The 52,178-nt window shown below is 66.2% G+C and carries 47 protein-coding genes and 1 rRNA gene; 19 read left to right on the top strand and 29 right to left on the bottom strand.

Translation table 11 applies throughout. The features are described from left to right. Window positions 1-375: 375 nt before the first annotated feature. The 4 genes from ACFX4F_RS16415 to ACFX4F_RS16400 are packed head-to-tail and all read right to left on the bottom strand — an operon-like array spanning window position 376 to window position 7,174. Window positions 376-1,089 (bottom strand): M15 family metallopeptidase, encoded by a 714-nt coding sequence (locus ACFX4F_RS16415; RefSeq protein ID WP_380657162.1) that lies wholly within the window; start codon window positions 1,087-1,089, stop codon window positions 376-378. Beyond that, a complete protein-coding gene (locus ACFX4F_RS16410; protein WP_380657160.1) occupies window positions 1,022-2,572 on the bottom strand; it encodes a serine hydrolase domain-containing protein in 1,551 nt (516 codons plus the stop codon). Before ACFX4F_RS16410 ends, ACFX4F_RS16415 begins: the two co-directional genes overlap by 68 nt. Window positions 2,573-2,627: 55 nt before the next feature. Next, entirely contained in the window at window positions 2,628-5,651 is a 3,024-nt protein-coding gene (locus ACFX4F_RS16405) for a TonB-dependent receptor (protein WP_099821360.1), read from the bottom strand. Window positions 5,652-5,701: 50 nt separating this feature from the next. Further along, window positions 5,702-7,174 (bottom strand): transglutaminase-like domain-containing protein, encoded by a 1,473-nt coding sequence (locus ACFX4F_RS16400; protein WP_380657157.1) that lies wholly within the window; start codon window positions 7,172-7,174, stop codon window positions 5,702-5,704. A 132-nt stretch (window positions 7,175-7,306) separates the two neighbouring features. Between ACFX4F_RS16400 and ACFX4F_RS16395 the strand changes: the two genes are divergently transcribed. The 6 genes from ACFX4F_RS16395 (at window position 7,307) to ACFX4F_RS16370 (ending at window position 13,688) form a co-directional block, all read left to right on the top strand. Next, a complete protein-coding gene (locus ACFX4F_RS16395; RefSeq protein ID WP_380657155.1) occupies window positions 7,307-8,752 on the top strand; it encodes an SH3 domain-containing protein in 1,446 nt (481 codons plus the stop codon). Continuing rightward, complete coding sequence (locus ACFX4F_RS16390) at window positions 8,753-9,847, top strand: dipeptide epimerase (RefSeq protein WP_099821358.1); 1,095 nt, start codon at window positions 8,753-8,755, stop codon at window positions 9,845-9,847. Between the two features lie 502 nt (window positions 9,848-10,349). Beyond that, window positions 10,350-11,198, top strand: a complete 849-nt coding sequence (locus ACFX4F_RS16385; protein WP_100461502.1) for a MurR/RpiR family transcriptional regulator — start codon at window positions 10,350-10,352, stop codon at window positions 11,196-11,198. 12 nt (window positions 11,199-11,210) lie between these two features. Beyond that, the gene (locus ACFX4F_RS16380; RefSeq protein WP_099821356.1) at window positions 11,211-11,975 is read left to right on the top strand and encodes a L,D-transpeptidase; all 765 of its coding nucleotides are present in this window, start codon (window positions 11,211-11,213) and stop codon (window positions 11,973-11,975) included. Beyond that, complete coding sequence (locus ACFX4F_RS16375) at window positions 11,972-13,273, top strand: APC family permease (protein ID WP_380657152.1); 1,302 nt, start codon at window positions 11,972-11,974, stop codon at window positions 13,271-13,273. The genes ACFX4F_RS16380 and ACFX4F_RS16375 overlap by 4 nt, the downstream gene beginning before the upstream one ends. An 82-nt stretch (window positions 13,274-13,355) precedes the next feature. Further along, a complete protein-coding gene (locus tag ACFX4F_RS16370) occupies window positions 13,356-13,688 on the top strand; it encodes a hypothetical protein (RefSeq protein WP_099821354.1) in 333 nt (110 codons plus the stop codon). A gap of 113 nt (window positions 13,689-13,801) precedes the next feature. Here ACFX4F_RS16370 and yiaA read toward each other — a convergent pair whose 3' ends face one another. Then, window positions 13,802-14,254: an inner membrane protein YiaA gene (yiaA, locus tag ACFX4F_RS16365; protein ID WP_099821353.1), complete on the bottom strand. Its 453-nt coding sequence runs from the start codon at window positions 14,252-14,254 to the stop codon at window positions 13,802-13,804. 171 nt (window positions 14,255-14,425) lie between these two features. On the opposite strand from yiaA, the gene ACFX4F_RS16360 reads away from it, so the two are divergent. Continuing rightward, entirely contained in the window at window positions 14,426-15,589 is a 1,164-nt protein-coding gene (locus tag ACFX4F_RS16360; protein WP_380657149.1) for a PQQ-dependent sugar dehydrogenase, read from the top strand. A gap of 70 nt (window positions 15,590-15,659) precedes the next feature. On the opposite strand, the gene ACFX4F_RS16355 is transcribed toward ACFX4F_RS16360, so the two are convergent. The 4 genes from ACFX4F_RS16355 to folB all read right to left on the bottom strand — a co-directional run bounded on the left by ACFX4F_RS16355 (window position 15,660) and on the right by folB (window position 20,410). Beyond that, window positions 15,660-16,250, bottom strand: a complete 591-nt coding sequence (locus ACFX4F_RS16355) for a hypothetical protein (RefSeq protein WP_380657147.1) — start codon at window positions 16,248-16,250, stop codon at window positions 15,660-15,662. Between the two features lie 139 nt (window positions 16,251-16,389). Then, window positions 16,390-18,564 carry a glycoside hydrolase family 3 N-terminal domain-containing protein gene (locus ACFX4F_RS16350; protein WP_380657144.1) on the bottom strand — a complete coding sequence of 725 codons (2,175 nt, stop codon included), beginning with the start codon at window positions 18,562-18,564 and terminating at the stop codon, window positions 16,390-16,392. 128 nt (window positions 18,565-18,692) lie between these two features. Further along, complete coding sequence (locus tag ACFX4F_RS16345) at window positions 18,693-19,964, bottom strand: mechanosensitive ion channel family protein (protein ID WP_380657141.1); 1,272 nt, start codon at window positions 19,962-19,964, stop codon at window positions 18,693-18,695. A 92-nt stretch (window positions 19,965-20,056) separates the two neighbouring features. Further along, a complete protein-coding gene (gene folB, locus ACFX4F_RS16340) occupies window positions 20,057-20,410 on the bottom strand; it encodes a dihydroneopterin aldolase (RefSeq protein ID WP_164280819.1) in 354 nt (117 codons plus the stop codon). A 329-nt stretch (window positions 20,411-20,739) separates the two neighbouring features. On the opposite strand from folB, the gene ACFX4F_RS16335 reads away from it, so the two are divergent. Next, window positions 20,740-21,423 (top strand): hypothetical protein, encoded by a 684-nt coding sequence (locus ACFX4F_RS16335; RefSeq protein ID WP_380657137.1) that lies wholly within the window; start codon window positions 20,740-20,742, stop codon window positions 21,421-21,423. A gap of 41 nt (window positions 21,424-21,464) precedes the next feature. Here the strand turns inward: ACFX4F_RS16335 and tsaD are convergent, their stop codons facing one another. Continuing rightward, the gene (gene tsaD / locus ACFX4F_RS16330) at window positions 21,465-22,490 is read right to left on the bottom strand and encodes a tRNA (adenosine(37)-N6)-threonylcarbamoyltransferase complex transferase subunit TsaD (protein WP_099821347.1); all 1,026 of its coding nucleotides are present in this window, start codon (window positions 22,488-22,490) and stop codon (window positions 21,465-21,467) included. A gap of 167 nt (window positions 22,491-22,657) precedes the next feature. Between tsaD and rpsU the strand changes: the two genes are divergently transcribed. The 6 genes from rpsU (at window position 22,658) to ACFX4F_RS16300 (ending at window position 27,837) form a co-directional block, all read left to right on the top strand. Beyond that, window positions 22,658-22,873, top strand: coding sequence for a 30S ribosomal protein S21 (gene rpsU, locus ACFX4F_RS16325; protein ID WP_002808376.1), 216 nt, complete (start codon window positions 22,658-22,660; stop codon window positions 22,871-22,873). 133 nt (window positions 22,874-23,006) lie between these two features. After that, window positions 23,007-23,450, top strand: coding sequence for a GatB/YqeY domain-containing protein (locus ACFX4F_RS16320; protein ID WP_099821346.1), 444 nt, complete (start codon window positions 23,007-23,009; stop codon window positions 23,448-23,450). A 104-nt stretch (window positions 23,451-23,554) separates the two neighbouring features. Beyond that, complete coding sequence (locus ACFX4F_RS16315; RefSeq protein WP_380657133.1) at window positions 23,555-24,499, top strand: YihY/virulence factor BrkB family protein; 945 nt, start codon at window positions 23,555-23,557, stop codon at window positions 24,497-24,499. Between the two features lie 59 nt (window positions 24,500-24,558). Then, window positions 24,559-26,298 carry a DNA primase gene (gene dnaG / locus ACFX4F_RS16310; protein ID WP_180167644.1) on the top strand — a complete coding sequence of 580 codons (1,740 nt, stop codon included), beginning with the start codon at window positions 24,559-24,561 and terminating at the stop codon, window positions 26,296-26,298. Between the two features lie 26 nt (window positions 26,299-26,324). Beyond that, complete coding sequence (locus ACFX4F_RS16305) at window positions 26,325-26,825, top strand: beta-lactamase hydrolase domain-containing protein (RefSeq protein ID WP_380657129.1); 501 nt, start codon at window positions 26,325-26,327, stop codon at window positions 26,823-26,825. A gap of 40 nt (window positions 26,826-26,865) precedes the next feature. After that, window positions 26,866-27,837 carry a bile acid:sodium symporter family protein gene (locus tag ACFX4F_RS16300; protein ID WP_099782541.1) on the top strand — a complete coding sequence of 324 codons (972 nt, stop codon included), beginning with the start codon at window positions 26,866-26,868 and terminating at the stop codon, window positions 27,835-27,837. 133 nt (window positions 27,838-27,970) lie between these two features. On the opposite strand, the gene ACFX4F_RS16295 is transcribed toward ACFX4F_RS16300, so the two are convergent. From ACFX4F_RS16295 to ACFX4F_RS16275, 5 genes are all read right to left on the bottom strand, one after another. Then, window positions 27,971-28,777 carry a calcium-binding protein gene (locus ACFX4F_RS16295; protein WP_380657126.1) on the bottom strand — a complete coding sequence of 269 codons (807 nt, stop codon included), beginning with the start codon at window positions 28,775-28,777 and terminating at the stop codon, window positions 27,971-27,973. 201 nt (window positions 28,778-28,978) lie between these two features. Then, window positions 28,979-29,872, bottom strand: a complete 894-nt coding sequence (gene cyoE / locus ACFX4F_RS16290; RefSeq protein WP_380657123.1) for a heme o synthase — start codon at window positions 29,870-29,872, stop codon at window positions 28,979-28,981. Window positions 29,873-29,876: 4 nt separating this feature from the next. After that, entirely contained in the window at window positions 29,877-31,040 is a 1,164-nt protein-coding gene (locus ACFX4F_RS16285) for a heme A synthase (RefSeq protein ID WP_205406169.1), read from the bottom strand. A 10-nt stretch (window positions 31,041-31,050) separates the two neighbouring features. After that, the gene (locus ACFX4F_RS16280; protein WP_089238227.1) at window positions 31,051-31,620 is read right to left on the bottom strand and encodes a hypothetical protein; all 570 of its coding nucleotides are present in this window, start codon (window positions 31,618-31,620) and stop codon (window positions 31,051-31,053) included. Between the two features lie 50 nt (window positions 31,621-31,670). Further along, window positions 31,671-32,387, bottom strand: a complete 717-nt coding sequence (locus ACFX4F_RS16275) for an SURF1 family protein (RefSeq protein WP_380657119.1) — start codon at window positions 32,385-32,387, stop codon at window positions 31,671-31,673. A gap of 57 nt (window positions 32,388-32,444) precedes the next feature. On the opposite strand from ACFX4F_RS16275, the gene ACFX4F_RS16270 reads away from it, so the two are divergent. Then, window positions 32,445-32,663 carry a twin transmembrane helix small protein gene (locus ACFX4F_RS16270; protein ID WP_099821339.1) on the top strand — a complete coding sequence of 73 codons (219 nt, stop codon included), beginning with the start codon at window positions 32,445-32,447 and terminating at the stop codon, window positions 32,661-32,663. Between the two features lie 53 nt (window positions 32,664-32,716). Here the strand turns inward: ACFX4F_RS16270 and ACFX4F_RS16265 are convergent, their stop codons facing one another. The 6 genes from ACFX4F_RS16265 to ACFX4F_RS16240 form a co-directional block, all read right to left on the bottom strand. Continuing rightward, complete coding sequence (locus tag ACFX4F_RS16265) at window positions 32,717-33,592, bottom strand: cytochrome c oxidase subunit 3 (RefSeq protein WP_099821338.1); 876 nt, start codon at window positions 33,590-33,592, stop codon at window positions 32,717-32,719. A gap of 14 nt (window positions 33,593-33,606) precedes the next feature. Then, window positions 33,607-34,197: a cytochrome c oxidase assembly protein gene (locus ACFX4F_RS16260; RefSeq protein WP_380657115.1), complete on the bottom strand. Its 591-nt coding sequence runs from the start codon at window positions 34,195-34,197 to the stop codon at window positions 33,607-33,609. After that, window positions 34,194-34,448, bottom strand: a complete 255-nt coding sequence (locus tag ACFX4F_RS16255; RefSeq protein WP_380657112.1) for a hypothetical protein — start codon at window positions 34,446-34,448, stop codon at window positions 34,194-34,196. The genes ACFX4F_RS16260 and ACFX4F_RS16255 overlap by 4 nt, the downstream gene beginning before the upstream one ends. 8 nt (window positions 34,449-34,456) lie before the next feature. After that, entirely contained in the window at window positions 34,457-36,064 is a 1,608-nt protein-coding gene (gene ctaD, locus ACFX4F_RS16250) for a cytochrome c oxidase subunit I (protein WP_380657109.1), read from the bottom strand. A 61-nt stretch (window positions 36,065-36,125) separates the two neighbouring features. Next, on the bottom strand, window positions 36,126-37,082 hold the full coding sequence (coxB, locus tag ACFX4F_RS16245; RefSeq protein ID WP_380657106.1) for a cytochrome c oxidase subunit II: 957 nt from the start codon (window positions 37,080-37,082) through the stop codon (window positions 36,126-36,128). An 11-nt stretch (window positions 37,083-37,093) separates the two neighbouring features. Beyond that, a complete protein-coding gene (locus ACFX4F_RS16240) occupies window positions 37,094-37,570 on the bottom strand; it encodes a DUF2244 domain-containing protein (protein ID WP_089238213.1) in 477 nt (158 codons plus the stop codon). Between the two features lie 273 nt (window positions 37,571-37,843). On the opposite strand from ACFX4F_RS16240, the gene putA reads away from it, so the two are divergent. After that, on the top strand, window positions 37,844-41,062 hold the full coding sequence (gene putA / locus ACFX4F_RS16235; protein WP_380657103.1) for a bifunctional proline dehydrogenase/L-glutamate gamma-semialdehyde dehydrogenase PutA: 3,219 nt from the start codon (window positions 37,844-37,846) through the stop codon (window positions 41,060-41,062). Between the two features lie 88 nt (window positions 41,063-41,150). Here putA and ACFX4F_RS16230 read toward each other — a convergent pair whose 3' ends face one another. The 4 genes from ACFX4F_RS16230 to ACFX4F_RS16215 all read right to left on the bottom strand — a co-directional run bounded on the left by ACFX4F_RS16230 (window position 41,151) and on the right by ACFX4F_RS16215 (window position 44,860). Continuing rightward, window positions 41,151-42,218: an AAA family ATPase gene (locus ACFX4F_RS16230; RefSeq protein ID WP_380657100.1), complete on the bottom strand. Its 1,068-nt coding sequence runs from the start codon at window positions 42,216-42,218 to the stop codon at window positions 41,151-41,153. Next, window positions 42,205-42,804, bottom strand: coding sequence for a nicotinamide riboside transporter PnuC (pnuC, locus tag ACFX4F_RS16225; RefSeq protein ID WP_380657097.1), 600 nt, complete (start codon window positions 42,802-42,804; stop codon window positions 42,205-42,207). Before pnuC ends, ACFX4F_RS16230 begins: the two co-directional genes overlap by 14 nt. A gap of 72 nt (window positions 42,805-42,876) precedes the next feature. Continuing rightward, on the bottom strand, window positions 42,877-43,353 hold the full coding sequence (locus ACFX4F_RS16220; RefSeq protein ID WP_380657094.1) for a hypothetical protein: 477 nt from the start codon (window positions 43,351-43,353) through the stop codon (window positions 42,877-42,879). A 79-nt stretch (window positions 43,354-43,432) separates the two neighbouring features. Next, the gene (locus ACFX4F_RS16215; RefSeq protein ID WP_099821330.1) at window positions 43,433-44,860 is read right to left on the bottom strand and encodes an outer membrane protein transport protein; all 1,428 of its coding nucleotides are present in this window, start codon (window positions 44,858-44,860) and stop codon (window positions 43,433-43,435) included. Between the two features lie 226 nt (window positions 44,861-45,086). On the opposite strand from ACFX4F_RS16215, the gene ACFX4F_RS16210 reads away from it, so the two are divergent. Beyond that, window positions 45,087-45,779: a rhomboid family intramembrane serine protease gene (locus ACFX4F_RS16210; RefSeq protein ID WP_025878304.1), complete on the top strand. Its 693-nt coding sequence runs from the start codon at window positions 45,087-45,089 to the stop codon at window positions 45,777-45,779. 118 nt (window positions 45,780-45,897) lie between these two features. Here the strand turns inward: ACFX4F_RS16210 and ACFX4F_RS16205 are convergent, their stop codons facing one another. The 3 genes from ACFX4F_RS16205 to ACFX4F_RS16195 form a co-directional block, all read right to left on the bottom strand. After that, a complete protein-coding gene (locus ACFX4F_RS16205) occupies window positions 45,898-46,308 on the bottom strand; it encodes a hypothetical protein (protein WP_099821329.1) in 411 nt (136 codons plus the stop codon). 83 nt (window positions 46,309-46,391) lie between these two features. Continuing rightward, window positions 46,392-47,873 carry a S41 family peptidase gene (locus ACFX4F_RS16200; protein WP_099821328.1) on the bottom strand — a complete coding sequence of 494 codons (1,482 nt, stop codon included), beginning with the start codon at window positions 47,871-47,873 and terminating at the stop codon, window positions 46,392-46,394. A 107-nt stretch (window positions 47,874-47,980) separates the two neighbouring features. After that, window positions 47,981-49,213: a murein hydrolase activator EnvC family protein gene (locus tag ACFX4F_RS16195; protein WP_380657164.1), complete on the bottom strand. Its 1,233-nt coding sequence runs from the start codon at window positions 49,211-49,213 to the stop codon at window positions 47,981-47,983. A 169-nt stretch (window positions 49,214-49,382) separates the two neighbouring features. Between ACFX4F_RS16195 and ACFX4F_RS16190 the strand changes: the two genes are divergently transcribed. Together ACFX4F_RS16190 and ACFX4F_RS16185 are read left to right on the top strand one after the other, a co-directional pair. Continuing rightward, the gene (locus ACFX4F_RS16190; protein ID WP_380657088.1) at window positions 49,383-50,045 is read left to right on the top strand and encodes a hypothetical protein; all 663 of its coding nucleotides are present in this window, start codon (window positions 49,383-49,385) and stop codon (window positions 50,043-50,045) included. 77 nt (window positions 50,046-50,122) lie between these two features. After that, entirely contained in the window at window positions 50,123-51,838 is a 1,716-nt protein-coding gene (locus ACFX4F_RS16185; RefSeq protein WP_380657085.1) for a M28 family metallopeptidase, read from the top strand. Between the two features lie 230 nt (window positions 51,839-52,068). Here ACFX4F_RS16185 and rrf read toward each other — a convergent pair. Further along, a 5S ribosomal RNA gene (gene rrf, locus ACFX4F_RS16180) occupies window positions 52,069-52,178 on the bottom strand; the annotation flags it as partial.

The following is a 52,178-nucleotide window of genomic DNA, read 5'->3' as shown; positions in this document are numbered from 1 at the left end:
TCCCACACCGCCCCACCTCTGACAGATCTCCGCGATCTGGTAGATCCACGCCATGCGTGGATGAATCTCCATCGAAATCGAATATCTCGACAATTGATCGAAGAGCATCCACGCATGGCGTGGATCTACGTGTCGACCAAGGTCGACACCCACCAACTGCTGCAGAAATCTGTCGAAGGCGGGGTGGGTCCGGTTGCGGGGGTGTCCGCGGCATGGATGCCGCGGCCAAGCCTACAGGGACGTATTCACGGCGTCCCCCGCAACCGGAACCACCCCGCCATCCCACGGAATGCCAGCTTCTGCTGTTGCTGTTGCTTCTGCTGTTGCTCGCGCAGTGGCCTCGGCGGGTGCAGGGCGCAGCCCTGCCGACACCCCCTACCGCACTGGCACGTCGTAGGCAGTACCGGCATCCGGCTCGGGCTGCAGCGTGTAATGCCACCACTCCTGCGCATAGTTGGCGAAACCACGTCGTGCCATCGCCTGCACCAGCTGTTGGCGGTTGGCGTTCTGTGCATCACTCAAGCCCGGCGTCTGCGTATGCGCGCGTGGGCCGAAGAAATCGAAGTCGGTGCCCATGTCCATCGGCGTGCAGCGCCCGCTGCGACAATCCAGCAGGCCAAGATCCACGGTGGCACCGCGGCTGTGGCCGGAACGCTCGGCGATGTAGCCGTCGCTCAGCAGCTGCGGCTTGTCCAGATCCGGATACTGCAGGGCCTTGCGCGACTGTTCCCGTGGATCGTTCACCCAAGCCATGAACGCCTGCACCGCGCGCACCGGGCGATAGCAATCGTAGAGACGCAGCGCGAAACCCTGCGCGCGCAGGTCGGCCTCCACAGCGGACAAGGCCTTTGCCACCGGCGCCAGCAGATAGCATGCTGGCGCCTCATAACCCGGCACGGGCGCAGCGGTGAAGTTGTTGGCACCGGCATAGCGGATGTCCATCTCGATGCGCGGCGACAGCGTGCGGATATCCACCAGCCCCGCCGCAGTGGCGTCGGTGACGGGCGAGATGCGCGGCGGCTCAGCGGCGTGGGCCGCCGGTGCCAGGGCAATCGCCAGTACGAGTGAAATGCAGGTCCTGGAAGTCATAGCTGAAGTCGATCTCCGGATCGATGGCGCGCAGCTCCAGCGTCGGCGTGTCTGCACCGGGATTCAGCCATGCCTGCGCCGAGGGCTCCAGCGTATCCCACCGCAGCAGCCAGCGCCCCTCCAGTTGCTGCACAGTTGCCTGCAGCGTGGGCGATTTGTCCACGCTGAAGCGCAGGCCATTGGCGGTGGGACACAGCGATGCCGGGCCCAGCCAGGGATCGCGGTAGCGTCCCTGCCATTGCGCCAGATCGGTGACGGCGGCCGGTTGCGCAGCCCTGGTGGAGGGCGCACGACTCCCCGTGGCGGCGCGTACAGCCCGATCGGCCGCCAGTTCGGCCAGGTAGTACCCCACATGTTGCGCGTCTTCCGGCGCGGTGAACTGTTTCAGCGCCGACTGCATCAACGCGGTACGCGCCTCTTCGGCCTCGCCGTTGATCAGCATCACCACACCGACCTTGCGATCCGGCAGCAGCGCCAGCGAGGAATACATGCCCGACAACGTACCGGTGTGCGCGACTTTCCAGTGCCCGTCCATGTCCGACACCCGCCAGCCCAGCCCATAACCGTAGAAACGGGCGTTGTCCCAGTCGCGTTGGCGTTCGCCCAACGGCATCGGCATGTGCAGTGTCCACAGCATGCGGCGTTGCTCGGCGCCCAACCACGCCGGTGCCAGCGACGGGTCCAGCAGCACCTGCATCCAGCGCGTCATGTCGCGCAGCGAACAACGGATGCCACCAGCCGCCATCGACGTCAGGTCGGGGCTGAGCGTTCCATCCGCACCGACCACCACATTGCGGCCATCGCGCCGCACATGCGGTTGGGCGACATTGCCGACCTGCTTCACCGACCACGCGCCCACCTGGCAACGGGTCATGCCCAGCGGTTCGAATACCCGCTCGCGCATCAGCTGGTCATACGGCTTGCCACCGGCGGCCGCGGCCACCTCGCCGGCAACGACGTACATCAGGTTGTCGTAGGCGTAGCCGCTGCGGAAGCTGGTGACCGGCTTCAGGTGTGCCAGCCCGGCGATGACGTCACTGCGGGTGAAGGCATTGGGTTCCGGCCACAGCATCAGGTCGCCGGCACCCAGGCCGAGGCCGCTGTTGTGGATCAGCAGATCGCGTACCTGCAGGTGTTCGCTCACCCACGGGTCATGCATGCGGAACGCCGGCAGATGGCGCTGCACCGGATCGTCCCAGCGCAGCTTGCCCTGCTCCACCAGCGTGGCCAGCAGCGCGGCGGTCATCGCCTTGCTGTTGGAGGCGATCTTGAACAGCGTGTCCTCGTCGATGCGGCCGCCGTCACCGCGCACTCCTTCGGTGTGGCGATAGACCACCTGGCCATCCTCGACCACTGCCATCGCCATCCCCGGCAGGTGCTCGTGCTGGACCACGAAGGCGATGTCGGCATCCAGGCGTGCCGTATCCACGGCCCCTGCAGGGGCGGCGGCAAGCAGCACGGCTAAGGTCAGCAGGCGATACACGGTCGGTCTCCATCGGCAGCGCCGGGCAACGCCCGGCACTGCGCATCCTCATCGATCAGAAGTTCCAGGTCACCACCAGCTGGGTGTAGCGCGGGGCCTGCCAGCGGGTACCGGTGGCGAAGGTGTTCTCGCGGTACTGGCCAGGCTGCGCTTCGTAACGCTGATGCACGTTGATGGTCTTCTGGTTGTTGAAGATGTTGTACACCGACAGTCGGGCACTCAGGTCGATGCCCTCCACCGGCAGGCGCCAGGTCACGTTCGCCCCCATGGTCCAGGTCCACGGCAGGCGACCGAAGGCACCACGCGGGCTGTATTCGAACTGGCGCTTGTCATACGGGCCGGAACAGTTGGCCACGCACAGCCAGCCGGTGCCACCACCACTGCCTTCACTGGACGTGCTGCCACCGGCGATCGAATCGTTCGGCCACATCACGCCATAGGCGGTGATCGGGCCGCCGGACTGCACCTGCAACGTGGTGCCGAACGACCACTGCTTGTTCAGTGCATACGCAGCACGCAGCTTGAACTGGTGACGGAAGTCGTTGAACAGCACGCCATAACGTTCGTTGGTGGCCGGGTGATCCCAGAACTGGACCATGCCGGTATCACCGTAGTTGGTATCGGAGTTCACCGGCCCTTCGAAATTGCCCTCGCTCTTGGACCACAGGTAGGACGCGTTGAGCATCCACTTCTCGTCCCACGCGCGGTCGATCTGGAACTCAAGCGCCTTGTAGGTACGCTTCGGCTTGGAATAACCGATCACCTCGCCGCTGCCCCCCTTGCGATAGCCACTGTTGGCGGTATCGATGGTGATCCATCCTTCGTTGGCGCAGCCGATGCTCTTGTCGCCCCAGATGGTCAGGCTCTCGCCCGGGTTTGCGATCGGCCACAACGTGCTCGGCGTCGGTCCGCAGGGGGTGTAATTGATGCGGATGTCATCCAGTGCGCGGGTCATGCGCCGGTAGGTGGCATTGACGCCCCACGACCAGGCCTGGTTGATCATGTTCTGGAAGCCGAGGATGTACTCGTCCTGGTAGACCGCCTTCAGATCCTTGTCCACGCTCTGCCGCAGGTCGGCACCACCGGTGTTCATGCGGGTGTCGGTCGGCCCGATCTGCTGGCCGATGACCGGTGCCATGTACGCCGAACCGGTGGGCGAGGTTTTCCGTTCCCAGCCCTCAAGCACGTAGTAGCTGTACTCGTCGGTCAGGCCGCCGGCGAAGTTGACGTTGATGTTGTTGGTCACCGGCAGGTAGTAACGGCCCGCGTTGCCGAACAGCTTGGTGCTGCCATCGCCCTTCATGTCCCACGAGAAGCCCACGCGCGGCGCGATCAGATCGTCCATCTTGATGAACGCCTTGCCGGCGGCGGTGCGGTTTTCGAAGCGGTCCCAGCGCACGCCCAGGTTCAGCATCAGGTTGGGAGTGATGTTCCAGATGTCTTCCAGATAGAAGGCATTGGCTTCGGTCTCGAACTTGCCGCCGGATTGCCGGTTGCGCGCGCGCAGCATCTCGGTGACACCGGCCGGTACGTAGGCATTGGCACCGTCCCACACTTCATCCCCGGGACGCGCCACGTACGCGGTGTAGCTCAAGGCGGTCGGCCCGGGATAACGGGTGGTCTGGTCGGTGGTCATCAGCTCGCGGTCAACGCCGAAGCGCAGCAGGTGGTCCCCCAGCTGCCATTCGAAGTCCAGGCGCGCCACGTCGCGCGTGTCATCACGTTCGGCCACGGCCGTGCCGGTCGGATGGCAACCGGCGCGCAGGCCCTGCAGCTTGGACAGACGGGTGCCATAGGTGCTGTCGGTGAACACCGGGCTGCAGGCCTGGTCCAGCGACGAGTTGGTGAACGCGCGCTGGTTGTTCTGGCCGACCATCGCGCGGGCGGTGAAGTTCTGTCCGAAGTGGCCAGTGTAGGTGGCTGACCAGTTCTTGCCGCCAGTCTCGGTGATCGAGTCACCGCCCCAGTCGCCAAGGCGGTTGTCATCCCAGTCGTATGCATAGGACGCGTTGGTGACATCGCCCTCATCGGAGAACGCCAGCAGCGCCAGGCTGTGGTTGTCATTGATGTTCCAGTCCAGCTTGGTGCCCCAGAACCCATTGCCGGACTTGTTCTTGAACCAGGTGCTGCCATCGGACGAGGTGTTGTGGCCGCGGTCGTTGCGGTCCTCGTACATGGCGAACAGGAACAGCTTGTCCTTGATGATCGGCCCAGAGCCCCAGACGTTGGTTTTCAGGAACGAGTTGTTGTCGCGGCTGCCGTAGGAATGCGGCGTACCGTCGCGATGGAAGTGGTCGCCGCCGCTGGAGCGCCCAGCACTGGGCTCGGCAGTGACTTCCACGCCGCCCTTGAACTCGTTGCTGCCTGAGCGGGTGACCGCATTGATCACGCCGCCGGTGGAACGTCCAAACTCGACCGAGTAGCCGCCGGTCTTGACCTGGAATTCATTGAAGAACGCGAACGGTGCCGTGCTGAAGCCGCGTCGCGTGTACATGTCGGTGACGTTGAGGCCGTTGATGAAGACCGCGTTCTCGGCCACCGAGGAACCAGCGAAGGACAGGCCGCCGAACGACGAGTTACCGCCGACCACGCCCGGTGCCATCAACGCGACAGCGGACAGGTCCTGTGCCACCGGCAGCCGGGAAATCTCCTGGCGGTTGATGTTGAACGAGGTCTCGGTGGAATAGACGTCCACCCGGTTGATCACGCGGGTACCGACCACCTGCAGCGCATCGAGGTTGGTGACGCCGCCACCACTGGCCAGGTTGACTGTGGTGGTACCACCGACAGCGACGCTGACCGCCACCTGTTCGCCCAGTGTCTGCCCATCGCGGCTGAGCTGCAGCCGGTAGTCACCCACCGGCAGCTGGCCGAGGCGGTAGCTGCCATCGGCACCGACGGTGACCGTCCGGGTCAGACCGGTGCCGGCATTGACGACGGTGATCTGATCGCCTGCGGTCGCGCGGCCGGCGACGGCGCCCGACACGTTCTGGGCCATGGCCGTGGTAGGCAGCATGATGCCCAGGCACGTCCCGAGGGCGACGCACAAGGCCGCCCGCTTGATGTTGTAAGCCTTCATCCCCTGCTCTCTCCTGCAAGAATTGAATGGTGGTGGGGTGGTGTGTCGCGCTAGCGTTGCCCGGCTGGCAGTACCCGCCACTGGAAGTCATAGCTCCATTGGTCGAAGTACAGGTTGCCGCCTGACCACTCGGCCTCGCCGCGCTGCGAGTCGACCGTTTCCGAGCGGTAGTGCTGTTTGGCCGGCACGAAGGCCTGGCCGAAATCGTCGTTGAAGGCGATGCGGTAGCCATCGAGGCCACCCAGGTAGAAATCACGCAGCGCGGGCGTGTCGATGGCCAGCGCACCGGTGGTCACATCCATCGGCAGCCAGCCATAGGGCGCCAGGTAGACCTGGCCCCAGTCGTGCAGGTTGTTGTAGCCGCTGCCATCGTCGGAAAACACCATGCCCGACTGCCAGCGCGCGGGAATGCCGTTCATGCGCAGCAGGGCGATCAGCAGCAGGGTCTGCTGCCCGCAATCGGCGTGGCCGGCACGCAGCGCGTAGTCGCTGATGTTGCTGATCGTGGAGTACTCACGCGCCCCTGCCCACGGAATGCGGTCGACCGCCGCGAACAGCCTGCGTACCACTTCATACGGGCGTGTCTCGCCCTGCAGCACCTGGTCGGAGAACAGCTTCAACGCTGGGGTGAAGCGTACGTGCGGCAGCTGCTCGGCCAGATAGGGCTTCAATGCGGGATCATTCGGCGTCGCCTGCACCTTCGTCGCATCGATTGCCGTGTGACGCGCGAAGATCGTCACCGCGTAGCGGATTTCAAAGCGCGTCGGCTGGCCAGCCACGGCCTTGGCTTCCAAATAGGCGGTGCGCTGCTGCGTGCTGGCCGGGGCGATACGCGCCTTGCCCGGCGAACTGGCAACCCACTGCACGCGCTCCTGCTGGCCGGGAATCTCGCGCGGGTACGGAATCCATGCACGAATGGTTTCGCCGGCCGGCACTGCGTCCGCTTTCACCGTGAGCGACTGCGTGAATTCGATGCGCTGCGGCAGCACAGATGTCGTGCCGCTCTGTTCGGAGACAGCGACTGCGCGCGCGTGATGCGCATTGAGCACTTCATTCGGGCCGGGCGGTGGCATAGGCGCATCTGCCCGACGACGCGCACGCGCCTCGTCGCTGAGCAGGAACAGGTTCGACGGTGCGCGCTTGAAGTACCAGCGTGTGCCGTCGATATCGTAGTGCTCGATCAGCCCCTGCTGGTCCCAGCGCGCGAACTCCTCGTCGGTCAGGTCGGGAATCCAGCGGCGAACGGCGGCCTTGGCTGCGGCTTCGTCGAGGCTGAAATCCATCTTGATGCGGCGCATGCGCTCGTACTGGAAGTCGGCGGGTGCGGGCACGCCGTCTGCGGCGAACGTCGCATCGACATCCCTGAAGCGACCGCTGTCGACCAGATCGATCAGCTGCGTTTCCCGCTCACGATCGACGGCACTGCGCTGATCCGCGGCCGGTGCCGCCCACGCCCACAGCAGCAGCGCGGCACCAAGGCCGGCAGCGGCAGGCAGAGACGGTTTGCGAACGGCAGGATCCACAGCGACACTTCCCAAGCGCGGGTGGTAACGGCTGTGTAACACGGGCCGGAGGACCGGTCAATAATTTATTCTTGCTTTCGCGGCCGAAAGGAATAAATATTCCAACAGGCTTTCGAGGAGGGTGTGCAGCGCATGATCCTGGCTTCCCGCGAACCGCGTCGGCACTGGCCGCGCAGGTTGACCCTGGCGCTGGCGCTGGGCCTGCTGGCTGTACCGGCCTTTACCCAGGCGGCCACGCCTGCACCCGACCCCGGCGCACCGCTGCCCTACGTGATCGGCCTGCATGAGGCCTACCTCACCCCGGATTACTGGGCCGCACGCCTGGACAACGCCGACGCACCGATCCTGGACCGCGCGCAGATCAATGCGCAGAACGCGCGGATGCGCGCCGAGGACAACCACATCCAGGACATCGCCACGCTGCCCGCACAGCTCAGCGCCACGCAGGTGCGCGACAGCATCGGCGCGCTTTCGAGCTGGCCCAAGCGGGCGCTGTATGACGAGAAGGGCCAGGCCATCGCCCCCGGCCTGCGCACCGCAATCGAAGCCAACCTCGGCCTCGACGCCGTTCCTGCGCAGGTTGCACCGTCGTACGGGTTGGTGGTGAAGCGTGCCGCGCTGCGTACCTTCCCGACCCGCCAGCGTGTTTTCAGCACCGTCGGCGATACCGATATCGACCGCTTCCAGGAGTCGGCACTGTTCCCCGGTGACAAGGTTGCCGTGGTCCACCGCAGTGCCGATGGCCGCTGGCTGTTCGTGCACAGCGAGCGCTACAGCGCCTGGATCGAAGCCGATGCCGTGGCCAGTGGTGACAAGGCCACGGTGCTCGGCTACGGCGCGAAGGGCCCGTACCGCATCGTCACCGGTGCCACCGCGCACACCGCCTACACCCCCGAAGAACCGCGCGTATCGCGCCTGCAGCTGGACATGGGCGTGCGCCTGCCGGTGCTGGCCGACTGGCCAGCCGCCGAACCGGTGAACGGGCAACAGGCGCACGCCTCGTGGGTGGTGCAGCTGCCGGTGCGCGAGGCCGATGGCCGCCTGCGCCTGGTGCCGGCATTGCTGCCGCGCTCGCAGGACACCGCCGCCGACTACCTGCCGCTGACCCCGCGCCTGCTGCTGCAGCAGTCGTTCAAGTTCCTCGGCGAGCGCTACGGCTGGGGCCACGACTACGACACCCGCGACTGCAGTGGATTCGTGTCGGAGATCTACCGCAGCTTCGGCGTACTGCTGCCGCGCAATACCAGCGCACAGGCGATCAGCCCGGCGCTGGACCGCCTGCCATTCACCCCCAAGGACAGCAAGGCCTTGCGCGACCGCGCCGTCACCGATCTGCAGGTGGGCGATCTGGTCTACATCCCCGGCCACGTGATGATGGCCATCGGCCACGTCGACGGCCGCACCTGGGTGATCCACGATACCGCGGGCGGCAGCTGGTTCGGCGCCGACGGCAAGCGTGTGCAGGCCCATCTCAATGGCGTATCGGTCACGCCGCTGGAGCCGATGATGGCCAGCGACAGCGTCCGCTACATCGACCGCATCACCAACATCCAACGCCTGCGTGCCAAGAATCCCTGAATGAAGATCACTGCCATCGAACTGGGCATGCTGCGCGTGCCGCTGAAAACACCGTTCAAGACCGCGCTGCGCACCGTGGAGACCGTGGAAGACGTGGTGGTGCTGATCCGCACCGATACCGGCCACACCGGCTACGGCGAGGCGCCGGCCACCGCAGTCATCACCGGTGACACGCACGGCTCGATCATCGAAGCGATCCGCCACTTCATCGCCCCGCGCCTGATCGGCCAGGAGGTGGTCAACCTCAACCGCCTGTGCACGCTGGTGCAGACCGCGATGGAGCGCAACACCAGCGCCAAGGCAGCGGTGGAAATCGCGCTCTACGATCTGTGGGCGCAGCTGCATGGCGCACCGCTGTACCAGATGCTGGGTGGCGGCGACCCGGTGATCACCACCGACATCACCATCAGCGTGGACTACATCGACAAGATGGTGGCCGATTCGCTGTCGGCGATCGAACGCGGCTTCGAGTCGCTGAAGATCAAGGTCGGCAAGGACATCGGCGTGGACATCGAGCGGGTCAAGGCGATCCATGCCGCCGTGGAGGGCCGAGCCCTGCTGCGCCTGGACGCCAACCAGGGCTGGACCGCCAAGCAGGCCGTGCATGCGATGCGCACCCTGGAAGACGCCGGCGTGGTGCTGGAACTGCTGGAACAACCGGTGAAAGCGGCCGACATCATTGGCCTGAAGTACGTCACCGACCGCGTCAACACGCCGGTGATGGCCGACGAAAGCGTGTTCAGTCCCAGCCAGGTGATGGACCTGATCCAGCAACGCGCCGCCGACATCATCAACATCAAGCTGATGAAGACCGGCGGCCTGTCCAACGCGATCCGCATCGCCGACATCGCCGGCATCTACGGCGTGCCGTGCATGATCGGCTGCATGATCGAGTCGAGCATCAGCGTCGCCGCGGCAGTGCATCTGGCGGTAGCCAAGAGCGATGTGATCACCAAGGTCGATCTGGATGGCCCGTCGCTGGGGCAGTTCGATCCGGTCAGCGGCGGGGTGCGCTTCAACGAGTCCGAGATCAGCATCAGCGATGTGCCGGGGCTGGGCATCACCGAAGTGCGGGGGCTGGAGATGCTCGGTTGATTTCTGCCTTGCGGCTGGCTTGGCGTACAACTGACTTTGGGTCGGGCGTTACTTTTCTTTTCGCGAAAAGAAAAGTAACCAAAAGAAACGCTCCGCCGGCCGCGAGCCGGTGCTGTGCACCGGTTCCCTGCGCTCCTCGGCCCGTCGAGGGACGGCGCGGGAACTCGCTGCGCTCAGACACCCGCGCCTCTTCGCCCTCGCCGGACCTGCGGTGCTCGGCTCGCTTGAAGGCGGACTCAACAGCAGCTCCGGGTAGATCCACGCCACGAGTGGATGCTCCTGCTTCTGCTCTACCCCGCACCCCCTTCGCGGCTGGCACGCGCGCGATCTGTCCGGGGGCGGGCGGGTGGGGTTTGCTGGGGTGTCCGCCGCATGAATGCGGCGGCCAAGCCTGCACGGACGTACTTGCGGCGTCCCCTGCAAATCCCACCCACCTGACCCACTCCATGAGACGCTCTACGCAGCCAACCGCAACGCGCCTACACATGCCCGGACACCCCGCATGCCGCCCCTGCTGAAAATCCGCACCGAGCGCGGGCAGATGTCGGCCATCGAACGCCGCATCGCCGACTTCATCCTCGACAACGCCCACCTGCTGCGCGATTACTCCTCGCAGCAGCTGGCCAGTGCGCTGGGCATCAGCCAGTCCAGCGTGGTCAAGTTCAGCCAGAAGCTCGGCTTCAAGGGCTACCCGGACCTGAAGTATTCCATCGGCGAGGATGTTGCCCGTGCCGGTGCCGACCCGCAGCAGGCGCCGGCCGCACCGGACATCAGCGATGACTACCTGCGCCTGGGCGATGCCCTGCGCCGCAGCAAGGCGCAGGCCGAGGAAGAAACCCGCCAAGCCAACCCCCGCGAGGAGATCGAACGCATCGTGCAGCTGCTCGACGGCGCGCCGAAGCTGTTTGTCCACGGCCTCGGTGACGACGGCCTGTACGCACGTGAATTCGCCATGCGGCTGTCGCTGCTCGGCCTGCTGGTAGTGCCCCATACCGATCCGATCCTGATGCTGGCCAACCTGTCCGCGGCGCGCCCGGGTGATGTGCTGTTGATGTTCTCCGAGTTCGGCAACCTGCCACAGCTGTCGCAGCTGTCGCGCCAGTTCCAGGACATGGGCGGCAAGGTGGTGTCGATCACCCGCCACACCGCCAACCCGCTGCGCGCGCACGCCGATGCGGCGCTGGTGGTGTGCGCGCACGACCGCGCGCCGCAGGTGGCACAGCTGCTGTACCGTAGCGCCATGCATGCCCTGCTCGATTTCCTGTTCGTGCTGCTCTGCCACGCCAATCCGGATCGCCAGCAGCAGCTGGCGGTGAACCTGGAACGGATCGATCACCTGCTGGATTCCTGACCGGAGCGCCCGATGAACCTGTTGCTGGCCCGCCTTGCATCCGCCGCGCTGCTGCTCGCGGCGGCCGTCACTGTCCATGCCGCACCATTGGATGAGGCACGCCAATTGATCGTCGTCACCAGCGAGAACTGGGACAGCACGCAGGGGCAGCTGCAGGCCTTCGTGCGCGACGGCAAGCAATGGCGCAAGCACGGCCAGGCCTTCCCGGTGGCGCTGGGCCGCACCGGTAGTGCCTGGGGCCTGGGCCTGCATCCTGCGCAGGCCGACGGCCCGCAGAAACAGGAAGGCGACGGCCGCAGTCCGGCCGGTGTGTTCGCGCTGGGCAGCGCGTTCGGTTATGCCGTCACCCGGCCCGGAACGGCGATGACCTACCAGCCGATGAGCAGCACCAGCTACTGCATGGACGTACCGGCATCGCCGTTCTACAACCGCATCGTCGATGCAAAGAAGGTTGGCAGTGCCGCCATCACCGGCTCCACCGAACCGATGCGGCTGGACCTGCACAACAAGGGCGACGTGCGTTATCAGGAAGGCTTCGTGATCGCGCACAACCCGGACAACCAGCCCGGCAAGGGCAGCTGCATCTTCGCTCATCTGTGGCGCCAGCCCGGCGAGGCCACCGCTGGCTGTACCGCGATGCCACAGGCGCGCATGCAGGCATTGCTGGACTGGCTGCGCCCGCAGGACACGCCGCGTTTCGTGCTGCTGCCACGCGCCGAATACCAGCGCCTGCAGGCACAGTGGAAACTGCCCGCGCTTGAAGGAGCCGCACGTTGAGCGCCGCCGACGAACCCCAACTGCAACGCGCCGTCAGCCGCTGGCAGATTGTTGGCCTGTCGATCAACGACGTGGTCGGCAGTGGCATCTACCTGCTGCCGGCGGCTACGGTCGCCCTGCTCGGCCCCTTCAGCCTGTGGGGCGTGGTCGCCGCCGGTATCGTCGTCGCCCTGCTGGTGCTGTGCTACGCGCAGGCAGCCAGCTATTTCGATGAACCCGGTGGCAGCTACCTGTACGCGCGCGAAGCCTTCGGCCGCTTTGCCGGCTTCGAGATCGGCTGGATGATCTGGCTGACCCGCATCAGCTCCGCTGCAGCGCTCAGCAATGCGCTGGCCGACGCCGTAGCGCGGTTCTGGCCGTGGGCAGGCGCAGGCATGGGCCGCATCGCGATCATCGTGGTCTCGCTCGGTTTCCTGACCGGGGTGAACATCATCGGCGTGCGGTCGGCCGCGCGTACCGGCATCGTGCTGGTGATCGGCAAGATGCTGCCGCTGTTGTTGTTCGTGGCCATCGGTGCGTTCTACATCGACCCGCAGCTTGCCTTCTCCGGCCAGCGCCCGGATCCGCACGACCTGCAGCGCATGGGTGAGGCGGCGCTGTTGCTGCTGTATGCCTATGCCGGGTTCGAGAACATCCCGGCCGCGGCCGGCGAATACCGCAACCCACGCCGCGACATCCCGTTCGCGCTGATCACCATGATCGTCACCGTCACCGTGATCTACGCGGCGGTGCAGATCGTGGCCCAAGGCACCCTGCCCGGGCTGGCCAGCTCGGCCACGCCGCTGGCCGATGCCGCCTCCAGCTTCGGCGGTGAGGCACTGGCGCTGATCCTCACCGTGGGCGCGACCATCTCCATCCTCGGCACCAACAGCAACACGATGATGATGGGCCCGCGCTTCCTGTTCGCCCTGGCACGCGATGGCTACGGCCCGAAGGTGCTGGCGCAGGTGCACCCGCGCTTCCGCACCCCGGCCGCAGCGATCTTCTGTCAGGGCCTGATCGCCCTCGGCCTGGCCCTGTCCGGCTCGTTCGTGCAGCTGGCGCTGCTGTCGATGACCACGCGCCTGTTCGCCTACATCGGTACTGCAGCAGCGGTGCTGGTACTGGCCAAGCGCTATGCGGACCGCCCCGGTGCGTTGAAGCTGCCCGGTGGCCCGTTGATTCCGGTGCTGGCCCTGCTGCTGTGCGTGGCCCTGTTCGCCAGTGCCAGCTGGCAGAACATCGCCGCGGCGCTGGTCGCCTTCGCGGTTGGCGCGGTCATCTACACGCTGCCGCGCAAGGACGCCAGCGCCGATTGACCTGCCGATCACGCTGCCGGCCCGATGCGTTAACCGGGCGACAGGCAGGATCAGGCTTCGTCCACCACGGAGCCTCCTGCCCATGAGCACTGATTACCAGATCCCCGGCCGCGTGCCGGAAGACGGAACCCCACGCCAGGCGGTTTCGGACTACTGGCGTGATCGCTATACCAGCGAGCCGTATTACGACAACCAGCTGTTCTTCGACGATTACGAGCCGGCGTACCAGATCGGCCACACCGCGCGCGCGCAGGACATGATCCGCGCATACGAAGAGATCGAAGGCGAGCTGGAATCGCGATGGGCGAAGGAGCGCGGCAAGAGCCGGCTGGAATGGGCGCAGGCCCGCAGCGCCGTGCGTCGCGGCTGGGAAGAAGCGGTCAACCTGGACCCACGCCGGGACCGCAACGCATAACAGCACGTTGTAGAGCCGAGCCCATGCTCGGCTGAAGCCTCAGCTGTAGAGTCGAGCCCGCTCGGCTGCCGATACACAGCAGCCGAGCGTGGGCTCGGCTCTACCTCCGCCCGTCAGTCCTGTTCCGGCAACGGCGGAATCGACGAAGCGCGTTTGGGCTCGGCCGCATTCGCGGCAATCAGGTCGCGGGTGTTCTTCTGCACCGCCACCGCGCCAAACAACGACAGCGCGAACGCCATGCCATAGAAGCCCTTCTCGCTCAGCACCAGGGTGGCGTTCCACAGACCGACCAGCAGCAACAGCAGCGCCGACAGCAGCGCGAACCAGCACAGCGCGTAGTACAGGCCGCTCACCGGAATGCTCTCGACGCGGTCGCGCACACTCTTCTGCAGCGATACCGCCGCGAACAGGCCGAACAGCAGCAGGGTCAGGTAATAGCCCTTTTCGTTCAGCGGCATTTCGGCATTGAACAGGCCTACCAGGTAGGCCACTGCGCCCAGCAGCAGGGCCACCCATGAGGCGGCGATGAAGGCGGGCGAAGGTCGATGGATGAGGGGTGCGTTCATTGCAGTTCCTTGGCAGACAGGCGGGCATGCTTTGCCCGGGCGAGAACACCCTAGACGATCCGCGCCAAGCCGCACAGGGGGTAGCAGGCCCTTCGGGCCACGACCGTCACCTGCCCGGTGGTATACAAGGGAGAGCCTGGCCATCCGCGTCCCCTTCCGCTGGAGATACCCATGACCCGCACGCCCCTGCTGCTCGCACTCGGCCTGCTGCCGATCCTCGCCACCACCGCCTGCAATGCTGCCGGTCCTGATGCGACAGGTCAGAAGGCCCCGGCAACCGCCGCGACCGCCGACCAACGCCCCTTCACCGCCACCGAGGTCAGCCGTTTCGACCAGCCGTGGGCGATGACCTTCCTGCCCGATGGCAGCCTGCTGGTGACCGAAAAGCGCGGCAAGCTGCAGCACCTCGACCTCGCCAGTGGCCAGAAGCATGAGATCACCGGTGTCCCCAAGGTCGCCTACGGCGGCCAGGGCGGTTTCGGTGATGTGATCCTGCATCCGGATTTCGCCCGCAACCATGTGGTCTACGTCAGCTATGCCGAGGAAGGCACGCTGGATACACGCGGCGCGGCCGTGGCCCGTGCCACCCTCGCCCTCGACGCCAACGGCGGCGGCCAGCTGAAAGACCTGAAGGTGATCTGGCGGCAGACGCCGAAGGTCAGTGGCGAAGGCCACTACGGCCATCGCCTGGCCTTCGGCCCGGACGGCAAGCTGTGGATCAGTTCCAGCGAACGGCAGAAGTTCGATCCGGCGCAGGACATGAGCGGCAACCTGGGCAAGATCATCCGTCTCAACGACGACGGCAGCCTGCCGGCCGACAATCCGTTCGCCTCGCAGGGTGGCGTGGCCGCGCAGGTATGGTCGCTGGGCCACCGCAATGTGCTGGGCATCGCCTTCGATGCCAATGGCAAGCTGTGGGCACAGGAAATGGGCCCGGCCGGCGGCGATGAACTGAACCTGATCGTGCGCGGTGCCAACTATGGCTACCCGATCGTGTCCAACGGTGATCACTACGATGGCCGTCCGATTCCGGACCACGACACCCGTCCGGAATTCGCCGCACCGAAGGTGACCTGGAACCCGGTGATTTCCCCGGCCGGCCTGATGTTCTACAACGGCAACCTGTTCCCGCAGTGGAAGGGCAGCGCCTTCATCGGTGGCCTGTCGTCCACCTCCCTGGTGCGCGTCAGCTTCGATGGCGACAACGCACGCGAAGCCGAGCGCTTCAACATGGGCGAGCGCATCCGTGAAGTGGAACAGGGCCCGGACGGCGCGCTGTGGCTGCTGGAAGACGGCAGCAAGGCGCGGCTGCTGAAGCTCACGCCGAAGGCCTGATTGGCCGGGTTGCCGGCCCGCGGCCGGCACTACCGAACTGCAACGGCCCCGCATGCGGGGCCGTCTGCTTTCACTGGATGGTGATGACCTTCACTTCCGTGCGCGTGCAGGCCTTGTCCAGGCACTGGCCGTTCAACCACACCTGGCCATCGCCGATCATCACGCCCTGCTGGTTGACGAAGGCCTTGCCGAACTCCTGCGCGGATACGGCCTTGACCACCGCCGGGGTGATGATCTTTTCGTAGTTGCGCTGGAATTCACCGGGTCCGGTGATCTTCTTGCCACCACTGATGTTCAGCGGGAAGCGCACTTCTTCAACCACGGCAGGACGGTCGCCCGCGACCACGGCGGCCTTGAAGGCATTGAATACTTTTTCATACTGCGCCGCATCGCCGAGCAGCGTCTCGATGCGCGCGCGGGCGTCGTCTGCTGCGGGTTCGACGGGGCTGGAAGCATCCGCCGGCGCCGCCGCCACATCCTTCGCGTGTTCCGCCGCAGCCTGCGGTGCCGCAACGGCATCGGGCGTGGTGCTGGCGGCCGCCTCGGCCGGCGTCGCACCGGTCATCGGCGGTGGCGCGTCGGCAGCGGGCTCGGGCGGCGATGCTGGCTGCGAACAGGCCGCCAGCAGCAGGGCCGGGATCAGGAAAGCAATCGTGCGCATGCGCGGGCTCCATCGATACAGGGAGTCCGATGGTAGCGCCGGGCCGCGCCCGGCGTGTTTGCCATGGGTGAGGAGGCCGGGCATGGCCCGACGCTACTCATTGCCAGTAGATCCACGCCATGCGTAGATGCTCTACCGATCAGGCCTTCAGCAGCTCGAACTGCACCGCCTCACCGGCCATCGACGAGGCGCACACCCACACGTCGAACAGGCCCGGCTCAGCACGCAGCACGCCGTCGCGGCCGGTGAATGCCAGCTGCTCGCGGGTCAGGGTGAACACCACCTCGGTCGACTCGCCCGGCTGCAGGGCCACCTTGCGGAAGTCCTTCAGCTCACGCACCGGCCGCACGCGGCTGGCCACGCGGTCATGGATGTACAGCTGCACCACTTCCTCGCCGGCCACGTTGCCGGTGTTGGTCAGCGTGGTAGTCAGGGTCAGGGTGTCGTCCCAGCCGACGCGCGCGCTGCTCAGCTGCGGCACGCCGTAGGCGAAGGTCGTGTAGCCGATGCCGTGGCCGAACGGATACAGCGGCTCGTTCGGGATCTCGCGCCAGCGTGCCTTGAACTCCGACATCGTCGGCAGTTCCGGGCGGCCGGTACGCGGGTGGTTGTAGAAGTACGGCTGCTGGCCGGACACCTGCGGGAAGCTGACCGGCAGGCGACCGGACGGGCTGTAATCGCCGAACAGCACATCGGCCACGGCATGCCCGGTCTGCGTGCCCAGGTACCAGGTGATCGCCACGGCATGCGCATTGCGCACCGCGCCCTGCAGAGCCAGCGCGCGGCCATTGCGCAGCAGCACCACCAGCGGTTTGCCGGTCATCGCCACTGCTTCGGCCAGCGCCTGCTGTGCCGGCGGTAGGGTGATCTCCACGCGCGACTGCGCCTCACCGCTGTAACGCTGCGGCTCGCCCAGCGCCAGTACCACCACGTCGGCACGCAGCGCGGCGGCCACGGCCGCTTCGGTGCCACCGGCAATGGCGGCTTCCAGTTCGCAACCCGGCACCACTTCCAGCAGCGCGTCATCGCCGATGGCCGCGCGCACGCCGGTTTCCAGGTCCACGTAACGCTGCTTGTCGCCGAACAGCGTCCAACAGCCTTCGATGTTGTCGCGGTCCTGCACGAACGGGCCGATCAGCGCGATCTTCTGGCCGTTCTTCTGCAGCGGCAGCACATTGTCGCGGTTGTTCAGCAGCACGATCGAACGACGCGCGGCATCACGCGACAGTTCGTCGTGGGCGGCAATGTGCGAGGTATCGGCTTCTCGCGCCGGGTCCAGCGAACGGTACGGGTCGTCGAACAGGCCGATGGTTTCCTTCAGCCACAGGATGCGGCGCACGCCTTCATCCAGCACGCTCATCGGCACCTCGCCACTCTCCACCAGGCCCGGCAGGTGCTCGGCGTAGAAGCCGCTCTGCATGCTCAGGTCGAGGCCAGCGGTGAACGCCTTGGCGGTGGCGTCGCGGTCGTCGGCGGCGTAGCCGTGCGCGACCAGTTCCATGTCGGCGGTGTAGTCGGAGATCACCACGCCCGGGAACTTCCATTCACCGCGCAGGATGTCGGTCAGCAGCTCGGCGTTGGCGCTGGCCGGCACCCCGTTGATGTCGTTGAACGAGGACATCACGGTGATCGCGCCAGCGTCGAAGGCCGCCTTGAACGGCGGCAGGTGCACGTCGCGCAGGGTCTGCGGCGAGATGTCGACCATGTTGTATTCCATGCCGGCCATCACCGCGCCGTAGGCGGCGAAGTGCTTGGGCGTGGCCAGCAGCGAATCGGCGGCGCGCAGGTCGCTGCCCTGGAAGCCACGCACGCGGGCAGCGGCGAAGGCACAGCCCAGTACGACGTCCTCACCGGCACCTTCGGCACCACGGCCCCAGCGCTGGTCGCGGGCGATGTCCACTGCCGGTGCGTAGGTCCAGTGCAGGCCGGCAGCGGTGGCTTCAACCGCGGTGGCACGCGCGGTGCGCTCGGCCAGGTCCGGCTCGAAGCTGGCCGCTTCGCCCAGCGGAATCGGGAACACCGTGCGCATGCCGTGGATGACGTCGGCAGCCAGGATCACCGGGATGCCGAGGCGGCTCTCCTCGGTGGCGACCTGCTGGATGCGGCGGCCGAGCTCGGCGCCGACACCGTTGAACAGCGAGCCGACCTTGCCCTCGCGCACCTGCTGCAGCACCTGATCGGCATTGCGCACGTTGGCTTCCGGGTTCACGTCCGGGGCGAACGGGCGGACCATGTCCGCGAAGACACCCAGCTGGCCGACTTTTTCCTCGACGGTCATCTGGGCAATGAGGGATTCGATGCGATCGGAGGCCACCGGCAGTCCTTGATGAAAACGTTTACAAGCCCGGCATTCTAGCGATCCCGGACGATTTGGCGAGAGGTTTCGTCATTCAGTTTCAGCCACCAGCCGGATCCGTACGGTCCGGCCGGGGGCATCGCAGCTTACTCCGAGCCGGCCAACTGGCGCTGCCCGGCCATCAACATGGCGTCACTGGACGCCTGGAACACCCGCAGGCCAAAGGCCGGCAGGATCGCCAGCAGGTGGTCGAAGATGTCCGACTGCACCGCTTCGTACTCGCCCCAGGCGGTGCTGCGGGTGAAGCAGTACAGCTCCAGCGGCAGGCCTTCGGTGGTCGGCTGCAGCTGGCGCACCAGCAGGGTCATGTCGGTGTGGATGCCCGGATGGCTGGCCAGGTAGCGCTCCACGTACGCCCGGAACGTGCCCAGGTTGGTCACCCGGCGGCTGTTGACCTCGGCCACGCCCTGCTCGCGCAGGCGCCCGTTCCACTGGCCCAGCTCCTGCTGCTTGCCGCGCAGGTAGTCGCCCAGCAGGGCGAACTGGCCAAGGAAGGCCAGGTCGTCCTCTTCCATGAAGCGCACGCTGTGCTGGTCCAGGTACAGCGCGCGCTTGATCCGGCGGCCCCCCGCTTCCTGCATGCCACGCCAGTTCTTGAACGACTCGGTCACCAGCTTCTTGGTCGGGATGGTGGTGATGGTCTTGTCGAAGTTCTGCACCGTCACCGTATGCAGGGCGATATCGATGACATCGCCGTCGGCGTTCTGACTGGGCATCTCGATCCAATCGCCGATGCGGATGCGGCCATCACCACTGATCTGCACGCTGGCCACCAGCGACAGGATGGTGTCCTGGAAGATCAGCATCAGTACCGCGGTGGCCGCGCCCAGGCCGGTGACCAGGTAGCGCAGGTCGACGCCGGCCAACGTGGCAACGATCGACAACCCGGCGATCACGAAGATGATGATCTTGGCGACCTGCAGGTAGCCCTTGATCGGCTTGTTGCGCGCCTCGGGGCGACGCTCGTACAGGTCGTTGGCCGCATCCAGCGCGTGCGACAGCGCCAGCACCACGGTCAGGATTGCCCACGCCTGGCAGGCACCGATGATGAAGCCGACCAGGCCCGGCGGCAGGTCCGGCACGATACGGATGCCCGAGGCGATCACCTGGCTGGGCACCACGTTGGACAGCCGCGAGATGACCCGCATCAGATGGCTGCCGCGGCCGGTATCGGCGCCCGGCAGACGGTTGAGCAGCCTCCGCAGACCGCGCAGCAGGATGCGCTTGGTCACCCAGTTGGCCAGGCCGGCGGCAAGCAGCAGCGCCGAGATCATCAACGCCAGGTAGGCGCCAGGATAGGGTTCCAGTGTGTTCTGCAGCTGTTCCAGCCACTGTACCGCCACCACTGCGTCCACCATCGGTTGTCTCCTGTCTGTATCAGTGTTCTTGAGGTTGCCGGCCAGCGGCCGGCACTACCGGGGAGTGCCAGCCAGCGGCCGGCCCCATCAGGTCAGTCCCGCGCGCGTTCGATGATCACGCCGACCGCGCGTGCGCCGCGCACCGCCCCGGGCTTGCTCAGCTTCAGGCGCAGCCACTTCACGTCGAACTCGTCCAGCACGATCTGCGCGCAGCGCTCGGCGAGCGTTTCCACCAGGCCGAACTCCGATTCACGCACGAACTGCTCCAGGCGCTTGCTGACTGCCTTGTAGTTCAGGGTATGGGCAATGTCATCGCTGGCGGCCGGACGACGGTTGTCGAAGCCCATCTCCAGATCGAACACCAGGTCCTGGCGGATCCGCCGCTCCCAGTCGTAGATGCCGATCAGGGCGTCGATCGTCAGCCCTTCGATGAAAACCTTGTCCATTGCGGTTACCAGCCGGAAAACAGGCGGTCATGGTAACGGCACGGCGGTGAGCCTGCCCGGAACGGGCGATGGGCCGCCGGGCATTCACAGGGGCTGAAAAAGACAAAGGGCCCTGCTAGCGGGGCCCTTTGGTACCTCTCAACGTCCTCGGGGGGAGCTGGAATCCAGCCGCGAGTCCCGAAGCACACGCCGCGAAGGATGAAGATCATTTCCCCTGCCGTCCAGAGGCATTCACGACATTCCGGGGAAATCCGAATGCCGTTGGGAGTTCTGCCAGGCAAGCGGCTGGCATTGCCCGATATCACCTGTTCGGCTTCCGGCGCACGCTGGTGATCCACAACGTGATGCCGCCGCCAATGAAAGAGCAGAGGATTCTGCAAGCAGCACTATCCCGACCACGCTGGGCAACCTACAAACGCATCGCAGTTCGTCATTCCCTGGATGCGACCTCGCTGTATGTCTGGAACATGCAGATGTGTGGCGCTTTGCTATCGCCGCTTCACATCTGCGAAATCGTCATCCGCAACGCAGTCGCCGCAGCACTGGCGCATGCCTATGGTCCCCGCTGGCCATGGCATCCAGCATTGCTGCAGCGCATGCCCGCCGATGGTGCGCTGTCGGCGCTGCAGGACCTGCACAGGCGATCGAATCAGCAGATGAACACGCCAGAGATCATCGCCAGCCTCCGATTCGCATTCTGGCAGCACCTCTTTACACGACGCTTTGAGGGGCCCCTGTGGACGCGAAGCCTGAAGATCGCTCTGCCCAACGCCCCACAGAACACTGTCGGCATCGTCCGCACCACCATCCATGCCGACCTAGACCGCATCCGCCAGCTGCGCAACCGCATCGCCCACCACGAACCCATCCTCGAACGTGACATCGGTGCCGACCTGGCCGCGATCGGGCGGCTGATCCACGCCCGTTGCCCGCACACCCTGGGCTGGCTGCAGCGCCATGAACGGGCGACGACGGTGCTGGCGGCCTCGCCGCTGCTTGGCAAACGTCGATGACGTTGCCGGCCAGCGGCCGGCACGACAGGAACAGGTCCGGCTCAGACGGCCGGCAGGGTTGCCATGTCCCAGCGCGGGGTCACTTCCACCTTCGGCGGACTGTGCTGGCCGGCCTGCAGACGCAATGCGCCAGCGAAGGCAATCATCGCGCCGTTGTCGGTGCACAGCGCCGGCCGCGGGAAGCAGGCGCGGCCGCCGAGGCGCTCGGCCATCTGCTGCAGGCGGGCGCGCAGGCGCTTGTTGGCGCCGACGCCGCCGGCCACCACGATCACGTTGGTGCCCGCCGCTTCCAGCGCGCGCTCGCACTTGATGGACAGGGTCTCGACCACCGCGTCTTCAAAACCACGGGCGATGTCGGCGCGGGTCTGCTCGCTCTGGTCGCTGTCGCGCCAGGCCATCAGGACCTGGGTCTTCAGGCCGGAGAAACTGAAATCCAGGCCCGGGCGATCGGTCATCGGCCGCGTAAAGCGGTAGACGCCCGGCGTGCCCTGCTCGGCCAGCTTGGCCAGCTGCGGTCCACCCGGGTACGGCAGGCCCATCATCTTGGCGGTCTTGTCGAAGGCTTCACCGGCCGCGTCGTCCAGGGTTTCGCCCAGCAGGCGGTACTGGCCGATCGCATCGACGGCCACCAGCTGGGTATGGCCGCCGGACACCAGCAGGGCCACGAACGGAGCCTGCGGCGGGTCGTCTTCCATCAGCGGCGCCAGCAGATGGCCTTCCATGTGGTGCACACCCACGGCGGGGACCTCCAGTGCCCAGGCCAGCGACCGGGCCACGCCGGCGCCCACCAGCAGCGCCCCGACCAGGCCGGGACCGGCGGTATAGGCCACCCCGTCGATGTCGTTCACGCCGAGGCCGGCCTCGGCCAGCGTCTGCCGCACCAGCGGCAGCAGCTTGCGCACGTGGTCACGGCTGGCCAGCTCGGGCACCACACCGCCGTACTCGGCGTGCAGGGCGATCTGGCTGTAGACCGCATGGGCGCGCAGGGCCGCGCTGCCGGACAGGTCGGTGTCATACACCGCCACGCCGGTCTCATCACAGGAAGATTCGATGCCAAGGACTCGCATGCCTGCTATTATGACGCCCCTGCCAGCCCCTCGGGGGAACTGGCAGGTCTCACTGCAATCCAACAACTTGCCCCTATTCAGGATTTGTGGCTTGCAGTTTGTTTATTCGCCACTATAATGTGCGGCTCGCCGGGCGTGACCCGGTTCTACTGTGTCCCGGAGATTCCATGCCCAGCGTCAAAGTCCGCGAGAACGAACCCTTTGAGTTTGCTCTTCGCCGCTTCAAGCGCACTTGCGAAAAGGCCGGTGTGCTGGCCGAAACCCGCAAGCGCGAGTTCTACGAAAAGCCGACCCAGGAGCGTAAGCGCAAGGCCGCCGCTGCTGTGAAGCGTCAGCTGCGCCGTTCCTCGCGCGACGTCACCAAGCGTCAGCGCCTGTACTGATCGGACGCATCTTCATTGCGGTGGGCATTCCCTGCCGCGATGGAGTCGAAGCCGGCACGCGCGAGCGTCGCCGGCTTTTTGCGTTTCCGGGCCTGGGCGTCCGCCCTGCCCCACCACCACCACGAGGTTCGCCATGAGCATGAAGCAGCAGCTCACCGAAGACATGAAGGCCGCCATGAAGGGCGGCGAGAAGCACAAGCTGGGCGTCATCCGCCTGATCAACGCGGCCATCAAGCAGAAGGAAGTCGACGAGCGCATCGAGCTCGACGACACCGCCGTGATCGCCGTGCTCGACAAGATGGTCAAGCAGCGCAAGGATTCGGTCAGCCAGTTTGAAGCGGCCAACCGCGAAGACCTGGCGGAAATCGAGCGCGCCGAGATCGTGGTGATCGAAGCCTACCTGCCGGCCAAGATGGGCGAAGCCGAGATCGTCGCGGCGATCCAGGCGGCCATCGCCGAGACCGGCGCCAGCAGCGCAGCCGACATGGGCAAGCTGATGGGCGCGCTGAAGCCCAAGCTCGCCGGCCAGGCCGACATGGGCCTGGTGTCCAAGCTGGTCAAGCAGCAGCTGGCGTAAGCCAGCATCCAGGGTCGGATCCCTTCCGCATCGCGGAAGGGCTCTGACCACATTGATGCACCCGTTTCACCGCCCCTTCGACCCCCGGCTGCTACAACATCCCCATGGTCGAGCAATCCAACGCCCCCACCGACACGCGTCCCCACGGCATCCCCGCACGGCTTCGCCACTACGCCGATCGCCTGCAGGACAGCTTCCCGATGGCGGTGGCCAAGCGCTTCGTCGAAATCGACGTGCTGACCCAGGCCGCTTCGGTCTCCTTCTATGCCCTGCTGTCGATGGCTCCGCTGCTGGTGCTGCTGCTGTGGCTGACCGCCTCGTTGTATCCGCCGGCGCAGCAGGCACTGATCGGACAGATCGGCTCGGTGGCCGGCAGCAGCGTGGCCAGCGTCGCCGACACCGTGCTGCACAACGCCAACAGCCAACCCAGCGTCGGTTCGCTGGCCGGGGTCTGGAGCACGTTGCTGTTGTTTGTCGGCGCAACCGCCGTGTTCGCGCAGCTGCAGAACGCGCTGAACCGGATCTTCCATACCAGCGGGCAGCGCCTGGACGGGATCAAGGCCTGGCTGCGCAAGCGCGTGTTCTCGTTCGGCGTGGTGCTGGCACTGGGCTTCCTGCTGATCCTGTCGATGACCGCCACCACCGCGCTGCAGGTGGTGTTCGCGCAGCTGCCCTCGGTGCTGCCCGCGATCGGCTACCTGACATCACTGCTGCTGTACACGCTGGCCTTCGCCTTCCTCTATCACTACCTGCCGGACCGGCGCGTGGCCTGGCGCCAGGCGTTCATCGGCGGCGTCATCACCTCGTTGCTGTTCACCCTCGGCCGCTATGGCATCGGCGTCTACATCAGCACGGTTGCCCCCGGCAGCGCCTACGGCTCGATGGGTGCCTTGGTGATTTCGCTGGTCTGGATCTACTACGCCACTGCCGTGTTCTTCGTCGGTGCGTTGATGACCGCGGTGATCGACGAACGCCAGTACGCACGTGCGCGCCTGGCCAGCGCCGATGTGGCCCCGCAGGAAGCCGGCCCGGCCACCGCCAGCGAGTAAACTAGGGGACTTGCCGCCCCCGCAGCGCGCCCTGGCGGCCGCGCCCCGTCCTGTTGCCCATGGCCCGTATCCCCGACGCTTTCATCGACGACCTGCTGGCCCGCTCCGACATTGTCGAGGTGGTGGGCAGCCGCGTGCCGCTGAAGCGCCAGGGCAAGGAGTACGCGGCACGCTGCCCGTTCCATGACGAACGCTCGGCCTCGTTCACGGTCTCGCCGACCAAGCAGTTCTACCACTGCTTCGGCTGCGGCGCGCACGGCACCGCGATCAGCTTCCTGATGAACTACGACCGCCTCGAGTTCCTCGACGCGGTGGACGAACTGGCCAAGCGCGCCGGCATGGAAGTGCCGCGAAGCGAGAACCCGCGCAGTGCCCAGCAGCAGGATGACAGCCGCGAGCTGTACTCCGCGCTGGACGCCGCTACCAAGTTCTTCCAGAAGAACCTGGAAGGCAGCGAGAAAGCGCGCAGTTACCTCGATGGTCGCGGCGTGGACGAAGAGAACCGCGCGCGCTTCCAGATCGGCTATGCGCCGGATGGTTACAGCGGCCTGCGCGATGCGCTGGGCAAGGACGAGCGGCGGATGAAGCTGCTCGACCGCGCCGGCCTGTTCTCCAAGAACGACCGCGGCCACGTCTACGACAAATTCCGCGACCGGGTGATGTTCCCGATCTTCGACCGCCGTGGCCGGGTGATCGCCTTCGGCGGGCGCGTGTTCGAGAAGGACGACGGCCCCAAATACCTCAACTCGCCCGAGACCGCGCTGTTCCACAAGGGCCGCGAACTGTACGGCCTGTGGCAGGTGCGCCAGGCCAACCAGAAGATCGAGCGCCTGATCGTGGTCGAGGGCTACATGGACGTGGTCTCGCTGTTCCAGTTCGGCGTCACCCAGGCGGTGGCGACGCTGGGCACGGCAACCACGCCGGACCATGCCGAGCTGCTGTTCCGCAACGCGCCGGACGTGTTCTTCTGCTTCGACGGCGATGCCGCCGGCCGCCGCGCCGGCTGGAAAGCGCTGGAATCGGTGCTGCCGCGCATGAAGGACGGCCGCCAGGCCTTCTTCCTGTTCCTGCCCGATGGCGAAGACCCGGACAGCATCGTGCGCAAGGAAGGTGCAGAGGCTTTCGACGAGCGTCTGAAGCAGGCCACGCCGCTGTCGCAGTTCTTCTTCGACGAGCTGACCCGCGAGATCAACCTGGGCACGCTGGACGGCAAGGCACGGCTGGCCGAGCGCGCCAAGCCGATGCTCGCGCAGATTCCCGACGGCGCGTTCGGCGACCTGATGAAACAGCAGCTGGGACAGCTGACCGGCCTGGGCGGCAACGCGCAGGCGGGCCGCCCGCAGATGCCACAGCGCGCCGCGCCGCGCACGATCCAGCCCGCGGCCAAGCGCAGCCTGGTGCGCGGCGCGATCGCCGTGCTGCTGCAGCAGCCCTCGCTGGCCCTGACCCTGGGCGGCAAGCACCACTTCCAGGGCCTGCGCCTGCCGGGGGTGGAGCTGCTGCTGGAACTGCTGGGGCTGGTCGAACAACGCCCGGACATCAGTACCGGCGCCTTGCTGGAGCATTTCGACGGCCGCGAGGAACAGGCCTCGCTGCACACCCTGGCCGCGCAGACGCTGGCGGGCGATGAAGCGATGTGGACGGTGGAACTGCATGACGCGGTCGGGCAGCTGGAGAAGCAGCTGCTGTTCCAGCGGATCGACGACCTTAACGCCAAGCAGCGACAACAGGGTCTGGACGATACTGACAAGTACGAGATGCGCGAGCTGCTCAAGGCCCGCGCCAATCTGCGCCTGTAGCGGCAGAACACAGCCCCGGAGAGACCATGCTGCTGCGCCTGACCTGCCTGCTGTTGTTGTCGCTCTGCCCGGTTCTGCCGGCCTGGGCTGCGGACCCCGCCCTTGCTGAAGTCCGCCCCGGCCTCTACGCCGGCGGCCAGCCCTCGACCGCGCAACTGCGCGAACTGGCGGCACAGGGCGTGCGCACGGTGATCGACCTGCGCCAACCCGATGAAGATCGCGGCTTCGATGAAACACGCGAGGCCGACGCGCTGGGCCTGCGCTATGTACGCATTCCGGTGGCCGGTGCCGAGGGCCTGGATGCCGCCAACGTGCGCGCCGTGCACCAGGCCCTGCAACAGAGCCAGGGACCGGTGCTGCTGCACTGCGCCTCCGGCAACCGCGCCGGTGCCGTGCTCGGCCTGGTCAACGCGCGCTACGAACACGCCAGCCCGGAACAGGCCCTGCAACTGGGCCAGCGTGCCGGCCTGAAGTCGCTGGAAGCAGCCACCCGCGAGCGCCTGGCGATCCCTTCTCCCACCCCCTGATTCCCGGGGTAATCCCCCCGCACCAAGGAGCCTATCCACCATGACCCGCTGGTGGTCGCGCCTGCGACCGGACAACTTCACCCTCGCCCTGCTGTGCACCGTCGGCCTGGCCTCGCTGCTGCCGATGAAGGGCGCTGCCGCCCTGGTGCTCGACGATGTCACCACCGTCGCCATCGCCGCGCTGTTCTTCCTGCACGGCGCGCGCCTGCCGCGCGAGTCGATCATCGGCGGCATGCTGCACTGGCGCCTGCACCTGACGATCCTCGCCTGCACCTTCATCCTGTTCCCGCTGCTGGGGCTGTTGTTCAAGCCGCTGTCGGGCTGGCTGCTGACGCCTGAGCTGTACCTGGGCGTGCTGTTCCTGTGCACCCTGCCGTCCACCGTGCAGTCGTCCATCGCGTTCACCTCGATGGCGCGCGGCAACGTGCCAGCGGCGGTGTGCAGTGCCTCGTTGTCGAGCATCCTCGGTGTGTTCCTGACGCCCCTGCTGCTGACCGCGCTGGCCGGTACCTCCGGCGGCGTGCACGACCCGCTGCATGCCATCGGTGGCATCATGCTGCAGCTGCTGGTGCCGTTCGTGGCCGGCCACCTGCTGCGGCCGTGGATCGCCGGCTGGGTGGAAAAGCAGCGCGCGCTGCTGCGCTACACCGACCAGGCCACCATCCTGCTGGTGGTGTACTCCGCGTTCGGTGAAGCGGTCACTGAAGGGCTGTGGAGCAAGACACCGCTGCTCTCGCTGTTCGCGGTGGCGGTGGTGGCTGCAGTACTGCTCGGCATCGCCATGCCGCTGATCACCTTCATCGCCCGCCGCCTGCGCTTCAACCGCGAAGACGAGATCGCCATCGTGTTCTGCGGCTCGAAGAAGAGCCTGGCCACGGGCGTGCCGATCGCCAAGGTGCTGTTCGCTGGCGGCAGCCTCGGCGCGATCGTGCTGCCGGTGATGATCTACCACCAGATCCAGCTGATCGTCTGCGGCGTGATCGCCCAGCGCTACGCCAAGCGCGCGCCCTGACCCGACCGGCAAATCATCCACGCATGGCGTGGATCCACTGAACGCGCGGGGTGCTGTGGGATATCCTCCACGCATGGCGTGGATCTACTGTAGAGCCGAGCCCATGCTCGGCTGATGAGTGGCCTGCGTGAACTCACGGTTCTGCCAGGGTGCCGACGCTCAGCTGCGGCATCCACACCCACAGGTCGTACTGCCGCCCGGCATCGGTATCGACCTCCGGTGCACGCGCAGATCGCTCGAGCAGAGCCAACGCCTTGCAACGATCCATGCACCCCCAGAAATGGCCGCGCAGGGCTTCCAGCCGCACGCTGTAAATGTCCAGGTCGCGCAGCGCCGATGCCATCGGTTGCGTCTGCATTTCCGTTGGCGCATCGGCCGGCCGCTGCAGCATGGCGTGGACATTGCCAGTCAGGACGACCATGCGGGCGTCATCCGGCAGGCGCCGGTACAGGCGCCGCAGCTCTGCGGCCATGCGATCATCGCGCGCTTGGCTGCCGCCATCACTGTTGTTGACGTCATAGCCGACCACCTCGATGGTGCGCCCCTGCGCCTTCAGCGCGCGCATGCCTTCGATCAGCGCCAGCATGTCGCGACTGCGGCGGCCATCGTGCTGATCATCGCGCACGGTCCAGAACGCACGGCCTCGCAGGTGTTGGCGTGCCACCGCCCCGCCATCGGAATCCAGATAGTCACGCAGTGTGGTGTTCTCACCACGCGGCAGCTCCAACGCCAGCACGACCGGGCCGTTACGGCTGTAGTCGTCCACCAGTCGGCGCACCAGCAGCGGTGTCTCGCGGGTACCGTGGAATTCGCCCAGCACCAGCACGCGGTGGTCTCCGGCATGCTGGCGGATCTGCATGGCAGCGTCGTCGGCGCGCGCGCTCGTCGCCATGCCCAGCGCCAGCAGCAGGGTGGCGGTCCAGCGGAATATCGAATGCATCCCTGCTCCTTCCTTTCCTTGGGGTCAGGAACAGCAATGGCGACGCGGCTGGAAGAGATCAAGTGTAGAGCCGAGCCCACGCTCGGCTGCTCTTCCAATACACCCTCAGCCGAGCATGGGCTCGGCTCTACATGGGACTGGCGCCTTGGATCAGGCGGGGGTCAGCGCCCCTTCGGGGATCTGACCCCGAACATCAGCCCATCACAACCAGGGCAGGATCCAGTGATCCACCAGCAGGAAGGCGAACAGCGCCATCAGGTAGATGATGGAGTAGCTGAACATCTTCATCGAGAACAGCTCATCCGGCGGGTTCAGCATGCGCCAGGCGTACCAGAGGAACACGGCGTTGAGCACGATCGCACCGCCCAGGTAGAACGCGCCGCTCATGCCGACCAGGTACGGCAGCAGGCAGACCAGTGCCAGCACCACCGAGTACGCCATGATCTGCTTGCGCGTATGCACCACGCCATGGGTGACTGGCAGCATCGGGATTTCCGCCTTGGCGTAGTCTTCGCGACGGAAGATCGCCAGTGCCCAGAAGTGCGGCGGCGTCCAGATGAAGATGATCAGCACCAGCAGCGACGAGTACGCCCAGTCCGACGAGCCCTGCATGCCGGTCACCGCCGCCCAGCCCAGCATCGGCGGCATCGCGCCGGCCAGACCACCGATGACGATGTTCTGCGAGGTCGCACGCTTCAGGTAGACGGTGTAGATCACCGCATAGCCGATCAGTGAAGCGAAGGTCAGCACCGCGGTGATCCAGTTCACCCACAGCACCAGGATCGCCATCGACAGCACGATCAGCACGCCGGCAAATACCAGCACCTGCCATGGCTTGACCTTGCCCACCACCAGCGGTCGCCACGAGGTGCGTGCCATCTGCGCATCGATGTGCGCATCCAGCAGCTGGTTGATGGCTGCAGCGGCCGAGGCGGCAAGCCAGATGCCGAGGAAGCCGAGCAGGCCGGCACGCACCTGCTCCCAGCTGGGCACGCCGGGAATGGCCAGGACCATGCCGACCAGGGCGGTGAAGACGATGAGGGCGACGACCTTGGGCTTGGTCAGGTCCCAGTACTGGCGATAGTTGGAAAACATGGGATCAGTCCGGGGCACGCAGGCGGGCCAGCAGGCTGACCAAAACAAACAACAGGGCAACGGCAACGCCGTTGTGCGCCACTGCCACTTCCAGCGGCAGTGCAAGCTTCACATTGAGGATGCCGAGGGTAACCTGCAGCACCAGCAGCGCGACCAGGGCCGAGGCCCAGCCACGCATGCTCGGCAGCCGGAACAGGCGCAGGCCCAGCCACAGCAGGTAAACGGCAACGACAATCGCGAACAGGCGGTGGGCCATCTGGATGGCGATGCGCGAGGCACCGTCGAGCACGCCGCCTTCGTAGTCCACGCCAATGCCACGCCACAGGGTGAAGCCCTCGGCGAAGTTGTGCTGCGGCCACCACTGGTTGGCACAACGCGGGAAGTTGTCCAGCGAGGCGCTGCCGCCGCCGCACGCCAGTGCCGCGTAGTTGGCGCTGACCCAGCCGCCGAGCGCGATCTGGGTGACCAGCACCGCCACACCGATGCGCAGCAGCCACTTCAGCTTCGGCGCCTCGGCCAGGGTGATCGGCATGTGCGTGGCACGCCAGGCCATCCACACCAGCAGGCCGAACATCAGCATGCCGCCCAGCAGGTGGCCCATCACCACGATGGGTTTCAGCAGCAGGGTCACCGTCCACATGCCCAGCAGGGCCTGGAAGATCACCACCGCCAGGGTCAGCAGGGCAGCGCGCGCCAGGTCGATGTTGCTCCAGCGCAGCGCCGCGATCAGCAGGATCGCCTCGCCTATCAGGGCCAAGGCGCTGGCGGTGCCGTGCCAGCCCATCATGTACAGCGGTATGCCGGCGGCCACCAGTACGCAGGCGGTCACCACCGCCGTGCTTCCGAATCGCCGCTTGCGCGTGGCCAGCAGCGCCAGGGTCAGGATCTCGATGCCCAGCGCGCCGGCCAGGAAGCGATGCACCTGCTCACGCCAGGCCTTGTGGGTTTCCAGCGGGCGGATCTCCGCCGCCGGATGGCCGATGGTCTCTTCCACGTGCTGCGGCCAGGTGGCCTGTCCATAGCAGGTCGGCCAGTCCGGGCAGCTCAGGCCGGCATCGGACAGGCGCACGAAGGCGCCGAACATGATCGTGCTCGCGGTCATGATCATGGCGAACCACGCCAGGCGGTGGAAATTGCGGTGCAGCGCCGGACGCGCGGAAAGGCTCATCAAACGGGACTCACTTCAGTTTCAGCAACGTGGCCATGTCCTTGCGCAGGCCACCCAGGTCACTGCCGGGGGCATGGCGCATGATCACGAAGCCGTTCGGATCGATCACGTAGACCGGCAGGCCAGCCGGATCGTCGACGCCGGGCAGCGCCGCGCGCAGGGCTGGCGACGGGGCCAGCGGCCGCAGCGCGGGCAGCGAGGCGATCGACGCCGGTGGCGTTCCCAGCCACAGGATCTCGACATTATCGGCGTTATGGCCGAACAGCTGCCACACCTTGCCCAGTCCCTGCGACAAAGTGACGCACTGCGCGTCGCAGGCACCGGCCGGTGCCACCAGCAGGCGCCAGGTGCGCGCGTCGGGGTTCCAGGGGTAGGCCGCGCCATTGGCCAGGGTCGGTGGCTGCTGGCGCAGATCCACCGGCGGCTTCAGCAACTGCCCGCTGTTGCGATGCGCGGTCGGCTGCCAGCCCGAGAAACGCAGGATGGCGGCCAGCGCCATCGCCCCGAAGAAAACGGCGAACAGCAGCACCAGGGTCCGGCGGCCATTGCCGCGCGCCTGCGGGGAGGTAGCAGTGTTCATGCGGGGCATTTTCTCATGGTTGGGAAAGGGATGCCGGCCAGCAGCCGGTACTACCGGGCAACGGGCCGCCGCCTGCGCCATTCCAGTACCAGCGCCACCACCAGCACAGTCAGCGCCAGCCCGAACCACTGCACGGCATAACCCAGGTGGCGCTGTGGCGGCAGCGTGTTCGGCAGCAGGTCGAGATCGCGCTCATCACCGAACGGCAATGCCGGGTCCAGCCGCAGCACGCGCTCGGGCAACGACGGCAGGCCCAGCGCAGCGGCCAGGCCATCGGCGGGAAGGCGACTGGCCAGCCAGCGCCCAGCAACGTCGGTGGTGGTGAACGCCGGCCCCAGCGCCAAGCCAGCCGAGGGAGGCGGCGCCAACAGGCCACGCACGGCCACCGGCGACGGCGGTGCGGGCACCACCGGCAACGTACGGTCGGGCGGCAGCGCGCGCCAGCCCAGGTCCACCAGCAACACGCTGCCCGCATCGCTGCGGAACGGACGATAGATCTTCACTCCCGCGCGGCCGTGGCGGGTCTGGTTGTCCAGCAGCACCACGCCCGGCAGGAAGCGACCGTGATCGACCACGCCATGCAGCGCCCCCTGCGCGGCCAGCGCCTGCGCCAACGGCATCGCCTGCGCCACGGCCGGGCCCTGTGCATCCAGCAACGCCTGTTTGGCATGCATCCGCTGCAGTTGCCACAGGCCCAGCGCGGTGAATCCGGCCATTGCCAGCACCGCCATCAGCCATCCGATCAGGCGCGTGTGCTGGCGCATCATGACAAGTCCGCGCAAACGCGGTCAGATAGGGACATCCACCCTGCCCTCGAGCCGCGCATGAGTGATTCGCTGAAGACCCTGCTGGTAATCGCGTTTCTGATCGTCATCGTCTGGAATCTGGGCGCCGGCCTGTATTACCTGCTGGTGGACCGCGGCCAGACCAAGCGCACGGTCAATGCACTGACCCGCCGCATCGGAGTGTCGGTGGCGTTGATCGTCGTGGTGATCGTGTGCATCTACATGGGCTGGATCAAACCGCACGGCATCGGCGGCTGATCCCACGGCAGACCAGGCAGCGTCGGCGGTCGAAGCTGCCGACGCCTGCGCGGTCAAAGCACGTAGACAAACAGGAACAGCATCAGCCACACCACGTCGACGAAGTGCCAGTACCACGCGGCCGCTTCGAAACCGAAATGGTTGTCGCGGGTGAAGTGCCCCTTTGCCGAGCGCAGCCACATCACGATCAGCATGATCGTGCCCAGCAACACGTGTGCGCCATGGAAGCCGGTCAGCATGAAGAAGGTCGACCCGTAGATACCCGAGCCGAGCGTCAGGTTCAGTTCCTTGTAGGCGTGGATGTACTCCTCCGCCTGCAGGGTCAGGAAGCCGAGGCCGAGCAGTACGGTCAGGCCCAGCCAAGTCAGCAGCTGGCGGCGGTTGCCCGCCTTCAACGCATGATGGGCGATGGTCAGGGTCACGCCGGAGGTCAGCAGGATCAACGTGTTGATCAGCGGCAGGCCCCAGGCCGGAATGGTCTGGAATGCGCCACCGATCGCTGCCGGGCCATTGGTCGGCCAGCCGGCCGAGTAGCCCTGCCACAGCAGCTCGTTGGTCATCACCCCGCGCCCTTCGCCGCTCAGCCACGACAGGCCGAGATGGCGGGTGTAGAACAGCGCACCGAAGAAGGCACCGAAGAACATCACTTCGGAGAAGATGAACCAGACCATCCCCATCCGGAACGAACCATCCACCTGCCGGTTGTAGTTGCCGGCCTGCGACTCGCGCACCACATCGCTGAACCACCAGAACAGGGTCAGCACCAGCATCGCCACGCCGATGTAGAAGGTCCAGCGGCCCCAGCTGGCGTCATTGAGCCAGCTGGCCACGCCGACCATGGTCACCATCATCGCGATGGAACCGACGAACGGCCATTTGCTCTGGGCCGGGACGAAGTACACGTTGGCGTCGCTGGGTGTCTGGGCCATGGTCGGTATCCGGGTCAGGGAGCAGCGTGGGCGCCTTCCGAGGTGGCGGCCGGAGCCAGCCGATCGGACAACGCATCGTTGCGGTAGAAGGTGTAGGACAAGGTGATCGTCCGGATTTCCGGCGGCAGGTCCGGATCGACGATGAAGCGCACCGGCATGTCGCGCTTCTCGCCGGCCTGCAGGGTCTGCGCGGTGAAGCAGAAGCACTCGGTCTTGCTGAAGAATCCCGACGCGCGTGCCGGTGCCACCGACGGCACCGCGCTGCCGACCACGGCCTGCTGGCTGTCGTTGCGGGCGAAATACAGCGCTTCGTTGAGCTCGCCGGGCACCACATCCATGGTCAGCTGCTCGGGATGGAACGACCACGGCAGCCGTGAATTGACCCCGCCATCGAACTCCACCCGCACGGTGCGCTTGCCACTGGCGGCACCGGTACTGGCCTCGCTGCCCGGGCCACGTTCCAGGCGCACGCCGAACACCTTCTCGCAGGCGACGCGATACAGCGGCACCAGCGAGAACGTCAGCAGGAACACCACTACCGCCACGCCGATCAGTCGCGGCAGGCCGGCGCTACGTGACGGGGTAGTGGCCGGCGTTTCGCTCATCGACCGATCACGCCGCTGAGGATGAAGCCGACGTAGACCAGCACGGCGATCGCGCCCACCCACAGCGCGGTGCGCTTGGCGCGCTGGCGCTGCTGCTCGATGCCGGTGCTCTGGGCTTCGCCTTCGCGGCTGTAGAGCCGAGCCATGCTCGGCTGCTCTTCGGTGTTGTAGAGCCGAGCCATGCTCGGCTGCTTTTCGTCAGTCGAGCATGGCTCGACTCTACAGCTCTGGAGCGGGCTCTCGTTATGCATGCACCACCTCAATGACCGATATCGTCGTGGGCCAGGTCACCCGGGCGGATGGTCGGCGGCGTGGTGAAGGTGTGCGCCGGTGCCGGCGACGGCAGCGTCCACTCCAGGCCACGCGCACCTTCCCAGGAGCGCGCCTCGGCCTTCTCGCCATTGCTCAGCGAGGACAGCAGGATCGCGGCCATCATGAACGGCGTGGCGAACATGCCGAACGCTCCGATCGAGCTGATCAGGTTCCAGTCGGCAAACGCCACCGAGTAATCGGGGATACGCCGCGGCATGCCGGCCAGGCCGAGGAAATGCTGCGGGAAGAACAGCAGGTTGACGAACACGATCGACCACCAGAAGTGCACCTTGGCCCACTTCTCGCTGTACATGCGCCCGGTCCACTTCGGCCACCAGTAGTACACCGCCGCGATCAGCGCGAACACCGCGCCGGTCACCAGCACGTAGTGGAAGTGGGCGACCACGAAGTAGGTGTCGTGATACTGGAAGTCGGCGGCCACGATCGCCAGCATCAGGCCGGAGAAGCCGCCGATGGTGAACAGGATGACGAACGCCACCGACCACAGCATGGGAGCTTCGAAGGTGAGCGAACCACGCCACATCGTGCTGACCCAGTTGAACACCTTCACCCCGGTCGGAATCGAGATCAGCATGGTGGCGAACATGAAGTAGATCTCACCACCCAGCGGCATGCCCACGGTGAACATGTGGTGGGCCCAGACGATGAATGACAGGAACGCGATCGCCGCGGTGGCGTAGACCATCGCCTGGTAGCCGAACAGCGGCTTGCGGCTGAAGGTCGGGATGATCTCGCTGACCACGCCGAAGGCGGGCAGGATCATGATGTAGACCTCGGGGTGGCCGAAGAACCAGAAGATGTGCTGGAACATCACCGGGTCGCCACCACCGGCCGCATTGAAGAAGCTGGTACCGAAGAATTTGTCGGTCAGCAGCATCGTCACCGCACCGGCCAGCACCGGCATCACCGCGATCAGCAGGAACGCAGTGATCAGCCAGGCCCAGCAGAAGATCGGCATCTTCAGCAGGTCGATGCCGGGCGCGCGCATGTTCAGCACCGTGGCGATGATGTTGATCGCACCCATGATCGAACTGATGCCGGCCACGTGGATGGCGAACACGGTGAACGCGACGTTGTAGCCGCCCTGCAGCGACAGCGGCGGATACAGCGTCCAGCCACCGGCCGGCGCACCACCGGGTAGCAGGAAGGTCAGCAGCAGCAGGCTGAAGGCCACCGGCAACAGCCAGAACGACCAGTTGTTCATGCGCGGCAGCGCCATGTCCGGCGCACCGATCTGCAGCGGGATCATCCAGTTGGCCAGGCCGACGAAGGCCGGCATCACACCGCCGAAGATCATCACCAGCGCGTGCACGGTGGTCAGCTGGTTGAAGATTTCCGGACGGATGTACTGGATGCCGGGCTGGGCCAGTTCCAGCCGGATCAGCACGCTCATGAACGCGCCGATGACGAACATGATGAAGCTGAAACCCAGGTACAGCGTGCCGATGTCCTTGTGGTTGGTCGAGAAGAACCAACGCTCGAAGAAGCTCTGCGGGTGATGGTGATCGTCGTGCCCAACTGCCGAGTGCGCCATTGCAAAACACCTCTCAGGATCGGTTGTCGCCGCGGCCGCGACACGGCCGCGGACAGTTACATCAGGCTCCGCTGGCCACCGCGGCAGGCGCGTTGCCGGCCTCGGCGGCGGCCGGTGCTGCCGGCTGCGCCGGCGATTCACTGGCAGGCGCGGTGGGTTCGGCGGGCGCGGCAGGCGTCGCGGGTGCAGGCGCCGGTTTGCGCTGCGCCAGCCACTGCTTGAACTCTTCCTTGGACACCGCCTCGACCACGATCGGCATGAAGCCATGGTCCTTGCCGCACAGCTCCGCGCACTGGCCGCGGTAGACACCCGGCTGCTCGATGCTGGTCCAGGCTTCGTTGATGAAGCCGGGAATGGCGTCCTGCTTCCAGCCCAGCGCCGGCACCCACCAGGCGTGGATCACATCGTCGGAGGTGATGACGAAACGCACCTTGGTGTCCACCGGCAGTACCAGCCGGTTGTCGACATCCAGCAGGTAGTGCGGATGGCTCTCGCGGGTCGGTACCTTGCCACTCTGCCGCATGCGGTCGGACTCACGGTCCAGGCGGCTGGTGAAGGTCACGTTCTCGCCCAGGTACTCGTACTTCCACATCCACTGGTAACCGGTGACCTTGACCGTCATCTCGGCATCGCGGGTGTCGTACATCTTGATCAGGTTGGCCGTGGCCGGCCACGCCATCACCACCAGGATGATCACCGGGATCACCGTCCAGATGACCTCGGCCTTGGTGTTGTGGCTGAAGGTGGCGGCGACCGCGCCCTTGGACTTGCGGAACTTGAACATCGCGTAGGCCATGGCGCCGAACACGATCACGCCGATCACCGTACAGACGATCAACGAGAGGTTGTTCGATTCCCAGGCCAGGCGTGAGGTCTGGGTCACCCCCTTGCCCATGTTCAACTGCCACGGCTTTGGATCGGCCGCCTGGGCCAGCGCCGTCCCCGGCATCGACAGCAGGGCCCCCATCGCGGCGGCCATTGCAACGCACTTCGTGCCCCACCCTCTGCTTTGCTTCATTGCCTAGACCCTTAGCGTCGTCGGTTGCCGCCATCGCTGGCGGCGAGCAAATCTTCAAGCGTTTCAACAAGCGTTTGACGTTCGGCCGGCGCGAGAAAACTCCCCACCTCCACCTGCCGGCCGCTGGATGCCAGCCGGACCCTCTGGTCGTCGGTGAGCAGGCGCACCCAATGCGGATGAGCCCGGAACACCGGCGATCCACCGGGCACGGGGATGACCTCCACGTACGCCGGCACTACCCGGATCTCCTCCTGCCGTTCACCGCTGCGCCACAACGCGCGCAACGCAGCTGCCAGCAACAGGCTGTACAGCAGCGCGAACAGGGGGGCGAATGCGTTGCCGGCCACCCACCCGAAGGCGGACACCAGCCACATCACTCCCGACAACACAGCAAACAACAGGACGAACTGCCGGGCATCGAGCGCCCGTGGGGGACGCAGTCGCAGCTGCGTACCTGACCCATCCGGAGCTGTAAGCACCTCGATCATGTCGCAACCGCGTTCCTGCCGCGGGAAACGCCTCGATGGTAGCCCCGCCCTCTCGCCAGTAGCAAGGGTGCATTCACACTTTTTCCGATGCTGCAACACAGCATGACCCCAACAGCACGAATGACGAATTCGGCACAAAACGACCCGACTTTGCTGAACACGCTGAATCCACCACCGCTAGGGGCTATCAGCATTCATGAAGGTGGCTGCGCGGGCCTTCCTGAAGTCGAAAAAATGATTAAAATCGCCAAGTTTTCCACTGGCCGGACCGGCATGAACGCACCTTCCTCTCCCATTGCCGCCAGCGACGCTCCGCGTCCCTCGGCGCTGCTGTCGCCGGAACTGCCGGCGTCCCCCAACCCGTTCCGCCAGGCCATCACCGATGGTTGGTTGAAGGACGAGGCCAGCCATGTGCGCGAACTGCTGGAGCAGGCGCGCCTGCCGGCAGACGAGCAGGCCAGGGTGCAGGCGCTGGCCGCCGACCTGGTCGCCCGCGTGCGTGTGCGCGCCAAGGACCAGGGCGCGATCGAAGCCTTCATGCGTCAGTACGACCTGGGCAGCGAGGAAGGCGTGCTGCTGATGTGCGTGGCCGAAGCGCTGCTGCGCATTCCGGACCAGGAGACCGCCGACAAGCTGATCCGCGACAAGCTGGCCGATGCCGACTGGGAAAAGCACCTGGGCGGCAGCGACTCGGTGCTGGTCAACGCCTCCACCTGGGGCCTGATGCTGACCGGCAAGCTGGTGCAGATGAACGACGCCACCCGCGCCGATGCGCCCAGCGCGTTCAAGCGCCTGGTCGGCCGCGTCGGTGAGCCGGTGGTCCGCCTGGCCGTGCGCCAGGCGATGAAGATCATGGGCCACCAGTTCGTCATGGGCCGCACCATCAGCGAAGCGCTGGCACGCTCGCACAAGGGCGACAGCGCCAGCTACCGCTACTCGTTCGACATGCTCGGCGAAGGCGCGCTGACCATGAAGGACGCCCTGCGCTACCTGGAAGACTACCGTCGTGCGATCCACGCCATCGGTGGTGACCACAAGGCGCGTGGTGGCCGTGCCGATGGCGACGTCAACAACGCGCCGGGCATCTCGATCAAGCTGTCGGCGCTGTACCCGCGCTACGAGCATGCCAAGCGCGCGCGCGTGCTGAAGGACCTGGTGCCCGGCGTACTGGAACTGGCGCAGCTGGCCAAGAGCTACGGCATCGGCTGCACCGTCGACGCCGAAGAATCCGATCGCCTGGAACTGTCGCTGGACATCATCGAGCAGGTGTTCGGCGATGCCTCGCTGGCCGGTTGGGATGGCTTCGGCGTGGTCGTGCAGGCCTACCAGAAGCGTACGCCGTACACGATCGACCACCTGGCCGACATGGCCCGCCGCGCCGGTCGTCGCCTGCAGGTGCGCCTGGTCAAGGGCGCCTACTGGGACGCCGAGATCAAGCGCGCACAGATCGAAGGCTATGCCGGCTACCCGGTGTTCACCCGCAAGCAGAACACCGACGTGTCCTACCTGGCGTGTGCCAAGCGCCTGTTCACCCATGCCGACGCGATCTACCCGATGTTCGCCACGCACAACGCGCACACCATCGCCGCAGTGCGCAGCATCGCCAATGGCGGGGTGTACGAGCACCAGAAGCTGCACGGCATGGGTGATGACCTGTACGCCGAAGTCGTGCCGGCCGATCGCCTTGCCCTGCCCTGCCGCGTCTACGCGCCGGTCGGCTCGCATGAAGACCTGCTGCCGTACCTGGTGCGCCGCCTGCTGGAAAACGGCGCCAACTCCAGCTTCGTCAACCGCATCACCGACGAGCGCGTGCCGATCGCCGATCTGGTCCGCGACCCGGTCGAGATGGTGTCCTCGTTCGAATCGATTCCGCATCCCAAGATCCCGCTGCCGGTTGACCTGCTGCGCAGCCAGAACCACGACAGGAAGAACTCCATGGGCGCCAACCTCGCCAACGACAACGAACTGCGCGCCCTGGCCGAGCAGCTCAACGCAGCAGTGAAGCCCTGGCAGGCCGCACCGCTGGTGCCGGGCGCGAACCCGACCGGCGCATCGCTGCCGGTGACCAACCCGGCCGACACCCGTGAATTGGTCGGCCAGTGGCAGGCCGCCGATGCCGCCACCGTGCAGAAGGCGCTGGCCAATGCCGTGGCTGCGCAGCCGGGCTGGAACCGCACCCCGGCCGCCAGCCGCGCCGCCATCCTCGAGCACGCCGCCGACCAGCTGGAAGCGCGCATGCCCGAGTTCATGGCGCTGTGCGTGAAGGAAGCCGGCAAGAGCCTGCCCGACGGCATCGCCGAAGTGCGCGAAGCCGTGGACTTCCTGCGCTACTACGCCAAGCAGGCGCGCGAGCAGTTCAGCCACGCCGAAAAGCTGCCGAGCCCGACCGGTGAATCCAACGAACTGCAGCTGCATGGCCGCGGCGTGTTCGTCTGCATCAGCCCGTGGAACTTCCCGCTGGCGATCTTCCTGGGCCAGGTGGCTGCGGCACTGGCCGCCGGCAACAGCGTCATCGCCAAGCCGGCCGAGCAGACCAACCTGATCGGCTATTCCGCGGTGAAGCTGCTGCACGATGCCGGCGTGCCGGCCGACGTGGTGCAGTACCTGCCGGGCGACGGCGCCACCGTCGGTGCTGCGCTGACTGCCGACCCGCGTGTGGCTGGCGTGGCCTTCACCGGCTCCACCGACACCGCCCGCGCGATCAACCGCGCGATGGCTGCACGTAACGCCGCCATCGGCGTGCTGATCGCCGAAACCGGCGGCCAGAACGCCTTCATCGCCGACTCCTCGGCGCTGCCGGAACAGCTGGTCAAGGACGCGATCGGTTCGGCCTTCACCTCCGCCGGCCAGCGCTGCTCGGCCGCGCGCGTGCTGTTCGTGCAGGACGACATCGCCGACAAGGTCATGACCATGCTGGCTGGCGCGATGAAGGAACTGAAGGTCGGCAACCCCGGCCTGCTGTCCACCGACGTCGGCCCGGTGATCGACGCTGATGCACTGCAGATCCTGCAGGACCACGCTGTGCGCATGGACCGCGAAGCGCGCCTGATCGCGGCTGCCGAACTGTCCGCCGAAGCCGCCAATGGCACCTTCTTCGCACCGCGTGCGTATGAGCTGAAGGACCTGGGCCAGCTGCAGAAGGAGATCTTCGGGCCGGTCCTGCACGTGATCCGCTGGAAGGGCGACCAGCTCGATGCGGTGATCGACCAGATCAACGCCACCGGCTACGGCCTCACCCTGGGCGTGCATTCGCGCATCGACGAGACCGTCGACCGCATCAGCAACGGCGTCCACGTCGGTAACGTCTACGTCAACCGCAACCAGATCGGTGCGGTGGTCGGCGTACAGCCGTTCGGCGGCCAGGGCCTGTCCGGCACCGGCCCGAAGGCCGGTGGCCCGCACTACCTGCTGCGCTTCGCCACCGAGAAGACGGTGACGGTGAACACCACCGCCGCCGGCGGCAACGCCTCGCTGCTGACCCTGGGCGACTGATTCCAGGCGTCATGCAATAAACGAAAAACCCCGCGAAAGCGGGGTTTTTTGTGCACTGCCGGTAGCGCCGGGCCATGCCCGGCGACGATCACGCCGTTACGCTGAACCGGTTGTCCGCACGCTTTGCCAGCTCCGCCTGCACGCGCGCGATACGCGTTTCCAGATCGCCTTCCAGCAACACGTAGTCGACCCCACGCGCCTGCAGTTGCTGCAGATACCACACGTGTTGCTGCATGCGGAATTCCTGCCCCACCCGCGTCCCATCCTGCTCGAACGGAATATCCGGGGCGCATAGGAACAGCAGGTCGTACGTACGCGCTGCGGCCCGCTGCAGCGGTTCGGGCGCTGTGCCGAACATCCAGCCGCTGTAGCCCAGCGTCACCAATGGCGTGGTATCGCAGAACAACCAACGATGCGCGTGCTGCGCGGCCTGGTCCTCGTGCTGCGGCTGGGTCACTGCGATGCGCAGCAGATCCTGCACCTGCAGCTCGCCGCCCTGCTGCTCCCACAACGTACGTCCGAACTCCGGCACCCATGCCGTGCCCAGGCGTTCGGCCAGCACCTGCGCGAGTGTGGTCTTTCCGCTGGACTCGCCACCAATGAAGGCCACGCGCTGCACGTAGGCCGCATACACCTCTGCTGACAGGCTGTGCCGGTGCACATGCGGATCGGCGCGCAACTGGGTCCCGCAGGCCTGCCCGATATCCAGGGTGCGCTCCAGGCGCTCATGGCGTACCGGTGCGCCGAAGTGCGCAGCCAGCGCCTGCGCGAAGCCGTCACCATAGTCTTCACCGGTAAACACTGCTTGCACCGGTCCGCCGAACAGCGTCATGCACAGCCATGCGGTAAATGCGCGCTGCACCTGCTCGTCGTCACTGTCCTGCGGCAGAGCACGAACCGGCGCACCCTGCTGCATGCACAATGCGGCCAGCCGCTCATCATCAAGTACCGCCACCGTGGCCTGTGGAAAGCGCGCGCGCAGCCAGCCTTCGCGGCGCTCTGCGCTGTAGCCGGCAAAGCCCGGCTGCGACCAGCCGATCACCAGCAGCTGCGCGCAGCGGGTAGAGGCGAATTCAATCAGGCGCTCGTGGCCGAGGTGCAGCGGGCAGAACTTGCCAACCACCAGGCCCCGCGCAGCGTGCTCAGGCAACAACATCGGCCGCCCTGGCCTCATCCCGCATCAGGTGCCGCCAGTGGCGCAATGCCACCAGTGCGTTGATCCAGAAGCCCACGTACAGGATCGACGTCAGATGCAGGCCACGGCTGTAGTACAGCGGCACCGCGATGGTGTTGACCAGCAGCCACACCCACCACGATTCCAGCTTGCGCCGCATCATCAGGATCTGCGCGATCACGCTAAGCACCAGCACCGCCGAGTCGATGTACGGCGCATAGGCATTGGTCAGGCTGGTCAGCATCCAGCCGTAACCAAAGGTTGCCAGTACCGCCAACGGCAGCAGCCAGCTCCACGCGCGTGCGTGCAAACGGGTAATCGGCAGCGGCGCACCATGGTCACCCCGCAGCCACTGCCACCAGCCGAACACGCTGATGACCACGAAGAAGAACTGCAGGACCATGTCCGCGTACAGGTGCGAGCGCTCGAACACGGCGGCGAACAGCGCACAGCCGACGATACCCAGCCACCACGTATGCACGTTGTTGCGGCCGGCCAGCAGGATCGAGCCGGCAACGGCGATGTTGGCGGCCAGCTCCAGCTGGAAGTTCGGGTCGGACAGGTTCATCGCGCTATTGTCGCGTAGATCCACGGCATGCGTGGATGGCCCCAGTAGATCCACGCCAAGCGTGGATGGAAATCATGGGCGCACGCGCACCAGCAACCGCTGGCTCTCTCCGCTTCCCCAGCGCCCTGCCTGCAGGCCGTCTGAAGAGAGCAACGGTTCAAGCCAGCCAGGCAGCTCGATATCCCAGGTCACACCATCGAACGGATGCGGCCAAGGCGTTCCCTGCGGATTCGGCGAATGCAGGTACAGCGCACTCTGGCCGGTATCCTGCGCCAGCATCACCCAACACTGCACATCTTCCCGCTCGCTCGATACAGCCCGCTTGAGCAGCCGCAGCAGCCCTGCAGCAACGGTGGTGCGATCGCTGACATGACGATTGCCGCGCCCCTTCCAGTCAAGATGCGTGTGCCAGTAGTCGAACCATTCCGACTCCCGCACGCGATCCAGCGTCGCGTTCGCCTTGGTCTCTTCCGCAGCCCAGTAGCGGGTCATCTTCTTCAGGTATCGGCGATCGGCCATGAAGCCATTGTCGCAGTAGATCCACGCCATGCGTGGATGCAGATCCCCGGAAAAAAGAAGCCCCGCTTGCGCGGGGCCTCCTTCGTACTGCTTCAGGCAATCGCCGGAATCAGAACTTGTACTGCATCGACGCAGCCAGCACGTCGCCGCTGACCTTGTACTTGCCGGTCACGGTGTTGGCGGTGGCCGAGGTCGAGTTGACGTTCGGATCCTTGGTGAACAGGTGGGTGTAGCCCACGCTGTATTCCATCTTGTCCGAAGCGGCGTAGGTCATACCCAGCGACAGCCACTTGCGGGTGGTGTCCGGCACGCGCACGTCGCGGTGGGCGTCGGTGGTCGGGGTCTGGTCGTACGCCAGGCCGCCACGCAGGGTCAGCTTGTCGTTGACGCGGAAATCGGTACCGATCGACGCGAAGGTGGTGTCGCGGTAGTGGAACGGCAGCACGCTGTCCGGCTGGTTGGAGTCGTAATCGACGACGACCTGGTCGAACTTGCTCCACGCAGTGCGCGTGACTTCGGCCATGATCTGCCACTGGTCGTTCACGCGATGGGTGAAGCCGACGGTGGCGCTGGCCGGCAGGGTGATGGTGGCACGGCCGTTGCTGTCGATGAAGGTGCCCGGGGCAGCGGTGGCCAGGAAGGCGGCAGCATTCTGCGGGATGGTGAAGTCGGCCTTGCCGTCGTTGATCTTGTGCTCGACTTCCGAGCGGTAGCTGAAGGCGATGTTGGTGCCTTCCACCGGGGTGACGGTCATGCCGAGGGTGTAGCCGATCGACACCTCATCGCCCTTGATGCGCAGGTAGCCATCGGCGGTACCCGGCGAGAAGCCGAGCTGTGCGGCCTGTCGGGCAGCGGCCTGCGAAGCGGCAGCGGCCTGGGCCGGGGTGCCACCGGCAGCCAGCACGCGCGCAGCAGCGGTGCGCTGGGCGGTTGCATTGATGGCGGTGCCGGTATCGACGGCGCTGGTCAGGTCGACATTCAGGCGCTCGGCAAACACCGACGCACCGAACGACAGGTACGGGTTGACGTCATAGGAGAACGCAGCGCCCAGGTCGACGGCCTGCAGCTCGGTCTTGACGCCGTTGTAGCGGCCGACCCAGTCACGGTCGTATTCGGTCTTGAAGCCGAACGGCACGGTCAGCGACACGCCGAAATGCATGTTGTTGTTTTCGCCGAACGGGACGTGGAAGTAGGCTGCCGGAACCGGGGCGATCATGCCGGCGTCGCCGCCGTTGCCGCCGGAAATCGGCGCGCCGTTACCGTAGCGGCCTTCGCCGCGGAACTTGGCGCCGAAGCTGATGGCGCTGACGTCGCCCTGCACCATGGTGCCGTCGAGCAGGCGCATGGAGGCCGGGTTGGTGGCGATGACCGAGGCGTCGCCTTCGGTCGAGGTGGAACCAGCGAAGGCGCGGCCCAGGCCCTTGGCGCTGTTTTCCTTCAGCTGGAAGGCGGCGGCGTTGGCATCGGCGGCGGCCAGCGCACCGGCAACGCCGACGGCCAGCAGGGTCAGGCGGGCAATGGTGGAAGCAGTTTGCATCGTAGTTCTCTCTCCGGTAAGCGGTGATGGTGCTCTGAGTGCGCCTGCGCCCGTCAGGCCGGATGGCCCTTCGAAGCGCGCCGGATTCCCCTCCCGACATACGACGCCGTATGCGAGTATTACCCAGAGCCGTTAATGAAACAATAACAGCGCCGGGGCTTTCTTCGTCGCAAAAGCTGAACAGGCTCCCTCCCCGCCAAAAGTGCCCGCACGCTAGGCTAGTGCCATGTTTGTCTCCCTCCCCTCGCGCAAGAAGGCGACCCTGCGTTGGGCTACACCCGTGCTGTTTGCGGCACTGTGGTTGGCATTCCTGTGGTCGATCTCGCGCCCGGACGATGCCCGCGGAAGCCTGTGGCTGGACTGGGGCGCCCTGTCCACCGGCCTGACCCACCCGCTGGACTGGTGGGCGACCCTGCAGGACGGCAGCGTGCTGCGCCTGTTCACCGCCCTGTTCCTGCACGCCGACTGGTCGCACCTGCTGGGCAACCTGGTGTTCCTGCTGATCTTCGGCCTGCCGGCCGAGCGGGTGCTGGGCCCGTGGCGGCTGCTGCTGCTGTTCCTGGTGGGCGGGGCGATCTCCAACCTGGTCGCCATCTACACCATGGGCAGCCCGGACCAGATCATCATCGGCGCCAGTGGTGCGGTGTCGGCGTTGATCGGCGCCTATCTGGCGCTGTTCCCCGGCGCGCGCCTGGGCGTGGTGATTCCGCTGGGGCTGTTCCTCGAATTCGTACGCGCCCCGGCCTATCTGCTGATCGGTGTATGGGCGGCGCTGCAGGTGGTGTTCGCCTACATCGGCCCGACCTTCGGCATGGTCGCCTGGTGGGCGCACATCGGCGGCTTCGTGTTCGGCGTGGTGTACGGCATGTACGTGCGCGCGGCGATCGCGCGGCGCCTGCGCAAGCGGCACGGATTCTGAGTCCCGGGTAGTGCCGGCCGCTGGCCGGCTTCACGCTCAGCCGCTCGTCCGTGGCGTCGAGCGCGCTCGACTGCTTCACTGATATGGATCTGCTCCGTCCGCGATGATGCCGGAAACGTCACTCGCGACTGACCACCAGGGTGTTGTGGTGGGTATCAAACAGCAGCGTAGCGCCGCCATCCAGCACCAGGAAGTACTCGAAGAACGGCAGCTCGCCAAGCAAAGGAATCACCTCGCCAGGCCGCAGTGCCCACACCGGCCAAGGCGATGCGCGTTCGTCTGACGCCACCAGACAGATTTCCCCGCGCACGTCCGCCAACAGCACGCTCAGGCGGGAAAGGCCTTCTTCACTGCCCTCATATTGAATCTCACGATCCATCAAGGGCGCACCCGCCCACCAGAAGATGCGGCGGGAATCGATCCCATGGCGTACGGCCAGAGAGTCCAGCAGGAGGGCAGCCCGATCCGTCGGAAATGGTCCGCGTTCAAGCAGATCGCTGATCGCGGTGGCGAGGGTCGAATCGTCCATCGATCGATTCTATCGGGCGACACATGTGGCCGTGCCGCCTCACTTATGTACGTAGCTTCGCCGGGCATGGCCCGGCGCTACCGTCAGGGCTTGGCTGGGGCTGGGACGGGCTTCGCTTCCGGCTTCGCTTCGGGCTTTGATTCCGGATTCGCTTCCGGCTTCGCTTCAGCCTTTGGCTCCGCCTTCGGCGCCGGCTTGGCGGCGGCCTTCGCTGCCTTGTCCGCTTCGGCCTTCGCGGCTTCTGCCTTCAAGCGCGCCGCCACCGAACCCGGGTTCTTCAGCTCGGCCAGCGCATCGTTGATCGGGCCATCGCCCGGCAGCACGGCGCCTGCGTGGTAGCCCTCGGTGCCTTCCTCGTCACCACGCAGGTGGCCCGGCAGGGTCGCTTCGCTGTAATCACTCAGGCTGGCCGGCAATGCCTCGTCTTCCGGACGCGGTGCGGCCTTCAGTTCCACTTCCGGCACGATGCCGGTGGCCTGGATCGATTTGCCGCTGGGCGTGTAATAGCGAGCCGTGGTCAGCTTCACCGAATCGCCGTTGTCCAGCGGCAGTACGGTCTGCACCGAGCCCTTGCCGAAGGTGCGGCTGCCGATCACGCGCGCGCGCTTGTTGTCGCGCAACGCACCGGCCAGCACTTCCGATGCACTGGCCGAACCGGCATCCACCAGTACCACCACCGGCGCCCCCTTCAGCAGGTCGCCCGGAGTGGCGTCGAAGCGTGCATCGCTGATGCTGATGCGGCCACGGGTGCTGACGATGTTGCCCTTGTCGAGCAGGTCATCGGCCACCTGCACGGCAGCGGTCAGCAGACCACCCGGATTGCTGCGCAGATCCAGCACCAGCCCCTTGAGGTTGCCGCCGGACTGCTTCTGCAGCTGCTGCAGGTGCTTCTGGAAATCAGAGCCGGTGTCGGCCTGGAAGGTGCTCAGGCGGATGTAGCCATAGCCCGGCTCCAGCAGGCGGCTGCGCACGCTGGTCACGCGGATCGTCTGCCGGGTCAGGCTGACGTCGAACGGCTTGGGCTTGCCGTCGCGGACGATGGTCAGCACCACCTTGCTGCCGGCCGGACCACGCAGCGGTTCGCTGGCATCGATCGCGCTGATCGGCTTGCCATCGATGGCGATGATCAGGTCACCGGCGAGGATGCCGGCCTTGGCCGCCGGGGTGTCGTCGATCGGCGAGATCACCTTCATGCTGGCGTTGTCCGGCTGCTGCTGCAGCTCCACGCCGATGCCTTCGTAGGCGCCGTTGGCCTGCTCGTCGAACGCCTCCGCGTCTTCCTTGTTGAAGTAGGTGCTGTGCGGATCGAGGTCGAGCAGCAGGCCGCGCACGGCCGACTGCATCAGCTTGTTGTCATCGACCGGATCGACATAGGCGGCGCGCACCGCGTTGTAGACGGCGACGAAGCGCCGGATATCGTCCAGCGGCACCTTCGAGGTCACCGCCTCCTCGCTGCTCGCCGCCTTCCCGGGAGTTTCCTTCAACGGGATGGGTGCGGTCTGCTGAGCCCAGGACAGGGCCGGCAACAGAGCCAGCAAAAGGGTGGCGGTACGGGCTGCGCGCATGGATCACTCCTGTCGACGATGGCATCGTGCCCAAGGCACATGCACCGATTATGCGCGAAGCGTGGCTAAATTCCCGTTGAATCCGGCCTCGTGCGGCCAGCCGGAATTCAGCGCCGCTGCAGCCAGCTGTCCGGATTGACCGGTTGCCCACCACGGCGCAGCTCGAAGTACAACGCCGTCACGCCCTGTCCACCGGAATTGCCGACCTTGGCCACCGCATCGCCGCGGCTGACCCGCGCGCCGGCATCCTTCAGCAGGGTGTCGTTGTGGGCGTACAGGCTCATGTAGCCATTGCCATGGTCGACGATCAGGATCATGCCGTAACCGGTCATCCAATCGGAGAACACCACGGTACCGTCGGCCACGGCAGTGACGGTGCTTCCGGCAGGTGCGCCGATCAATACACCACTGCTGGTGCGGCCGTCCGGCAGCTTGCCGCCATAGCGGGCCAGCAGATTGCCCGACAGGGGCCAGCCCAGGCCTCCGACCTTCGGCGCTGGCGCCGAGGCAACAGCGGGGGGAACCTTGGTCGGCGGCGGCGGTGGCCGGCCGGCGGCAGCGGCCTGGCGGGCCGCGCGCTCGGCGGCGGCTTTTTCGGCGGCAGCCTTGCGGGCGGCGGCGCGGCGCTCGGCTTCGGCACGGGCCGCGGCAGCGCGCAGGTTGGCCAGCAGGTTTTCCAGCGCCTTGGCGTCCTGGCCCAGTGCCTGTTCCTTCTCGCGCTTGTCCTTGAAACGTTCTTCCAGCGAAGCCACGGTCTGCGCGCGTTCGCGCCGGTCCGACGCGAGCGTGGCGACCTGCTGCTTCTGGTCGCGATGAACGCCCTGCAGCTGCTGTTGACGCTGGGCGATCTGCGTCTGCAGTGTCTCCAGCTCCTTCAGGTCGGCCGTCAGCGTGGTGATGCGCTGCGCACGCTCGCGCTGCAGGTAGCGGTGATACGCCAGCGCACGGTTGGCGTCGGCCACCGTGTCCTGCGAAAGCAGCAGCTTCAACGGCGCGTGGTTGCCCAACTGGTAGGCGGCGCGCAACAGGCCCGACAGTTCGCGATTCTGCTTGGCCAGGTTGGACTGCAATGCATTGCGCCGCTGTTCGGCCTGGGCCAGCGCCTGGGTCTGCTCACGCAGCGCCGCCTCGGTCTGGGCCAAGGTGCGACCACTGCGCGCGACTTTTTCATCGGCCTCGCGCAGCTGCTGCGACGCCTGTCCGCGCTGGCCCTCGATCTGCCGGCGCTCCTGCGCCACGCCCTTCAGCTCGCTGCGCAGCTTCTGCAGCTTGCGCTCGGCCTCGCGGGTCGAAGCGGTCTGCGCCGCACCCGGCAATGGCAGCGCCAGGGCAAGCGCCATTCCCAGCAACAGGCAACGTCCACCGCGCAGGGTGGCGATGTGATGCCGGCGTGAGGGGAAGACGTTGTTGCGCAAGGGCTTTCCAGTGACTTCAGGCAGATGCGGAGACGTGCGGGGAATGGTGACATCTCCGCACGCGGCCTGCCAGCCGCACAACAACGAGGTTCCCATGAAAGCTCTCTCCATTCCGCTGCTGTTGGGCATTGCGCTGGCCAGTGGTCCGGCCTGGGCCCAGGCGGACGTCAGCAAGGTCAACGGCAGCATCAGCGCCGATCCGGGCCAGCGCTACGGCAAGCTGGATACCGTCAATGGCGGCATCCATGTCGGCGAAGGCGTGGAAACCGGCAGCATCGACACCGTCAACGGCGGCGTCAAGGTCGCCGATCGGGCCCGCACCGGCAGCATCGAGACGGTCAACGGCGGTATCCGCATGGGCCGCGAAGTGACGGCCCACGGCGATGTCAGCACGGTCAACGGCAGCATCTTCAGCGACCAGGGCAGCCAGATCGAAGGCGGCGTGGAAACCGTCAACGGCGGCATCGGCCTGGTCGGCAGCCGCGTGCGCAAGGACGTGGAGACCGTCAACGGCGACATCACCGTCGGCATCGGCTCGCAGGTCGGCGGCGGCGTGCATGTGCGCAAGCCGAACTTCAGCGTCTCGCTGACGGCCAGCCGCAAGCCGCGGGTCATCATCGGCCCGAATGCCGTGGTCAACGGCAGCCTGCTGTTCGAGCGCGAAGTGGTGCTGTACGTCCACCGCAGTGCACGCATCGGCCCGGTCACCGGCGCCGATCCGATCCCCTTCGATACCGATACCGCCCCGGCCGACTGAGCCTGCGGCTTGGGCGATACTCCAGATACCGGTCGCGCCTGCTGCGCGGCCGTCCCTTGTGTTTCCAGGAACCGATGATGCCCCGCAAACTCCTCCTGTGCCTGGCCGCTGCGGCCGCGCTCAGCGCCTGCAAAGGCGAAGATACCCCGGCGTCGGCGCCCAGCGCCGACAGCACCGCCAAGCCGGCCCCGCACACGTTCTCAGCCGCGATCAACGCCGCCGACTTTGCCGAGATGGTGAAGACTCTGGCTTCTGACGAGTTCGAAGGTCGCTCACCCGGCAGCAAGGGTGAAGAACTGACGGTCAACTACATCCGCGATCAGATGCAGCGCATCGGCCTGCAGCCCGGCAACGGCGACAGCTGGTTCCAGGACGTGCCGATGACCGAGACCACGGCCGATGAATCGACCGTGCTCACCCTCACCCAGGGCGGCAAGACACGCGAACTGAAGTTCGGCACCGACATGGTGGTGGGCACCCGTAGCGGCCAGACAGAAGTGAAGGTCGATGCCAGTGACCTCGTCTTCGTCGGCTACGGCGTGGATGCACCCGAGCAGAAGTGGAACGATTACGCCGACCAGGACTGGAAGGGCAAGACGGTGGTGATGTTCGTCAACGACCCGGGCTTCCATGTCGGTGATGAAAAGCTGTTCGACGGCAAGCGCATGACCTACTACGGCCGCTGGACCTACAAGTTCGAGGAAGCCGCACGCAAGGGCGCCGCCGCCGCACTGATCGTGCATGACACCGCAGGCGCTTCCTACGGCTGGGACGTGGTGAAGAACTCCTGGGCGGGCCCGCAGTACGACCTGCCGGCCAAGGACGACGCCGAACCGCGCCTGCCGGTACAGGGCTGGTTGAGCGCCGACGCGGCCAAGGCACTGTTCGCCGGCGCCGGGCTGGATCTGGACCAGGCCTACAAGGACGCCAGCAAGCCCGGCTTCAAACCGGTGCCGCTGAAGGCAACCGCGTCGGTGGACCTGAAGAGCAAGGTCGCGCAGAAGCAGTCGCGCAACGTGGTGGGCGTACTGCCTGGCAGCAAGCGCGCCGATGAGGCCGTGCTGTACATGGCGCACTGGGACCACCTCGGCAAGCACGAGAGCGAACAGGGCGACAACATCTACAACGGTGCCGTCGACAACGCGACCGGCGTGGCTGGCATCCTTGAGGTGGCGGAGGCCATGACCCACCAGGAACCGAAGCCGGAGCGTTCGGTGGTGTTCCTGGCGGTGACCCTGGAAGAATCCGGCCTGCTGGGTTCGAAGTACTACGTCGCCCACCCGACCTTCCCGCTGGACAAGATCGCCGGTGTCATCAACATCGATGCGATGTCAGTGGCCGGTCGCGCCAAGGACGTGACGGTGACCGGCTTCGGCAGTTCGGAGCTGGAAGACATCCTCAAGCCGCTGGCTGCAGCGCAGGATCGCACGCTGCACGGCGAGACCTCGGTACAGAGCGGCTTCTACTTCCGTTCGGACCACTTCAACTTCGCCAAGGCGGGTGTGCCGGCGCTGTATGCCGACGGCGGTGAGGACCTGCGCGACGGTGGCGTCGAGGCGGGCCGCAAGGCGGCCGCCGACTACGGTTCCAACCGCTACCACGGCCCGAAGGACGAGTATGACGCGGCGACCTGGAAGCTGGATGGCACGGTCGAGGACCTGCAGCTGATGTATGGCGTCGGCAAGGAACTGGCCGGCGGCGATCGTTGGCCGAACTGGTACGAAGGCAATCCGTTCAAGGCGGCCCGCGACACGATGATGAAGGCCAAGGCACCGGCCGCTGCGGCGAAGTAAGTCCCCCCGCCGCCGAGCTGTACACAAAGCGGTGCCCTCTGGGCGCCGCTTTTTTGTGCGTGTGTGGAGGGCGCATCCGGCCCCGCCGTTGGTAGTTGCCAACCGTGGTTGACAGCACCGTACGCGGCGGCGGCATCCACGCATCTGCCGGCCCGCGGCCGGCACTAGCGGGTATTTCCTGCGCACAAAGAAAAACCCCGCTGCGTGAGCAGCGGGGTTTTGGATGTAAACCCTGGCGATGACCTACTCTCGCATGGCTTAGGCCACACTACCATCGGCGCAGCTACGTTTCACTTCCGAGTTCGGGATGGGATCGGGTGGTTCCATAGCGCTAATTTCA

It is taken from the genome of Stenotrophomonas sp. YIM B13575 (assembly GCF_042787595.1).
Classification (GTDB): Bacteria; Pseudomonadota; Gammaproteobacteria; order Xanthomonadales; family Xanthomonadaceae; genus Stenotrophomonas; species Stenotrophomonas lactitubi_B.
The sequence above is the reverse complement of the archived record's forward strand: the minus strand, read 5'-3'. Positions and strand labels throughout refer to the sequence as shown.

What these genes read in the sequence shown, in the direction of transcription:
- tsaD (WP_099821347.1), bottom strand. Translation starts at nt 22,490, where the DNA reads ATGCGAGTCCTTGGCATCGAATCTTCCTGTGATGAGACCGGCGTGGCG.
- ACFX4F_RS16195 (WP_380657164.1), bottom strand. Translation starts at nt 49,213, where the DNA reads ATGGCGCTTGCCCTGGCGCTGCCATTGCCGGGTGCGGCGCAGACCGCT.
- rpsU (WP_002808376.1), top strand. Translation starts at nt 22,658, where the DNA reads ATGCCCAGCGTCAAAGTCCGCGAGAACGAACCCTTTGAGTTTGCTCTT.
- pnuC (WP_380657097.1), bottom strand. Translation starts at nt 42,804, where the DNA reads ATGAACCTGTCCGACCCGAACTTCCAGCTGGAGCTGGCCGCCAACATC.
- ACFX4F_RS16390 (WP_099821358.1), top strand. Translation starts at nt 8,753, where the DNA reads ATGAAGATCACTGCCATCGAACTGGGCATGCTGCGCGTGCCGCTGAAA.
- ACFX4F_RS16210 (WP_025878304.1), top strand. Translation starts at nt 45,087, where the DNA reads ATGTTTGTCTCCCTCCCCTCGCGCAAGAAGGCGACCCTGCGTTGGGCT.
- cyoE (WP_380657123.1), bottom strand. Translation starts at nt 29,872, where the DNA reads ATGTTTTCCAACTATCGCCAGTACTGGGACCTGACCAAGCCCAAGGTC.
- ACFX4F_RS16415 (WP_380657162.1), bottom strand. Translation starts at nt 1,089, where the DNA reads ATGACTTCCAGGACCTGCATTTCACTCGTACTGGCGATTGCCCTGGCA.
- ACFX4F_RS16205 (WP_099821329.1), bottom strand. Translation starts at nt 46,308, where the DNA reads ATGGACGATTCGACCCTCGCCACCGCGATCAGCGATCTGCTTGAACGC.
- ACFX4F_RS16395 (WP_380657155.1), top strand. Translation starts at nt 7,307, where the DNA reads ATGATCCTGGCTTCCCGCGAACCGCGTCGGCACTGGCCGCGCAGGTTG.
- ACFX4F_RS16240 (WP_089238213.1), bottom strand. Translation starts at nt 37,570, where the DNA reads ATGATCGAGGTGCTTACAGCTCCGGATGGGTCAGGTACGCAGCTGCGA.
- ACFX4F_RS16270 (WP_099821339.1), top strand. Translation starts at nt 32,445, where the DNA reads ATGAGTGATTCGCTGAAGACCCTGCTGGTAATCGCGTTTCTGATCGTC.
- ACFX4F_RS16305 (WP_380657129.1), top strand. Translation starts at nt 26,325, where the DNA reads ATGCTGCTGCGCCTGACCTGCCTGCTGTTGTTGTCGCTCTGCCCGGTT.
- ACFX4F_RS16260 (WP_380657115.1), bottom strand. Translation starts at nt 34,197, where the DNA reads ATGAGCGAAACGCCGGCCACTACCCCGTCACGTAGCGCCGGCCTGCCG.
- ACFX4F_RS16220 (WP_380657094.1), bottom strand. Translation starts at nt 43,353, where the DNA reads ATGGCGTGGATCTACTGCGACAATGGCTTCATGGCCGATCGCCGATAC.
- ACFX4F_RS16300 (WP_099782541.1), top strand. Translation starts at nt 26,866, where the DNA reads ATGACCCGCTGGTGGTCGCGCCTGCGACCGGACAACTTCACCCTCGCC.
- ACFX4F_RS16275 (WP_380657119.1), bottom strand. Translation starts at nt 32,387, where the DNA reads ATGATGCGCCAGCACACGCGCCTGATCGGATGGCTGATGGCGGTGCTG.
- ACFX4F_RS16280 (WP_089238227.1), bottom strand. Translation starts at nt 31,620, where the DNA reads ATGAACACTGCTACCTCCCCGCAGGCGCGCGGCAATGGCCGCCGGACC.
- ACFX4F_RS16190 (WP_380657088.1), top strand. Translation starts at nt 49,383, where the DNA reads ATGAAAGCTCTCTCCATTCCGCTGCTGTTGGGCATTGCGCTGGCCAGT.
- ctaD (WP_380657109.1), bottom strand. Translation starts at nt 36,064, where the DNA reads ATGGCGCACTCGGCAGTTGGGCACGACGATCACCATCACCCGCAGAGC.
- ACFX4F_RS16345 (WP_380657141.1), bottom strand. Translation starts at nt 19,964, where the DNA reads ATGGTGGACGCAGTGGTGGCGGTACAGTGGCTGGAACAGCTGCAGAAC.
- ACFX4F_RS16230 (WP_380657100.1), bottom strand. Translation starts at nt 42,218, where the DNA reads ATGTTGTTGCCTGAGCACGCTGCGCGGGGCCTGGTGGTTGGCAAGTTC.
- ACFX4F_RS16360 (WP_380657149.1), top strand. Translation starts at nt 14,426, where the DNA reads ATGACCCGCACGCCCCTGCTGCTCGCACTCGGCCTGCTGCCGATCCTC.
- ACFX4F_RS16315 (WP_380657133.1), top strand. Translation starts at nt 23,555, where the DNA reads ATGGTCGAGCAATCCAACGCCCCCACCGACACGCGTCCCCACGGCATC.
- putA (WP_380657103.1), top strand. Translation starts at nt 37,844, where the DNA reads ATGAACGCACCTTCCTCTCCCATTGCCGCCAGCGACGCTCCGCGTCCC.
- ACFX4F_RS16255 (WP_380657112.1), bottom strand. Translation starts at nt 34,448, where the DNA reads ATGCATAACGAGAGCCCGCTCCAGAGCTGTAGAGTCGAGCCATGCTCG.
- yiaA (WP_099821353.1), bottom strand. Translation starts at nt 14,254, where the DNA reads ATGAACGCACCCCTCATCCATCGACCTTCGCCCGCCTTCATCGCCGCC.
- ACFX4F_RS16380 (WP_099821356.1), top strand. Translation starts at nt 11,211, where the DNA reads ATGAACCTGTTGCTGGCCCGCCTTGCATCCGCCGCGCTGCTGCTCGCG.
- ACFX4F_RS16295 (WP_380657126.1), bottom strand. Translation starts at nt 28,777, where the DNA reads ATGCATTCGATATTCCGCTGGACCGCCACCCTGCTGCTGGCGCTGGGC.
- ACFX4F_RS16265 (WP_099821338.1), bottom strand. Translation starts at nt 33,592, where the DNA reads ATGGCCCAGACACCCAGCGACGCCAACGTGTACTTCGTCCCGGCCCAG.
- ACFX4F_RS16185 (WP_380657085.1), top strand. Translation starts at nt 50,123, where the DNA reads ATGCCCCGCAAACTCCTCCTGTGCCTGGCCGCTGCGGCCGCGCTCAGC.
- ACFX4F_RS16200 (WP_099821328.1), bottom strand. Translation starts at nt 47,873, where the DNA reads ATGCGCGCAGCCCGTACCGCCACCCTTTTGCTGGCTCTGTTGCCGGCC.
- ACFX4F_RS16405 (WP_099821360.1), bottom strand. Translation starts at nt 5,651, where the DNA reads ATGAAGGCTTACAACATCAAGCGGGCGGCCTTGTGCGTCGCCCTCGGG.
- folB (WP_164280819.1), bottom strand. Translation starts at nt 20,410, where the DNA reads ATGGACAAGGTTTTCATCGAAGGGCTGACGATCGACGCCCTGATCGGC.
- dnaG (WP_180167644.1), top strand. Translation starts at nt 24,559, where the DNA reads ATGGCCCGTATCCCCGACGCTTTCATCGACGACCTGCTGGCCCGCTCC.
- coxB (WP_380657106.1), bottom strand. Translation starts at nt 37,082, where the DNA reads ATGAAGCAAAGCAGAGGGTGGGGCACGAAGTGCGTTGCAATGGCCGCC.
- ACFX4F_RS16215 (WP_099821330.1), bottom strand. Translation starts at nt 44,860, where the DNA reads ATGCAAACTGCTTCCACCATTGCCCGCCTGACCCTGCTGGCCGTCGGC.
- ACFX4F_RS16285 (WP_205406169.1), bottom strand. Translation starts at nt 31,040, where the DNA reads ATGAGCCTTTCCGCGCGTCCGGCGCTGCACCGCAATTTCCACCGCCTG.
- ACFX4F_RS16385 (WP_100461502.1), top strand. Translation starts at nt 10,350, where the DNA reads ATGCCGCCCCTGCTGAAAATCCGCACCGAGCGCGGGCAGATGTCGGCC.
- ACFX4F_RS16370 (WP_099821354.1), top strand. Translation starts at nt 13,356, where the DNA reads ATGAGCACTGATTACCAGATCCCCGGCCGCGTGCCGGAAGACGGAACC.
- ACFX4F_RS16320 (WP_099821346.1), top strand. Translation starts at nt 23,007, where the DNA reads ATGAGCATGAAGCAGCAGCTCACCGAAGACATGAAGGCCGCCATGAAG.
- ACFX4F_RS16355 (WP_380657147.1), bottom strand. Translation starts at nt 16,250, where the DNA reads ATGCGCACGATTGCTTTCCTGATCCCGGCCCTGCTGCTGGCGGCCTGT.